The following is a 55,600-nucleotide window of genomic DNA, read 5'->3' on the forward strand; positions in this document are numbered from 1 at the left end:
ATGCGCCTTCCGGTACGGGAACCGGCATCGGATTGTCGGATTCCATCTGTGCGCTGGCCTGACGTTTACCGCCCATCAGACGCAGGATTGCATCGGCAGTGCGCGCGCGCAGCGGCAGCGCCGACTGGTGGCGAATAAAGTTACGACGGGCAATCTGGTTAAACAGCTCAATGATGATTGAGAAGCCAATCGCCGCATACAGATAGCCTTTCGGAATATGGAAGCCAAACCCTTCGGCAACCAGACTCAGACCGATCATTAACAGGAAGCTCAGACACAGCACCACCACCGTCGGGTGTTGGTTCACAAATCGTGTCAGCGGCTTGGAAGCGAGCAGCATCACGGCCATAGCAATCACTACCGCCGCCATCATCACTGGCAGATGGTTGACCATACCGACCGCCGTAATTACGGCATCCAGCGAGAACACCGCATCGAGGATGACAATCTGCGTTACAACAACCCAAAAACTCGCATATCCTTTTGTCTGGCCAGTATCATGTTCACGGTTTTCCAGCCGCTCATGCAGCTCTGTCGTAGCCTTGAACAAGAGGAATATACCCCCCAGCAGCATAATCAGATCGCGCCCCGAGAACGCATAGTCCATTACCGTGAACAGCGGCTTAGTTAGCGTCACCATCCACGAAATGACGGACAACAAGCCCAAACGCATAATCAGCGCCAGTGACAGACCGATTAATCGCGCTTTATCTCGCTGTTTTGGCGGCAGCTTATCAGCCAGGATCGCAATGAAGACCAGGTTATCAATACCCAGAACAATTTCGAGAACGACAAGCGTGAGCAAACCCACCCAAATCTGCGGGTCCATTAATAATTCCATGACAAGCTCCTGCTTAAGGAATGACCAAACTGCGCGCTGAGAATCTCAGGCGTTAAAGCGATATGCAGAGAAAATTTGTGGCAAAAAGTGCCAATTTGACAGGCGCAACGCGGCCTGATGGTGAAATGACGTCGGTGACGATCCATATGGTGGGCTACTGCCCTATACTCCTGAGTAATTAAACAGATGCTAAACATAACAGAGACAATCGGTTTTTAGCAAAGATTTACCTTCCTTTGCAATAAGTTGTTTCGGAGATATTTTGCCCTTCGAAATTTCTTTTCATCGGAAGTTAAATTACGGATCTTCATCACATAAGATATTTTTTTCGATATCTAAAATAATTCACGAAAATCATAAGCTTTTCTTTGTAACCCTTATCTGAATCGATTCGATTGCGGACGACGATTCAAATACATCTTCACGTTGATGTGTTAACGATAATAAAGGAGGTAGCAAGTGACCATTGCTATTGTTATAGGCACACATGGTTGGGCTGCAGAGCAGTTACTTAAAACAGCAGAAATGCTGTTAGGCGAGCAGGAAAACGTCGGCTGGATCGATTTCGTTCCAGGCGAAAATGCTGAAACGCTGATCGAAAAGTACAACGCTCAGTTGGCAAAACTCGATACCAGTAAAGGCGTGCTGTTTCTCGTTGACACATGGGGAGGCAGCCCGTTCAACGCTGCGAGCCGCATTGTCGTCGATAAAGAGCATTACGAAGTCATCGCCGGTGTGAACATTCCCATGCTGGTTGAGACCTTCATGGCGCGTGATGACAACCCCAGCTTCGATGAATTAGTGGCACTGGCCGTTGAAACCGGTAGCGAAGGCGTGAAAGCGTTGAAAGCAAAACCGGTGGAAAAAGCCGCTCCTGCTCCGGTCGCTGCGCCAAAAGCAGCAGCGCCCGCCAAACCGATGGGCCCGAACGATTATATGCAGATCGGCCTGGCGCGTATTGATGACCGTTTAATCCATGGTCAGGTGGCAACGCGCTGGACCAAAGAAACCAACGTTACACGCATTATCGTCGTCAGTGATGAAGTTGCTGCCGATACCGTGCGTAAAACGCTGCTGACTCAGGTAGCACCTCCGGGTGTAACAGCACATGTGGTTGATGTCGCAAAAATGATCCGCGTCTACAACAACCCCAAATATGCAGGCGAGCGTGTGATGTTGTTGTTCACCAACCCGACCGACGTAGAACGTATCGTTGAAGGTGGCGTGAAAATTACCTCCGTTAACATTGGTGGTATGGCTTTCCATCAGGGTAAAACCCAGGTAAACAACGCTATTTCTGTTGATGAAAAAGATATCGAAGCGTTTAAAAAATTAAACGCGCGTGGTATTGAGCTGGAAGCCCGTAAGGTCTCCACCGATCAGAAACTGAAAATGATGGATCTGATTGCCAAAGCGGAAAAATAAACGCTCTGGTTGAATCTTTAGCTCTCACACTTAAGTCTGTATAAGCAATAGGAGAAGTACAATGGAGATTACCACTCTTCAGATTGTGCTGGTGTTCATCGTCGCATGTATCGCGGGTATGGAGTCGGTACTCGATGAATTTCAGTTCCACCGTCCGTTGGTGGCCTGTACGCTGATTGGTGCCGTTCTCGGGGATATGAAAACCGGTATTATCATCGGTGGTACCCTGGAAATGATCGCCCTGGGCTGGATGAACATCGGTGCTGCGGTTGCACCTGATGCCGCACTGGCCTCAATTATCTCTACCGTTCTGGTCATCGCGGGTCATCAAAGCATTGGTGCGGGTATCGCACTGGCTATTCCTCTGGCAGCAGCAGGCCAGGTTCTGACCATTATCGTTCGTACCATCACCGTAGCGTTCCAGCACGCGGCGGATAAGGCGGCCGAAAGCGGCAACCTGACGGCGCTATCCTGGATACACGTCTCCTCCCTGTTCCTTCAGGCAATGCGCGTTGCAATCCCTGCGGTAATCGTGGCTATCTCCGTCGGTACCAGTGAAGTTCAGGGCATGTTGAACGCCATTCCGGAAGTTGTTACCGGTGGTCTGAACATTGCAGGCGGTATGATCGTAGTGGTTGGTTATGCAATGGTCATCAACATGATGCGCGCAGGCTACCTGATGCCGTTCTTCTACCTCGGCTTCGTCACCGCGGCATTTACTAACTTCAACCTGGTTGCTCTGGGTGTGATTGGCGCAGTAATGGCCATCCTCTACATTCAGTTGAGCCCGAAATATAACCGCGTAGCCGGTGCACCTGCGCAAGCAGCTGGCAATAACGATCTCGATAACGAACTGGACTAACAGGTGAGCGAAATGGTTGATATGACTAAAACTACCACCGAGAAAAAACTCACCCAGAGTGATATTCGTGGCGTGTTCCTTCGTTCTAACCTGTTTCAGGGTTCATGGAACTTCGAACGTATGCAGGCGCTGGGTTTTTGTTTCTCCATGATACCGGCGATCCGCCGTTTGTACCCGGAAAACAACGACGCGCGAAAGCAAGCTATTAAGCGTCATCTGGAATTCTTTAACACCCATCCGTACGTAGCGGCCCCGGTACTGGGCGTAACGTTGGCGATGGAGGAGCAACGTGCAAACGGTGCAGAGATTGACGATGGTGCTATCAACGGTATCAAAGTTGGTCTGATGGGGCCGCTGGCAGGCGTGGGTGACCCGATCTTCTGGGGTACCGTACGTCCGGTCTTCGCCGCGCTCGGCGCAGGTATCGCGATGAGCGGCAGCCTGCTTGGACCATTGCTCTTCTTTGTTCTGTTTAACCTGGTACGTCTCGCGACCCTTTATTACGGAGTGGCGTACGGCTACCGTAAAGGTGTCGATATCGTTAAAGATATGGGCGGCGGCTTCCTGCAGAAACTGACTGAGGGGGCGTCAATTCTCGGCCTGTTTGTCATGGGGGCATTGGTTAACAAATGGACGCACGTCAACATCCCGCTGGTGGTTTCCACTATCACCGGTCAGGATGGCCAGACTCGCGTCACCACCGTGCAGACAATCCTTGACCAGCTGATGCCGGGCCTGGTTCCGTTGCTGCTGACGTTCGCCTGTATGTGGCTGCTGCGTAAGAAAGTGAACCCACTGTGGATCATCATTGGCTTCTTCGTCATCGGTATCGCGGGCTACGCTGTCGGCCTGCTCGGCCTGTAAGACTGTTGTACATCACCGGGGGCTTGCCCCCGGTTTTTCTATTTAGAGGGTTGAGGATTCATGACTATCACGGACCTGGTGCTGGTTCTTTTTATCTTGTCGCTGCTGGCGTATGCCATTTACGATCAGTTCATCATGCCCCGACGCAATGGCCCCACTCTGCTTACTGTCGTCCTGCTTCCTCGCAGCAGAGTCGACGGCGTTATCTTCCTTGGCTTGGTAGCTATTCTTATCTATAACAACATCACCAGCCACGGCGCGCAATTTACCACATGGTTATTATGCGCACTGATATTGATGGGGTTGTATCTGTTCTGGATCCGTACGCCAAAAATCATCTTTAAGCAAAAAGGCTTTTTCTTCGCCAATGTCTGGATTAAATATAATCGCATTAAAGAAATGAATTTATCTGAAGACGGTGTACTGGTGATGCAATTAGAACATCGAAGATTACTTATTCGCGTACGAAATATAGACGATCTCGAAAACATATATAAACTTTTAATTTCAAATCAATGAGTTATGAATATAGCCTGAACTATGTTTTTATATATCAATGCAAAAACAAACATAGCTAAGGCTATATTTCATCATCAGTAATGTTATTAATTTTAACGTTTTATCTATAAATAAATCTAAATGAAAATCGTTTTCAATTAGAGTCGAAATATTATTTCTGCATTTCTTGTTTTATATTCTAAAAATATGTTAAGGTTGCGCCCGTCGTTGGGGAGTAGCCGATTTCCAGATTCCGGAAATGTACGTGTCAACATACTCGTTGAAAAACGTGGCACGTACGGACTGAACTTACAGGTTCAGTCAGGCGAGACCATAGGCACATCAACTGCAATGCATATTTGAATGGCGCTGTATTTACAGTGATTCCAGCTTGTATGCATGGTTACTGGGGGCAGTGATGTGTTTTATGGATACCCCGGTCAGGACGCTGTTATGAATCTTACCGCTACCGTTCTTCTCGCTTTCGGCATGTCGATGGATGCTTTTGCTGCATCAATTGGCAAAGGTGCCTCCCTGCATAAACCCAAATTTTCTGAAGCACTGCGTACTGGCCTTATTTTCGGCGCAGTTGAAACGCTCACGCCATTGATTGGCTGGGGCATGGGGATGCTCGCCAGCAAATTTGTGCTGGAGTGGAACCACTGGATCGCCTTCATTCTGCTGATGTTTTTAGGTGGGCGAATGATAATCGAAGGTTTTCGCGATAACAGTGATGAAGATGAAGAGCCGCAACGCCGTCACGGTTTCTGGCTGCTGGTCACCACCGCCATCGCCACCAGTCTCGACGCAATGGCCGTCGGGGTGGGTCTGGCTTTCCTGCAGGTCAACATTATTGCCACAGCGCTGGCCATCGGCTGTGCCACGTTGATTATGTCCACACTCGGCATGATGATCGGTCGTTTCATTGGCCCGATGCTGGGCAAACGAGCTGAAATTTTGGGCGGGGTGGTACTGATTGGTATCGGTGCCCAGATCCTCTGGGCACACTTTCACGGTTAACTCAGTCGCTGCCAGACATGAATACTAAAGTCTGTCTGGCAATCAAACTGTGTTTTCCCCGTTAAGGCTTCCCACACCTCCGGCTTTGCCCGCCAGGCGAACGGCGTCATCTGCAGCAATGCCACAGCCTCACTGCCTTTGAGCTGCATTTGATATCCCAGTGCAATACTCTGTTGCAGGGCAAAACCATCAAGCTGCTCAGTGTGTGGCGCATGCAGCCGCACCTCATCATAAATCAGTCCTTTCAGCTCCATTAAATGACGCGGGCCCGGCGTGGCGGTAATTACCCAGCCACCCGGTTTAACCACGCGAGCCAGCTCCTGTGCTTTGCAGGGGGCGTAGATCCTGATGATGGCATCCATTGATTCGTCGGCAAATGGCAGACGGTGGCTGGAGGCAACACAAAAGGTCACCTGAGGATAACGTCGCGCCGCAGCTTTAATTGCTGCTTTGGAGACATCAAGACCAAAGGTTGTACAGCCCGCCAGCGCATCGGCAAACGCATGGGTGTAATACCCTTCCCCACAGCCAATATCCAGGATCGCTGCATCTTCGGAATTCGACTTCTCTTTAAGCACATTCACAATCGCATCGCGCAGCGGCTGATAGTGGCCAGCATCAAGAAATGCCCGGCGCGCCTGCATCATTTCAGCGCTATCGCCTGGATCCCGCGACCGCTTATGCTGAACCGGCAGTAAGTTAACATACCCTTCTTTCGCCACGTCAAACTGGTGCCGCCCGGGACAGACAAAACTGTTATTCGCTTGAGTAAGAGGCTGGTGGCAAAGAGGACAGGAAAACGACATGACAACTCCGGCAGGTGACTTAAGGGCGCAAGTGTAACGCGAATTGCGCCCAGGGAAAATAACTTACAGCGACGGTGAGTTTACGTTGCTGGCGTGCATCACCACCAGATGATCGGAGTTGGCCGGCATGCCATCTGGCTTTACATTTTCCAGACGCAGGACATCGCCCATTATCTGACTGAACACTGGCGCGGAAACGGCTCCCCCGTAGTAAGCGCCGTTTTGCGGGTTATTAATCACCACTACCAGCGCAAATTTTGGGTCGCTCGCTGGCGCAACGCCTGCCGTATAAGCCACGTATTTGTCGACATATTTACCGTCATCACCAATTTTCTTTGCCGTTCCGGTCTTAACCGCTACGCGATAATCTCTAACCGCAGCTTTGGTTCCCCCGCCGCCGGGTAGCGCGACGCTCTCCATCATATGTTCAACCTGGTGAACCAACGCCTCCGGCATCACCCGCGTACCTATTACTGGCGGATCGATACGCGTAATAGAAAGGGGGCGGTAAATACCAAAACTGCCGATGGTGGCATAAACATGCGCCAACTGGAGCGGCGTCACCATTAGCCCGTAGCCAAATGCAAAGGTGGCCCGATCCAAATCGCTCCAGTAGCGACGTTGCGGCATTAAACCGCTACTTTCCCCGGTTAACCCCAGTCCGGTAGGATCGCCAAAGCCAAAGCGTTTATAGGTATCCAGTAGTTTCTGGATCGGCATAGCCAGCGAGAGGTGTGATACACCGGTATCGCTCGATTTCTGCAAAATCCCGGTCAGCGATAACTCAGGGTAAAACCCGACATCGCGGATGCGATGTCCATCCAGATTAAAAGGATGTGTATCAATGACGCTATCAGGCTGCACAATCCCTTGCTGCAGTGCAGTCATGATCACCAGCGGTTTAACAGTTGAACCGGGTTCAAAAGTGTCGCTAATTGCACGGTTGCGAAAATCATCCAGCACCGCACCATCACGGTTATTGGGATTGAAGTCGGGAAAGCTTGCCATGGAGAGTATTTCGCCGGTGGCAATATTGACCAACACCGCAGCTCCAGATTCCGCTTTATTCCATGTTACGGCATTGTCCAGCGCATCTTCAGTAACTGTCTGCAAACGTTCATCAATACTGAGCTGTAATTCGTGCGCCGGCACCGGCATCACTTCGGTGATATTTTCGATGACATGGCCAAATTTATCTTTCCGTACCAGGCGGGAGCCAGGTTTGCCCATCAACTGGCTGTTAAAGCTTTTCTCCAGGCCTTCAATTCCCTGACCATCAATATTGGTAAAGCCAATCAAATTGGCCGCAACATGCCCGGCGGGATAGAATCGACGCGACTCTTCGCGCAAATTGATACCCGGGAGATTAAGATCATCGATCCACTGCGCCTGCTGAGGAGAGATCTGGCGCGCAAGATAGATAAAGCGGCCAGTTGGATTGCTGTTAACACGTTCAGCCAGCGTGGCGAGCGAAATATGCAGGGTCTTAGCTAATGCCTGCCAGCGTTCGTTATAGCCAACACCACCTTTGCTGACAATCGTCTTCGGATCGGCCCAGACAGCGTTAACCGGAACGCTTACCGCCAGCGGCCGCCCTTCTCTGTCGGTGATCATTCCGCGTGGAGAGGCAATCGACACTTCACGTAACGAACGCATGTCTTCCTGTTTTACCAGATTCGTCGGCGTGACTATTTGCAGCCACGCAACCCGACCGAGCAGCAATCCAAGACTCAATAATATTGCCACGCAAAGCAGGGCAAAACGTACGGGAGTAAAATTGCGCGCATCGCCGTCGTTTTTCTTTTTCACCCAATCTCCAGCAAGATAGTTTTTCAGGTGTCTGATTTAACGAGAAATGACGTAAGAATGCGGGGAAAACTATGCTACGAACATCACGCCTTTGCAACAAAGCGCTAATGGAAGGGCATTCAGTAATATTTTGACGTAATCTGAATTAAAAAGCCCCGCAGAAGCGAGGCTTTATATCTGAGATGGAGGCGCAAAAGCGCTTCAAATCAGTGGTGTCGATCAGATAGCTGTTACGTTAACAGCAGCCGGACCTTTCTGGCCGTCCTGAATTTCGAACTCAACGTTCTGGCCTTCAGCCAGAGTTTTGAAGCCGTTACCCTGGATAGCGGAGAAGTGTACAAACACGTCTTTGCTGCCATCAGCCGGAGTAATGAAACCAAAACCTTTAGACTCGTTGAACCACTTAACTTGACCTTTAATCTTTGCCATTTGCAAAATTCCTTAGAGTATTTTCTTCGCCCGCGGGCGTAACATAGATAAAACTGAGACATTACTGCTTGAGGCACTAATATAAGGTTCGGCAGAGAAGCGGTATTCAACGTCAACGTGTTTACTCAGGACTTCTTTACTGAAAATGCCACACATAAACAGAACTGTACCTCGTTTAACCCAAAACGTGTTATCACATACAACGTTAATAATGGCAAGCCATTTTTAAACGTGTCTCGATCGGTCGCACAAATCCTGTCTTTCATCAAACAGCAACTGCACAGTTATGCGCCAGGCCGAGTAGAGATATATTCTCGTGCCTCTCCCCTTACCCCGCATGGTTGGCACCATTGCAGAGACATTTCTACCATAGCTCAATAGCTTCGGTTGTTCCAGGTTATCTGTAACGGGTTCTGCCCTATATCATTTTTTATGCTTAGTAATGCATAAAATATCACAAGCGTAGAAATGGGATCCGTCTTCTTGTTTTGCACCAAAATAATGAAAGAATGATGACAAGGCACAAAAAAAGTAAGAGAAACGTTTCGCTGCTAATAAAACGATCATTATCACAAAAATGACATAATCATATTTTTAACGTATGGGATATTATATTTAGATCAGGCCAGGGATAAGATATTAATTAGGCGGAGTCTCTGAAAATACTGGGAGTCCATGTCAGTCCACCGCTAATTACACGTCGGGGACAGAAGAAAAAAATCTGACACGCTTAAGACAGGATGAAGTAACTGGAAGCAACATCCGCAGTACCTCACCCTGTCATACTTATTTACCGCTCGGCTACCAGGCGGATGATGTCATCGTCTTCTTGCCTGGCAGTCAGTGCAGCAGGCTCTGCTACTTTCTCGGGTTCGTTAGCTTCACAAAGTCGACGGAGTAAAGCGTTCTGTCTTTTTTGCTGATCTAACAATGCTTCAAGCAGCTCAATCTGCTCGTTGGTACGCGAACTTGCCCGATTGATGAAAAACCATAGAACAAGCCCGACAATCAAAACCACCACTGATACCGCTAAAGACGCAAAACTCAACGCGCCTGAATTCAAAACTTCGTTCATTTCACCACCTCAATGTAGACGGCATAGTTTACCACTGCCGCACAAGAAGGTAATCAACTGTTGCGAAAATGCGCTTACCAGGGAATAAACTTATTAATGGCACAAATACCGCTGAAAAATTGTACGTCCTGATCGCACATGATGTTGAGCACCTGCGCCCACATCAGTATGCATACCAGTACAACAACAATCAGCACTACCCAGCGAATCTTTTTCACTCCAGCTCCACTCTTCAATCCTACATCTTATGTCTATAAATTATCATGCGTTACCTAAACCCAGCGTTAACTGTATCGGCATTCAATCTTTTTAGGAATGATTGACTTGTTTCATACCGTGTACAGGCTAATCTAATAACAACGAAAAAAGATAAGAGGTTGTAATGCGTCTGATTATCCGCGCTATTGTGTTGTTAGCTCTGGTTTGGATCGGTTTATTACTGAGCGGCTACGGTATCTTGATTGGAAGTAAGGAGAATGCTGCGGGTCTGGGCCTGCAATGCCAATATCTGACCGCTCGCGGCACCAGCACCGCACAGTACGTCCACACTGATAGCGGTATCATTGGCCTGTCGGATTGTCCTCTGTTAAGGAAAAGCACGGTTATTATCGACAACGGCTAATATAGCAACAATTCGTTCACAACGTTATTTTTGCCAACTCACGTTATAATTTTTCATAAAAAACCCCTGGTACAAAATACCAGGGGTTTTGTCATTAGCGATGACGTCAGTTCAGAACGGATAGTCGTTATAGCCCATTTGTTCTGAAATCTTGCGCGCCGCCGTATGCAGCATTGCCACATACTCGTGTAAACGTTCTTCAGAGAAACGCAGCGTTGGGAATGAAATACTCAGGCCCGCAATAACCACGCCGAAACGGTCAAACACTGGTACGCCGATGCAACGCAGGCCTTCTTCCTGTTCTTCGTTATCTTCGCCATAACCTTGCTCACGTACTTTATCCAGCAGTACCAGTAATTCATCGGTATTCGTAATGGTACGATCGGTGCTGCGTTTGTACTCAATACCATCCAGAATCTGCTTCACTTCATCGCGGTCACGCCATGCCAGCAGAACTTTACCAATAGCTGTACTGTATAGCGGATTACGACGACCAACGCGAGAATACATGCGCAGATTGTACATGGAATCGATTTTATGAATGTAGACGATGCTGTCTTCATCCAGCGCACCGAGGTGAACTGTCTCTTTGGTCAGGCGTGAAAGTTCGCGCATCTGAATGTCAGCGCTACGGATAAGATCAACGTTTTGCAACGCGCGCGCGCCTAGCTCGAATAATTTCAGGGTCAGAGAGTATTTCTCAGACTCTCCTTCTTGTGCCACATAACCCAGCGTTTTCATGGTCTGCAAAAAGCGATAAACGGTGCTTTTCGACATCATGACGCGTTGCGACAACTCGGTAATACCAATCTCGCGCTCTTCACCCAGCGCCTGCAGAATGCCAAAAACTTTCAGCACGGAAGATACAGAATCGGGTTGCTTATCCAGATCTGCGATAGCCATTTACCACCTCATTGCGAGTGTTTTATAAAAATCAGAACCGGTTTTTATTATAATTTCACGTCCCCCCACTCGCAATCGCTCTTTGCTTACTTAGTTACAAATCTGCGACCTAACGCCTGAATATCAATGCTAAAATCATTATCCTCTTCATAAATACCGACAATATTGATTTTCTATGGAAAAAATTCAGGCCGATGGTCTGCCATTGCCCCAGCGATATGGCGCAATTTTAACCATTGTAATTGGGATTTCTATGGCAGTACTCGACGGCGCAATAGCAAACGTAGCCCTGCCAACTATCGCCGCCGATCTTCAGGCCTCACCAGCAAGCTCAATATGGATCGTGAACGCCTATCAAATTGCTATCGTCGTTTCGCTTCTGTCACTCTCTTTTTTAGGCGATATGTTTGGTTACCGACGCATTTATAAGTGTGGTCTGGTCGTGTTCTTGCTGGCATCGCTATTCTGTGCCTTGTCTGATTCGTTACATATGCTGACGCTGGCGCGCATCGCCCAGGGTTTTGGCGGCGCGGCGCTAATGAGCGTGAATACGGCATTGATCCGACTCATTTACCCACAGCATCAGCTTGGGCGTGGGATGGGTATTAACTCCTTTATTGTTGCGGTCTCCTCGGCAGCGGGTCCAACTATTGCCGCGGCAATTCTCTCTATCGCCTCGTGGAAATGGCTGTTTCTGATTAACGTCCCGTTGGGAATAATCGCACTGCTGCTGGCTATGCGCTTTTTACCCCCCAATGCGTCCCGCAGCAATAAACCACGCTTTGACCTGCCGAGTGCAGTGATGAATGCCTTAACGTTTGGTTTGCTGATCACCGCCCTCAGCGGTTTTGCACAAGGACAGTCGCTAAAACTTATTGGTGCTGAGATTGTGGCACTGATCGTTGTAGGTTTTTTCTTTATCCGCCGTCAGCTCGCCTTGCCAGTACCCTTATTGCCGGTTGATCTGCTACGCATTCCGCTGTTTTCACTCTCGATTTGTACCTCAATCTGTTCTTTCAGCGCGCAAATGCTGGCATTAGTTTCCTTGCCCTTTTTTATGCAAACGGTACTCGGGCGCAGCGAAGTCGAAACGGGTCTGCTGTTGACGCCATGGCCACTGGCAACCATGGTGATGGCTCCTCTCGCGGGATATCTGATTGAACGCGTTCACGCCGGACTATTGGGTGCGCTGGGCATGGCAGTGATGGCGAGCGGTTTGTTTTCGCTGGTACTGCTACCCACTTCGCCCTCTGATTTTAATATCATCTGGCCAATGATTTTGTGCGGCGCGGGCTTTGGCTTGTTTCAGTCACCGAACAACCACACTATCATCACCTCCGCGCCGCGTGAGCGCAGCGGTGGGGCAAGCGGTATGCTGGGGACGGCGCGCTTACTAGGTCAAAGTACAGGGGCCGCGCTGGTCGCACTAATGCTCAACCAATTCGGTGACAGCGGAACGCACGTCTCGCTGATAACAGCTGGCATTCTGGCCTCGCTGGCAGCCATCGTGAGCGGCCTGCGTATTACGCAACCGCGAATTCAGGCATAAAAAAAGCGCGTCTGTCGACGCGCTCTTCAGTTAGTCTGCTGCAGATTATTTCAGATATTCTCCGCTGCGCAGCGCTTCAATACGTTTATCCAACGGCGGGTGAGTCATAAACAGCTCACTCAACGACTTGGATTTGCCGTTGATGCAAAACGCCATCATGCTGGTCGCTTCCTGCGGCTCATAGCTGGTTTTCAGACGCTGCAGCGCGGCGATCATTTTCTCACGCCCTACCAATTTTGCAGAACCGGCATCCGCATGGAATTCACGATGACGTGAGAACCACATGGTAATGATGCTCGCCAGAATACCAAACACCAGTTCCAGCACCGTCGCCACCGCAAAGTAGATCAACGGGTTACCGTTGCTACCCTCACCCTCATCACGGTTTCCACCCATAAAGCCAGCGGCAATTTGCGCCAGAATACGTGAGATAAAGATAACGAAGGTGTTTACAACCCCCTGAATGAGCGTCATGGTCACCATATCACCATTGGCAATGTGGCTGATCTCATGCGCGATAACGGCTTCGGCTTCATCAGGGCTCATGTTTTGCAACAGGCCAGTACTCACAGCCACCAGCGAAGCATCCCGGCGCGCACCGGTAGCAAATGCGTTAATATCTGGCGCATGGTAGATTGCAACCTGCGGCATTGCGATCCCGGCCTGACGGGCCTGATTCGCTACCGTATTCATCAACCAGCGTTCTCTTTCATTGCGGGGCTGTTCGATCACTTCCCCACCGACGGATTTTAACGCCATCCATTTGGACATCAGCAGAGAAATGAAGGAACCACCAAAACCAAACAGCAGTGCCATGATCAACAAGCCTTGAACGCTGCTTGACTGAATCCCTGTCAGGCTCAATACCAGCCCGAAAACGACCATCACAGCCAGGTTCGTCAGCAGGAAGAGCGCGATTCGCATCATAATTTTCTTTTAACCTCAATTTAACAAAACGCACTATGCGATTACCCATATCGTATGGGTCTTACGGCTATTTTCAAGCATCCATCGGTGCTAAGTCACCAGAAAAACACAACTTTACATTTTATCGTATCAGACTGACGTCTTCATGCGCTTGTTAAAAAAAACAGGCACAATTTCTTGTGCCTGTTTGAGGTTATTGACTGGTTGCGGGCTGTTCCGCTGGCTTCTCTTTCTCAAGATGCGCCAGATCAAGCGCGATTTTTACCGTTTCATCCAGGTACGGATCCGGCTCCTGGTAATCCTTCGGCAGATCGTCCAGTTTCTTCAAAGGCGGTTTGCCTTCACGCTTAAACCGATCGTTGATACGCGCCAGACGCATTGCGTCATCTTCGTTATTCTCTTTTTCACGCTGAGCGTAATTCAGAGAAGCGATGTTGCGCTTATCCTTCATCGCATTGAAACGCGCAATATCCTTCATGATGTACTGGAACTCAGGATCGTTGGCGATACGCGCATTGTGCTCTTTCAACAATTCAGGTCCAAACGGCGTCAGATTCTCTGATTTGGTGTAGGTCGCAGCATCAATGCTATCCCACGGCAACGCGTTATCTTCAAACTTCTCACCGGTTTCTGTTTCTTCATTACCTGTCGGCATGATGATATCCGGCGTAACGCCCTTACGCTGCGTACTGCCACCGTTGACACGGTAGAATTTCTGGATCGTATACTGAACAGAGCCCAACGCCGGCCATTCCGGACGCAGCATCTGATCGTAAATACGGTTCAGGGAGCGATATTGCTGGACGGTACCTTTCCCGAAGGTCGGTTCACCGACAATGAGCGCACGACCATAATCCTGCATTGCCGCAGCAAAAATTTCTGATGCCGAAGCACTGAAACGATCGACTAACACCACCAGCGGGCCTTTGTAATACACGACGCCGTCGGTATCGCTGTCCTCACGCACTTTACCGTTATTGTCACGAACCTGAACAACCGGACCGGATGGAATGAACAGACCGGAAAGCGAAACTGCTTCAGTCAGCGCGCCGCCACCATTGGTACGCAGATCGATAATGACGCTGCTGACGTTCTGTTTTTCCAGCTTCTGCAGCTGAACTTTGACGTCATCCGTCAGGCCAACATAAAAGCCGGGAATATCCAGTACGCCGACCTTTTCTTTGCCAACGGTTTTCACGGACATTTTCACAGCGCGGTCTTCGAGACGAATACGTTCACGCGTTAACGTTACGATGCGCGTTTTGGTACCCTTACCAGCAGGCAGGATTTCAAGGCGCACTTTGCTGCCTTTCGGTCCTTTGATCAGTGCCACCACGTCATCCAGACGCCAGCCAATCACGTCGACCATGCCTTTACCGGTCTGACCCACGCCGACAATACGGTCACCAACGCTTATCGCTTTGCTCTTGGCTGCAGGGCCACCCGCCACCATGGAATTGATGACGGTGTAGTCATCATCCATTTGCAGAACCGCGCCAATACCTTCCAGAGACAGGCTCATTTCAGTATTGAACTGTTCAGTATTGCGTGGAGAGAGATAGTTAGTATGCGGGTCGATTTCACGGGCAAAAGCCGTCATCGCCAGAGAAAAAACATCTTCGCTATTGGTCTGCGCCAGACGGCGAATCGCAGACTTGTAGCGGCGAGTCAGCGTTTCACGAATTTCCGCATCGGTTTTACCGGTCAGCTTCAGGCTGAGTTCGTCAAATTTAACCTTGCTGTCCCACAGCGCGTTAAGCTCTGCTTCGCTCTTTGGCCACGGAGCTTTGCTCCGGTCGAGGTTAAACGTGTCGGTACCGGTAAAATCCATTGGCCGTGCCAGCACGCTTAATGCGTACTGATAACGTTCAAATCGGCGTTTTTGCGCCAGATTATAGAGGTCGTAAAAGACATCCAGCTTGCCGCTACGCAATTCATCGCCAAGAACCGTTTTCTTCTTTGCAAACTGTTCGATATCGCTCGCCAACAGCACGTTGTGGCTGTAGTCGAGCAGATTCAAATAGCGGTCAAAAATTTTCGCCGAAAACGCCTGATCCAGATCGAACTGACGATAGTGTGAACGCGTAAAACGCGATGTAACACGCTCACTTACCGTCGCATGCTGGGTTTCTTCCTTTAAGACGGGGATTTGATCGGCACGCGTGATGTCTTCCACAGCAAGTGCCTGGCCTGCTAATGCAAGCAGACCAGCTAACGCAGTAAGCCTAAAAAAAGTGTTCATGCCAGGCCTGGCCTCCGTTTCAGAACACCAGGTGTTCTGCGCGTACAATCAAAGACATACCCGAATTCAGCTGTACACGGACGCCATCTTTGGTGATTTCTAATACGGTGGCATCCATCGCATTATTTCCTGCTTTCACCTTCAGAGACTGCCCTACCGTCAGCACTGAAATATCAGATACCGGGGTATGCTGTTCTTCACGAGGAGCACGCGGTGCTTTTGCTGCTGGTTTTTCAGCGCGAGGTTTACGCTCAGCACCTTCTTTACGACGCGGAGCAGGACGCGGCTTGCGCTCGCGACGCGGTGCGTCTTCTTTTTCCCCGGCAGCAGCGGCCGCTTCGCGTTTTTTCGCCTGTTGTTCAGCGCGTTGCGCCTGAACGCGGGCTTTAGCTTCTTCCAGCTGTTTGCGAGCATGTTCCACGTGCTGTTCATCCAGCTCACCACAAGGGTTGCCGTCGAGATCCACACGCGTTGCGCCCAATTTAACGCCATACAGATAGCGCCAGCTTGAAGTATAGAGACGTAAGGCTGAACGGAGCTGTGTCTTGCTGAGGTTCATTTCGCCCTCAACACGCTCTACCAGATCCTGAAAAATGCCAATTTTCAGTGGGCGCGCTTCGCCTTCCGCACTAAAGCACTGCGGGAAGCGTTCGGCCAGAAACGCGATGACTTCTTTACTGCTATTCAACTTAGGTTGATTTTCCATGAAATTTCCTGATTACAACGGACGTAGCCAACAAGCGCAGGCATGAACAGGCGACATTATAATGACGTCATCAGTAATTGCTACGTTATCCGTTGATTATCCTGCGACGCGCGCAAAGAATTTTTTGTAATCCGTCGTTGCAAGCACGGTTTCAAGCTGTGCCACCAGCGTCCGCAGCCCCCGTTCATCTTCCTCAGTAAAACGGCCAAACGCCGTGCTATCAATATCCAGCACGCCGATGATCTGATTGTCGACGGTGATTGGCAGGACGATTTCAGCGTTGCTGGCGGCATCGCAGGCGATGTGCCCGTCAAAAGCATGTACGTCCTCAATACGCTGAACCTGGTTCTGCGCCACGGCGGTACCACATACTCCGCGCCCCACCGGAATCCGCACACAGGCGATTTTCCCCTGGAAAGGCCCCAGCACCAGCGTATCGTTTTCGAGCAGATAAAAACCGGCCCAATTTACTTCTGCAAGACGCTCGAACAACAACGCGCTGGTATTTGCCAGCGTTGCCAGAAAACTAGTCTCACCTGCCATTAATGCCTGAAAATCACGGTTCAGATCCGTGTATAGCTCTATTTTGTTCATTATGTAATCACTTAGTTGTCTTACCTAAAACTGCAGCCTACTAAAATAAACATTAAATGCGTTAATGCTCAAGATCATTCCCGTCATGAGTTAAGATAACATTACTTCAACAATTTGATTCGCGATACATGGCCTTAACGACACCACGCATCACGCCGACTAAAAAAATAGCCATCAGGTCCATTGGTGATGCACTTCCTCGTGCGAATTACCATCGCTGCCCTGAATGTGACCTGATCTTTAGTTTGCCTAAAATGCGTTCACACCAAAGTGCATTTTGCCCACGCTGTCAGGCAAGAATTCGTGACGGACGCGACTGGTCACTAACGCGGCTGGCGGCAATGGCTTTCGCCATGCTGCTGCTGATGCCCTTTGCCTGGGGAGAGCCGCTCCTGCACATCTATCTGTTAGGTGTACGCATTGACGCCAATGTGCTGCAGGGCATCTGGCAAATGACCCGTCAGGGCGATCCACTCACCGCATCCTTCGTGCTATTTTGCGTGGCTGGTGCGCCGCTAATTCTCGTGACCTCAATTGCTTATCTGTGGTTTGGCAATATTCTCGGGATGAACCTGCGCCCGGTACTGTTGATGCTGGAAAGGCTTAAAGAGTGGGTGATGCTCGATATCTATCTTGTGGGTATTGGCGTCGCATCAATCAAAGTTCAGGACTATGCTTTTTTGCAACCCGGTGTGGGGCTGTTTGCTTTTATCGCGCTGGTGATCCTCAGTATTTTGACGTTGTCGCACCTCAACGTAGAGCAGCTTTGGGACCGATTTTATCCGCAAAGACCGGCCCGTCGCCCTGATGAAAAGCTCCGCGTCTGCCTCGGTTGTCACTTTACAGGTTATCCGGACGCGCGAGGTCGCTGCCCTCGTTGCCATATCCCGTTGCGTTGGCGCAGGAACCAAAGTATTCAAAAGTGTTGGGCGGCTCTTCTGGCCTCGATTGTCCTGCTTTTGCCTGCTAATCTGCTGCCCATCTCGGTAATATATGTCAACGGTGGTCGACAGGAGGACACCATCCTGTCAGGCATAATGTCTTTGGCAAACAGTAACGTCGGCGTGGCGGCGATCGTTTTTATCGCCAGTATTCTGGTGCCATTCACCAAAGTGATTGTGATGTTTACGTTGCTCATCAGCATTCATTTTAACTGCGAGCAAGGATTGCGTACCCGCATCAAACTGCTGCGCATGGTGACCTGGATTGGTCGCTGGTCGATGTTGGACCTCTTTGTTATCGCGTTAACCATGTCACTGATTAATCGCGATCAGATTCTTGCTTTTACTATGGGACCGGCTGCGTTTTATTTCGGCGCGGCGGTAATATTGACTATTCTTGCTGTGGAATGGCTGGACAGCCGATTACTTTGGGATGCACATGAGTCAGGAAACGCCCGCTTCGCAGACTGAAGCGCAGATTAAAACAAAACGTCGTATCTCTCCGTTCTGGCTGCTGCCGTTGATCGCATTGATGATTGCAGGTTGGCTGATCTGGGGGAGCTATGAAGATCGCGGCAATACCGTGACCATTGACTTCATGTCTGCGGACGGCATTGTGCCCGGACGCACGCCCGTTCGTTATCAGGGCGTTGAAGTGGGCACAGTACAAGATATCAACCTCAGCAAAGATCTGCGTAAAATTGAAGTCCGCGTCAGCATCAAATCGAGCATGAAAGATGCACTGCGCAAAGATACTCAGTTCTGGCTTGTTACACCGAAAGCGTCGCTGGCTGGGGTTTCGGGTCTGGATGCGTTGGTTGGTGGTAACTATATCGGCATGATGCCCGGAACCGGCGAGGAAGAAGATCATTTCGTCGCCCTCGATACGCAGCCCAAATATCGTCTTGATAATGGCGATTTGATGCTGCATCTGCGGGCGCCTGACCTCGGTTCGCTTAATAGCGGTTCACTGGTTTATTTCCGTAAGATTCCGGTCGGTCGGGTGTATGACTACGCCATTAACCCCAATCATCAGGGGGTAACCATCGACGTGTTGATTGAACGTCGCTTTACCAACCTGGTGAAAAAAGGCAGCCGCTTCTGGAACGTATCCGGCGTGAATGCGGATGTCAGCCTCAGTGGCGCAAAGGTAAAACTGGAAAGTCTGGCCGCGCTGGTCAATGGTGCGATTGCTTTTGATTCGCCGGAAGACTCAAAACCCGCGGCTGCCGACGACACGTTTGGTTTATATCAGGATCTCGCGCACAGCCAGCGCGGGGTAATTGTCAAACTTGATTTACCCAGCGGAGACGGACTCAAGGCAGGCTCAACGTCACTGATGTATCAAGGATTAGAGGTCGGTCAGCTTACCAAACTGGATTTAAATCCGGGCGGGAAAGTCACCGGCGAAATGACGGTCGACCCCAGCGTCGTAACGCTGCTGCGCGACAACACGCGGATCGAATTACACAGCCCTAAATTATCGTTAAACGATGCCAATCTCAGCTCACTGCTGACGGGTAAAACGTTTGAACTGGTCCCCGGCGAAGGCGAGCCGCGTAGCCAGTTTACTGTTATTCCCGCAGAGAAGTCGTTGTTACACGATCCAGGCGTCATGACATTTACGCTGACCGCACCGGAGAGTTACGGTATTGAAGCCGGCCAGCCGCTGATCCTCCACGGCGTACAGGTCGGTCAGGTTATTGAGCGTACGCTTTCCAGCAAAGGCGTCTCATTTATCGTTGCCATCGAACCGCAGCATCGCTCGCTGGTGCAAGGCGACAGTAAATTCGTGGTCAACAGCCGGGTGGATGTCAAAGTCGGACTGGATGGTGTGGAATTCCTTGGTGCCAGCGCCAGTGAGTGGCTCAGCGGCGGCATTCGCATTTTGCCAGGCACCAAAGGCGAAATGCAAAAAAGCTACCCGCTGTATGCCAACCTGGAAAAAGCAATTGAAAACAGCCTGAGCGATCTGCCAACCACCACGGTCAGCCTGAGCGCCGAAACGCTGCCGGATGTGCAGGCCGGTTCGGTGGTGCTCTACCGCAAATTTGAGGTCGGTGAAGTGATTAGCGTTCGTCCGCGCGCCGATGCGTTTGATATCGATCTGCATATCAAACCGGAATATCGCAATTTGTTGACCAGCAACAGCGTGTTCTGGGCCGAAGGCGGTGCAAAGGTTCAGCTCAACGGCAGCGGTTTAACCGTACAAGCATCTCCCCTGTCGCGCGCACTCAAAGGGGCTATCAGCTTTGATAACTTAAGTGGCGCCAGCGCCAGTCAACGCAAAGGCGACAAGCGTATTTTGTATGCTTCCGAAACCGCCGCGCGTGCGGTGGGCGGTCAGATAACCCTGCACGCGTTCGATGCCGGTAAACTCGCGGCCGGCATGCCGATTCGCTATCTTGGGATCGATATTGGTCAGATCCAGACGCTTGAGCTCATCACCGCCCGTAACGAAGTTCAGGCAAAAGCGGTTCTGTATCCGGAATATGTGCAGACCTTTGCCCGAAGCGGTACGCGCTTCTCCGTGATCACGCCGCAAATTTCGGCGGCGGGCGTGGAGCATCTGGATACCATCCTGCAGCCGTATATCAACGTTGAACCAGGACGCGGCAACCCGCGCCGTGATTTTGAGCTACAGGAAGCCACGATTACCGACTCTCGTTACCTCGATGGTCTGAGTATTGTGGTGGAAGCGCCGGAAGCCGGTTCGCTGAATATCGGTACGCCAGTGCTGTTCAGAGGCATTGAAGTGGGGACCGTCACCGGGCTGACGCTGGGTTCTCTTTCTGACCGTGTGATGGTTGCCATGCGCATTAGCCAGCGCTATCAGCACCTGGTGCGCAACAATTCCGTGTTCTGGCTGGCATCCGGATACAATCTCGACTTCGGTTTGACCGGCGGCGTCGTGAAAACCGGTACGTTCAACCAGTTCATTCGCGGTGGTATCGCCTTCGCCACGCCACCGGGTACGCCACTCGCCCCGAAAGCGCAGTCGGGTAAACACTTCCTGCTGCTCGAAAGCGAACCGAAAGAGTGGCGTGACTGGGGAACCGCCCTGCCACGTTAATCTCTCCTCTGCTCCGGCGTAAATACTCGCGCCGGAGCACTCCTACCCGTCATACTTCAAGTTGCATATGCGTTAGGTACTCTCGTTTACCCCAGTCACTTACCAGATTCCTGCAACTCGAATTATTTAGGGTATATGCTACACTGCGCACCTGTTTTTTTGCCGGTGGTACCAAGTGGCTTATTTTCCCGACGCCTTTCTGACCCAAATGCGTGAAGCAATGCCTTCCACGCTGTCATTCGATGATTTTCTCGCTGCCTGCCAGCGCCCGCTGCGCCGTAGTATCCGCGTCAACACGCTGAAAATTTCCGTTGCCGATTTCCTCACGCTGACCGCGCCTTACAACTGGTCGCTCACTCCGGTTCCTTGGTGTGCTGAAGGTTTCTGGATTGAACGCGATGATGAAGAGTCACTGCCGCTCGGTAGCACCGCAGAGCATTTAAGCGGTCTGTTTTATATTCAGGAAGCCAGCTCAATGCTGCCGGTCGCCGCGCTGTTTGCCGAAGGCAACACCCCGGAACGAGTTATGGATGTTGCGGCAGCGCCAGGTTCTAAAACCACGCAAATTGCCGCAAAAATGAATAATCAGGGCGCGATTCTTGCGAATGAGTTTTCCGCCAGTCGCGTCAAAGTCCTGCATGCCAATATCAGCCGTTGTGGGATAGCCAATGTCGCGCTCACCCATTTTGACGGCCGCGTATTTGGCGCAGCGTTGCCTGAATCCTTTGATGCCATTTTGCTGGACGCCCCATGTTCCGGCGAAGGCGTGATGCGTAAAGACCCCGATGCGCTGAAAAACTGGTCGCCAGAAAGTAATCTGGAAATTGCCGCGACTCAGCGCGAACTGCTCGACAGCGCCTTTCACGCTCTGCGGCCCGGCGGCACGCTGGTTTATTCCACCTGTACGCTTAACCGTGACGAAAATGAAAACGTCATGCAGTGGTTGATTGAGACTTACCCGGATGCAGTCGAATTTTTGCCACTGGGCGATTTATTCCCGGAAGCCGAACGCGCCCTGACGCCGGAAGGCTTTCTGCACGTGTTCCCGCAAATCTACGATTGCGAAGGTTTCTTCGTTGCACGTTTGCGCAAAACAGCCGCCATCCCTCCATTACCGACGCCAAAGTACAAAGTGGGTAACTTCCCTTTCAGCCCACTTAAAGGACGTGAATCCGCGCTTGTTACTCAGGCCGCTAACGCCTGTGGATTGCAGTGGGGAGGCACTTTGCGTCTGTGGCAGCGTGATAAAGAGATTTGGCTGTTTCCAACAGACATTGAACCACTGATCGGCAAAGTTCGTTTTTCCCGACTCGGCGTCAAACTGGCTGAAACACACAATAAAGGTTACCGCTGGCAGCATGAAGCCGTCATCGCGCTCGCCAACCCAAATCATAGCCATGCGTTTGAACTGACCCTTACCGAAGCTGAAGAGTGGTACCGCGGCCGGGATGTCTACCCACAAACCGCACCAACGAGTGACGACGTACTGGTTACATTCCAGCACCAACCAATCGGTCTGGCAAAACGTATTGGTTCGCGATTAAAGAATAGCTATCCACGCGATCTTGTCCGGGATGGCAAACTCTTTACAAGGTAACGCACGTTTTTACTGGCGCTTTTGCTAACGTTGACTACGCTGAAAAATGGACGGCTTAACTGGTCGTACCACAACCAACAAATCAACGGAGAGCACGATGATGAAAACCAGTGTGCGCATTGGCGCTTTTGAAATCGACGACGCCGAGTTACATGGCGAGTCGCCAGGAGACCGAACGTTAACCATTCCGTGTAAATCTGATCCGGATTTATGTATGCAACTGGACGCCTGGGATGCCGACACCAGCGTCCCGGCTCTTCTGAACGGAGAACATTCGGTACTATTTCGCGAGCACTACGATCGTAAGTCAGATGCCTGGATCATGCGCCTTGCCTGATTCAAAAAGAACCCGTCGCCAGACGGGTTATTTCTTGCTTAATTTCCCTCATCTATCAACATCCTCTACACTACAGGTATGGCTTTACCATATGAGGATGGAATGTTCACGCTGGTTCTTTTTGTGTGCTACCTGGAGGGCGGTTGTGAAGATATCGTGGTGGATGTCTACAAAACTGAGCAGCAGTGCCTGATATCGATGGACGATCAGCGTATTCGTAACGGCGGATGTTTACCTGCAGATGACTATATTGACAGCTTCTGGCATCCGGCCCAGGAATACAGCGATTTTTGATTATTGCAGTTGCACCAGCGTTAATTCGCCGCCAAACACCGCACCGGTATCAATATAGTGCAGATTATCGCGATCCAGCCGTTGGCGCAGCGGCGTATGACCAAACCAAAAGTGATCCGCCCCGCGAATGCCGTTGCCTTTACTCATCAGCCTTGAGCGATCCCACAGCACCCGCCGTAAGTCGACCTCTTTTTGCCACTGATAATCTTCATCAGGGTAATCAGCGTGGGCAATAACATGTATGCCGTTCTGGCAACGCAGCTCCAGAATCCAGGGTAAATCCCGACACTCTTCAAGCGAGGATCTCGCCGCTGGCTGCTCCGCCTGTGCAAACCATGAACCACCATTCATAAACCAGTGGAAGGGCTCCCCCGTCGCCAGCGCGTCCAGCGCCATCTGTTCATGATTACCCCTGACCGCCACAATCCAGCTCTCACGTAGGAGTTTCAGGCAACGCAAACTATCAGGCCCACGGTCGATAACATCCCCCACCGAAACCAGCAGATCCTGCCACGGATCAAAACGGTGCTGGTGCAAGTGTGCCATCAACAATGAGAAACAGCCGTGGATATCTCCGACTACCCAGACGTGACGCCAGTGCGAACCTTCAATTCGTTGATAGATATTATCTGGTCGTCCCATGCCGCCTCCTGAGTTCAATGGTACCTGGTTATAATTTTAGCAATGGCGGCAAAAAAGCCTGGACGATCATGGGCCGGAGTATGGTATGGTTTACGAAGAATGTAACATGCGACACGCAGTGTTAAGCCCAGGATGGCAACGCATTCGCCACATAAAAAGAGACCGAATACGATTCCTGTATTCGGTCCAGGGAAATGGCTCTTGGGAGAGAGCCGTGCGCTAAAAGTTGGCATTAATGCAGGCTAAGTTACCCTGCTATTTAAGAATAGATGACAGCGCCAGGTTTTCCAGTCCGCGACTAAAGTGGCCGGAAAAAAAGGGCGATCGTCACGCATCCAAACGCTAAAACCGCAAGTTCTCCTGCGAGATCCTTGCGGTTTTTTATTGGAAATCAGAGCGCTACATCTGGCAATTAACAGAGCTTTTCTGCACGCTCCACAAACGGCGCCAGGCTCATTTTTTCACCCGGTTTCGCCGGGTCATCAATCTGGATAATCTCGATCGGCTTCGCCGTGGTTTTCCCGCTTTCTACTTGCTGTCTGGCGACATCATTCAACGGGTATTGCACCAGCGTACTGGGGTTGATGACATACAGTGCGTTTCCTGGACGGCAGGTCAGCATCACCTCTTCCCGATTAAACGCCCACTTATCTTTGCCAACCTCAAAACGGCTGACGGTAATGACCTGTGGCGCAGCCAGCGCGGCCCCAGAGCTTGCCAGTAGTAATAACGAGATAATGATTTTTTTCATGCGTTTCGCCAGTCCATCAATCAGAAAGGTTCGAGAGTGGCAAACAGGCTGACTATCGCCAGCACAACCGCCCCAATTCCCCATTCCAGCTTAGTCATCCAAATAAAATAGAGAGTCATACTGCGGTTATCCTGCCGCATGCGTGGTACCAAAACATACCGATTCGCCAGCGCAATCGCCACCATTAGCATCACCAGAGCACCTTTTAGCAAAAGCAGTTGCCCGTAAGCCATGTGCCAGGGAATGGAAAAACCGACAATAAACAGCGCATTCATGATACCAGTAAGTAAAACACCGATAACGAAAAGATGCCCAAAGCGGGAAAAGCGCATCATGGTACTGATGGCCTGTTCCTGCCAGCGGCTATGCGCCATTCGCATACAGTAAAGTACGGGCAGCAAACCGCCGAACCAGGCGGCAGCGCATACCAGATGCAGGGCGTGGTTAACCTGCTGGAATGCCCCAACGATACCGCTGTGCAGCGTCGCATGTCCGACGCCAGCTAGCAAAATAAACTGCGCAATCGTCAACATTAACAGCAGTCGCGGCATGTTGCGCGGGACCATAATTGTCACCACCAACGTAACCAGCGCGAGGATAATTTGCCATAGCCATACGCCACCAAACTGCGTTTGCAGCACGGCACCCCAAACGTCAGTAGAGGCAACATCCCGCCAGCCTGAGCCCATTAACCCCCCCTGGATCGCCAGCATCAGCGTCGCGCTGATGAAGCTCCACGCTGCGGCATGCTGTTGCAGACGCAAAAAACGACGCATCATTAAACGACGAACCGAAACGGGAGCCAGCCATGCGCCGTAAAGCGCACAGCCAAACACCAGCATCAGCGTGGTAAAATGGATAAAACGCAGTGCAACCCAGGTAAATGCCAGCATCGGTTATTTCACGCTAAAGGTATATTGCCCCTTTGTCTTATGACCATCCACGGAGACGACGTGCCAGTCGACCGTGTATTTCCCGGCCTCAAGCGTTTGAGCAAGCGGAACAATCAATTGCGTTTTATCCTGTTCACTGCGAGACGCCTTGCCCGTTTTGATCTGTTCTTTATTTGGGCCTGTCAGCGTTGCTCCGCTAAATCCGGGTTCCACGCCTTCAGAAAAATTCAGCGTCAACGCCTGAGGAGATGTCGTAACCTCAGCATTCGCAGCCGGGTTTTGTTTTGTCAGATGAGCATGCGCCAGGGCGGCGGGCGTTGCCAGCACGCTGGCGAGTACGATGAGAGCGTTGCGAAGCAGAGATGCAGATGAAGCCATTTCAACTATTCCTTTTTGTTATGTCTAATCTATAGAGAATAACCTTCTACAATGATCGAGTCGAGAATCATCATTTCGGTCTTGCCATTAATGCACACTCTTAGTAACTTTGCGCGCCGAAAGACAGAGAAAAGGAGAAGCCCATGAACATCAATCTGGCCAAACTTGAGCAGGCGGAGATGGATAAGGTCAATGTTGACCTGGCCGCTGCGGGTGTTGCGTTTAAGGAGCGATACAACATGCCCGTTGTTGCTGAAGTTGTTGAACGTGAACAGCCCGAACATTTACGCGGCTGGTTTCGCGAAAGGCTCATCGCGCACCGACTGGCATCCGTTTCCCTTTCCCGTTTACCTTACGAGCCTAAAGTTAAATAAAACTTATATTACGTTACGATTCCTTACATGATGGCTGCTACAGTATAAGTATATTCTTAATCTATACTTTAAGGATGATTGTAGACACTATGAAAAGGAAATCATTATGTCACACTGGAAAATCGCAGCAGCACAGTACGAACCTCTTCATACCTCAGTTACCGAGCATGTCGCACATCACCTGCAATTCATTCAGGCAGCCGCTCAATGCCAATGTGAATTGCTGGTATTCCCTTCCCTCTCCTTGTTAGGTTGTGTCGATGAACATGACGCGCTGCCTGCCCCACCCGATAAAGCGCTGTTAGAACCTCTCGCCCATGCCGCTGTGACTTATCGTATGACGATCATTGCAGGACTACCGGTGGAACATAACAACCGGTTCGTAAAAGGCATCGCGCTTTTCTCTCCCAGGATGACCTCGCCCTTAATGTTTCATCATAGTCACGGAGCCTGTATCGCCCGACAGCAAAATGCCATCAGCGTTGTGGATAGCCAGCCAGAAGGAAGCGATATCGACCCTGCTTACTCACTGTTCACCAGTTCTCAGTCCGTCAGTGAACCTGAGCTGCTCTCTTCTACATCTCGTCTACAGAGTTTCTCGCACAAGTTTGCCATTGCGGTATTAATGGCCAATGCGCGTGGCAGCAGCGCGTTATGGGATGAGCGCGGTCGATTGATTGTTCGCGCAGATAGCGGTTCTTTGCTCTTAACCGGTCAACGCACGCCACGGGGTTGGCAAGGTGATATCATTCCATTACGCTAGTCGTTTTGGGTCAGGAGCATGGTATGTTGCGCATAATAGATACAGAAACCTGTGGTCTGCAGGGAGGCATTGTTGAGATTGCTTCTGTCGACGTGGTTGACGGAAAAATAGTTAATCCAATGAGCCATCTGGTGCGTCCTGACCGCCCAATCAGCCCCCAGGCGATGGCAATCCATCGCATTACAGAAGCGATGGTGGCCGATAAACCGTGGATTGAAGATGTCATCCCGCAATATTACGGCAGCGAGTGGTACGTGGCGCACAATGCCAGCTTTGACCGCCGCGTATTACCCGACATGCCCGGAGAGTGGATTTGCACCATGAAACTCTCCCGGCGTTTGTGGCCAGGGATAAAATACAGCAACATGGCGCTGTATAAATCGCGCAAGCTGAGCGTCCAGACGCCAGCAGGCCTGCATCATCACCGCGCCCTGTACGATTGTTATATCACCGCCGCACTCCTGATCGACATTATGCAGACGTCAGGCTGGACAACAGAACAGATGGTGGATATTACCGGCCGCCCCGCATTACTGACCACTTTCACTTTTGGTAAGTACCGTGGAAAAGCGGTGTCAGAAGTGGCTGAACGCGATCCAGGCTATCTGCGTTGGTTATTTAATAACCTCGACAGCATGAGCCCGGAGCTGCGCTTAACGCTGAAACACTATCTGGATAACGCCTGAGTTTAGGCTTATCCAGGCAGTGTTCCCTGCGCCAGCCCAATCAAAAAAGCGTATTCCAGGGCCACGCCTTCGTAAGATTTATAACGTCCGGATTTACCGCCGTGCCCGGAATCCATATCTGTGCAGAGTAACAGCAGATGGTCGTCCGTTTTCAGCTCACGCAGTTTTGCCACCCATTTTGCCGGTTCCCAGTATTGCACCTGAGAGTCGTGCAAGCCCGTCGTTACCAGCAGATGCGGATAAGCCTGCGCGGTAACATTGTCATACGGACTGTAGCTTTTCATGTAGGTGTAATACTCTTCCTCCTGCGGATTACCCCACTCTTCAAACTCACCGGTCGTCAATGGAATTGACTCATCCAGCATTGTGGTGAGCACATCGACAAATGGCACCTGTGCAATGACGCCATGAAACAGTTCGGGGCGCTCATTGATGGCGACACCCATTAACATTCCTCCGGCGCTTCCCCCCATGCCATAACATAGCGAAGGTGCGCCATAGCCCATTTTTAGCAGTGCATCGCAGACGTCGAGGTAATCATTGAAGGTATTCTTCTTCTGCAGAAACTTACCGTCTTCGTACCATTGTTGCCCTAACTCACCGCCGCCACGCACATGGGCAATGGCATACACAAAGCCGCGATCCAGTAGGCTCAAGCGACTGCTGCTGAAATCGGCGTCCATGCTGGCGCCATACGAGCCATAGCCATAAACCAGTAACGGATTTTTCCCTTTCAGGAAGTACTTTTGATGGTAAACCAGCGAAACCGGAACCTCTGTACCATCACGCACAGTGATCCATAGGTGTTCGCTGCGATAGTTCGCCGCATCAAATCCGGGGACCTCCGTCTGCTTGAGCACGCGACGTTCCCCGGTGTCCATATCCAGTTCAAACAGCGTGTCCGGGGTGGTCATGGAGGAATAGCCATAACGCAGGCGCGATGTCTCCGGCTCAGGGTTATAGGCAAGCCAGGTCACATAAGCCGGATCGTCAAAGGCGATACCGACCACTTCACGCGTTTTACGATTGATCTGGCGTAGGCTGGTTAAGCCCCGCTGGCGCTCTTCCACCACCAACCAGTCTGTGAACAGCGTAAAGCCCTCCAGCATAATATTGTCGCGCGGCGGGATCAGCGCCTCCCAGGCTTGTTCATCACGTACCCGGGTGCGATACAGGCCGAAATTTTTACCCTTGCGGTTGGAACGCAAATAAAACGTATGCTGATAGTGATCGAGGCTGTACTCGTGATCTTTACGCCGAGCTAAAAATACCAACGGTTCGGCATCCGCCAGCTCCGCGTCAAGCAGCAAAACCTCACTTGTGGTCGCGCTGGCGACATGAATAACGACATAGTGTAACGATGTGGTTTTATGCAGGCTGACATAAAACATGTCATCAGCCTCTTCATATACCAGCTCATCCAGGGATGATGGCGAGCCGACAGTATGCCGCCAGACCTGATACGGGAGCAGAGTGGTTGCATGTTTGCGCACATAATAGAAGGTCTGCGAGTCATTCGCCCAGATCAGGTCCGGTTCAACGTTTTCCAGAACTTCCGGATACCAGTTCCCGCTTTGCAGATTGCGAAACCGCACACCATATTGCCGACGAGAAAGATAATCTTCGGCCAGCGCCATGATGGTGTTATCCGGAGATATCGCCAGCCCGCCCAGCGTATAAAACTCACTGTGGGCCGCACGCTGATTACCATCCAACAGCGTGTCCCATTCATCCCACTCTTCACTCAAGGCAGACTGACGCTGATAAATGGCATATTCGCACCCCGGTTCATAAATATGGCGGTAGCGATAACCATTCTTCACATAGGGGGCGGAAGCGTCCTGAGGCGGGATTCGGTCGATAATCTCTTTCAGGACGCGATCCTGCAAGGCCTGCTGCGAGGCCATAATCTGGCGGCCATACGCATTTTCTTGTTGCAGATAATTCAGCACTTCTGGCTGCGAGCGGGTGTCATCTCGCAGCCAGTAATAATTATCAACGCGGGTGTCGCCATGCTGAGTCATGGCGTGGGGAATACGAGAAGCTGTTGGTAGCATGTCATTGTTCTTTTGCTTAATCATCCTATAAGGGTGGCAAAAGACAGCAATGATGCAAGCGAAACATGCACCTTAGCGGTAAGTATTTAACCCGGTAAAGCCTGTTTTTGTTCCTTGAGATCCTGTTCAATGCCCTCACGAACATCCTGCGGGATCTTCAACGCATCGCCCAGCGCATTCAGATAACTACGCTCCATAAAGTGGTCGATATCGATCGCCGCACAGCTCAGGAAGTAAATTTCCAGCGCTTCTTCTTCATTGCGGATACCTTGCGCCAGGCGCTGAGGATCTAACGGTTGTTCGATGGCGCGCTCAATCAAAACGCGGCCCTGCTCTTCCACGCCCGCTTCACGGAGCTGCTGCTCAATAGCGCTACGTTCTTTGGCATCAATATGGCCATCGCTTTTTGCCGCAAAAACCAGCGCCAGAATCAGACGTTCGGTTCGCTCATCCAGCGGAGAGCTTTGTGCACCAAACTGCGGCTCATCCTGATGCGCTGCGCGGACTTTATCCTTGTATTTGTTCCATAACACAGTCCCGGCAACCGCACCGCCCCCCACCAGAAGTGCGCTGGTGCCGTATTTACTCAGTAATTTACGTGAAGATTTGTTGGCAACCAGTAATCCAGCCAGACCGCCTAACGCGCCCGGAACCAGAAGTTTACTCAGCCCTTGCTCGCCAGAAGATGACGCGGAGGATCCTTTTTGCCCAAGAAGAGATTGTAGTTGATTCAGCCAGTTAGCCATTTTGCCCCTCAAGTACAGACGAATAATCATCAAAGCGTACCCGAGGGGATGTCAGGAAGTGTCCTGGTCATCAAAAGATGTGCAAATACCTCCGTTACTGCGGCTGATATTCCGCCGTTCCGGCTTTGCAATCGACTTTTACCTGATAGTGAATATCCGCGCTTTTACCGCGAACCGTCAGAGGAACAGACCATTTACCGTCTTTGCCCGTAATATCGGGTGTGTTGACCCAGGCGACAGGATCGGCTTGCCCGACGCGTTTTTGATCGTCAGCCCAGCGCGCGATGCGATTTTGTTGATAATCACGTTTCACGCTCGCCGCAATACCCTTAGCGTCCAGTCCCTCACACTTAGGGAACTGGACATTTTTACTTTCCATATTTGCCGCAAATACAGATGCGCTGGCAGACAGCAGCAGCAGGCTCAACAACGCTCTTTTTTTATACATTCTTTTCTCCTTAAACTCCCCTTCGTCCTTCAGATTGCTTGTAGCAATGAGAAATGACGTCAGGGATTGCACAATGATTCAGGGAAAAGCATGGTACAAAACGTCAGGAGCGCAAGTCGTTTCAGGCAGCCTGAGTATCATCTTCACCGTGCGCGTCGTTTTCGACCGCCTGTGGCGATGGCAATTTGCCATTTTTCAGAATGGTGCTTAGTACATCTTTTTGCTCAGCCAGCCACAGGGAAAGCGCTTCGCGCTGCTCGTCTTCAAGCGCTACCGGCGATTGCTCCAGCCATGTGTCGAGCAAATCCGCTGTATCAAGCATTTTGTCATACGCATCGGCTTCCTTTTTGCTGGTAAACGACATTTTTTCCTCACCTTCCCGAATGACTACGTATTTAACTTCAACCGCCATTTTTGCAGCCTCTTAAATTACCTGTATTTATGTACAGTATATTCTTTTTGTGCCTCGAAATCAACCTGGTAATAAAGACAGACGCAAACGTTTTCGTTTATACTGCGCCCAGATAAAACAGGGGATTAATTTATGACGTTATTAGGCACAGCGCTGCGTCCCGCAGCAACGCGAGTGATGTTATTAGGTTCGGGTGAACTAGGTAAAGAGGTGGCAATTGAATGTCAACGCCTGGGTGTGGAAGTCATTGCCGTGGATCGTTACCCCGACGCACCAGCCATGCACGTTGCCCACCGCTCGTACGTAATCAACATGCTGGACGGCGAAGCATTACGCCAACTCGTAGAGCGTGAAAAACCACATTATATCGTGCCGGAAATCGAGGCGATTGCTACGGATATGCTGGTAAAACTGGAACAGGAAGGCCAGCGTGTCGTGCCGTGCGCCAGGGCTACGCAACTGACCATGAACCGCGAAGGGATCCGTCGACTCGCCGCCGAAGAATTGTCTCTACCAACCTCTTCTTACCGCTTTGCTGACAGCGAGGCCCGCTTTCGCGAAGCCGTCACTGAAATCGGCTATCCCTGCATCGTGAAACCAGTAATGAGTTCATCTGGTAAAGGACAGAGTTTTATCCGTTCAGCCGATCAGCTCACTACAGCCTGGGATTATGCTCAACAGGGTGGCCGGGCTGGTGCCGGGCGCGTTATCGTCGAAGGCGTAGTGAATTTTGATTTTGAAATCACCCTGCTTACCGTCAGTGCCGTTGATGGCGTGCATTTCTGCGCGCCGGTTGGACATCGTCAGGAGGATGGCGATTATCGTGAATCCTGGCAGCCACAGCAAATGAGTGAACTGGCACTGGCACGCGCGCAGGAGATTGCCCGTAAGGTGGTGCTGGCGCTGGGCGGCTACGGACTGTTTGGGGTCGAACTGTTCGTCTGCGGTGATGAGGTAATTTTCAGCGAAGTTTCCCCTCGCCCTCACGATACGGGTATGGTGACCTTAATTTCGCAGGATCTGTCCGAGTTTGCCCTGCACGTTCGCGCATTCCTCGGTCTGCCCGTTGGCGCAATCCGCCAGTATGGACCTTCAGCTTCCGCCGTTATTCTGCCGCAGCTTATCAGTCAGAATGTGACATTTGATAACGTTCAGGCCGCCGTGGGCGCAGGTATGCAAGTTAGATTCTTCGGCAAACCGGAAATCGACGGTAGCCGTCGTCTGGGCGTGGTGCTGACTACCGCGCAGAATATTGAGGACGCGGTGATTCGGGCAAAAAATGCGGCCGCACAGGTGAAGGTAAAAGGATAAAAAAACGGGCCGAATGGCCCGTTACAGACTCGCAGGCCCGGTAATGATTACCGGGCATTTTGCGCAATTACTGCTTCGCGCCTTCAACAGCCTCACGAGCTAGTTTGGTTATGCGATCGTAATCACCCGCTTCCAGCGCATCTGCCGGAACCAGCCAGGAACCGCCGATGCACAGTACGCTTTTCAGTGCCAGATAATCACGGTAATTCGCCGGAGAGATACCACCGGTTGGGCAGAAACGGACCTGTGAGAACGGACCCGCAATCGCCTGCAGCGCTTTAGTACCGCCGTTCGCTTCCGCCGGGAAGAATTTGAACTCTTTCAAACCGTAATCCATACCCAGCATCAGTTCAGAAACGGTGCTGATACCCGGGATTAACGGAATAGTGCCTTCGGTTGCGGCTTTCAGCAGCGGTTCGGTCAGGCCAGGGCTAATAGCAAATTGCGCCCCCGCTTCGGTAACTTCAGCCAGCTGTTGTGGATTCAGTACGGTACCCGCACCAACGATAGCGTCCGGAACTTCTTTGGCGATCGCGCGAATGGCATCCATCGCACATGCGGTACGTAAGGTCACTTCCAGAACGCGCACGCCCCCTGCAACCAGCGCTTTTGCCATTGGCACCGCGTGCTCCAGTTTATTAACCACGATAACCGGTACAACCGGGCCAGTGGTCAGGATTGCTTCTGCACTTGTCTTCCAGTTTTTCATCAGAGTTTTCTCTCGCCTGATTACAAAATAAGTCTTAAAAAGTGATACAGGTTGCGCCCTGCTCCGCACCGGACAGCTTTTCACGCAACGCGCTGAACATTTCACGGCCAGTACCCACGCGCGATGCGCTGAGGTCAGGAATGTGAGGCTGACGAGAAGCAAGTTCCTCTTCATCAACCAGCAGCGTTAATTCACCTGTCTGTCCATTCACACGAATGATGTCGCCATCGCGTACTTTTGCCAGCAGCCCGCCATCATAGGCTTCCGGAGTTACATGGATTGCTGAAGGCACTTTACCTGAAGCACCTGAAAGTCGTCCATCAGTAACTAACGCTATTTTGAAACAACGGTCCAATAATACACCAAGTGGCGGCATGAGTTTATGTAATTCTGGCATTCCGTTCGCTTTTGGTCCCTGATGACGCACAACCACCACGCAATCCCGGTCAAGCAGACCCGCATCAAACGCCGGTAACACATCGTGCTGACTTTCAAAGACAACCGCCGGTGCTTCGATGATCTGGTTTTCTACCGGAACCGCCGATGTTTTCATCACCGCTCGGCCAAGGTTTCCGCTCAGCACTTTGGTGCCGCCATGATGAGAGAAAGGTTGGTCAAAGGTGGCAATCACGTTGCTGTCCAGCGACTTCGCCGCCCCTTCACGCCAGTCCAGTTCACCATTGTTAAGCCACGGCTCCATGGTGTAGCGTGATAAACCGAATCCAGCGACGGTGTTCACATCTTCATGCAGCAGACCCGCGTTAAGCAGCTCACGCATTAATACCGGTACCCCACCCGCCGCCTGGAAGTGGTTAATGTCCGCCGGTCCATTCGGGTACAGACGCGCCATCAGCGGCACGATATCGGACAGATCGGAGAAGTCGTCCCAGTTAATGAGAATACCGGCTGCGCGCGCCATGGCCACCAGGTGCATCGTATGGTTGGTTGAGCCCCCGGTCGCCAGCAGCGCGACAATCCCGTTCACTACCACTTTTTCATCGATCATTTTACCGATCGGCATCCATTCATTGCCGTTGCCGGTCAGGCGCGTCACCTGACGGGCTGCTGCTGCGGTCAGCGCTTCACGCAGCGGCGCATCTGGGTGCACAAATGAGGAGCCTGGCAATTGCATCCCCATAAACTCCACCACCATCTGGTTGGTATTTGCTGTGCCGTAGAACGTACAGGTTCCCGGTGCGTGATAAGACGCCGCCTCGGATTCAAGAAGCGCCATACGATCGACTTTACCTTCAGCATACAGCTGACGGATACGCACTTTTTCTTTGTTCGCCAGACCGCTAGCCATCGGACCGGAAGGGATAAATATTGAAGGCAGATGCCCAAATGACAGTGCCGCCATCACCAGACCTGGAACAATTTTGTCGCACACGCCGAGGAACAACGCGCCGTCGAACATATTGTGGGAAAGGCCCACCGCAGCCGACATCGCAATCACTTCACGACTCAGCAGGGACAGTTCCATCCCATCCTGTCCCTGGGTCACACCATCACACATAGCCGGCACACCGCCTGCGACCTGGCCTACCGCATTGGCTTCATGCAGCGCTTTACGAATGATGGCCGGATAGTGTTCATACGGTTGATGCGCGGAAAGCATGTCGTTATAGGAGGTAATAATCGCGATATTGTTACGCAGCATGCTTTTCAGCGAAGCTTTGTCGTCCGGCTGACACGCGGCAAAACCATGGGCAAGGTTACCGCATGCCAGCTGTGAGCGATGAACGGTAGTTGATTTCGCTTGTTCAATACGGGCGAGGTAGGCGGAACGTGTGTCACGAGAACGTTCGACGATACGTTGTGTTACGCGTAACAAATTCGGATTCATAGAGGCTCCTGAAATTTATCTGTCAGAGCGTTGGATTAACAATGTGATTCAGATGGGTTAAAAACAGCTGAATCGCTTGTTAGCCGTAGCTCAAGGGCAAAATCGTTTCAGGCAGTGTAATAAAAAAAGCCCCGCGGGTGAATCCACGCGGAGCTTAAAAGTGCAAAAATTATTCTACAATCTGTGTTAGATCATGTTACCGGTAAAATAATACCAATGGGCTAGATGACATTTTACTCGAATTCGTTCCAGGAACGACCATCACGGGTGATCATGGCCACAGAAGCAACCGGTCCCCAGGTACCTGCCTGATACGGCTTCGGCGCGTCATTGTCCATCGCCCAGGCTTCAGTAATCGAGTCGACCCACTTCCATGCTTCTTCAACTTCATCACGACGCACAAACAGCGCCTGGATACCACGCATCGTCTCGAGCAGCAGGCGCTCATAGGCATCAGCAAGGTGCGTCTGATTGAAGGTTTCGGAATAGCTCAGATCAAGCTTGGTAATTTGCAGATTATGTTTATGATCCAGACCAGGCACTTTGTTAAGTACCTGGATATCAACACCTTCATCAGGCTGCAAACGAATGGTCAGCTTGTTCTGCGGCAGATCCTGCCAGGACTCTCTGAACAGATTCAGCCCAGGCGTTTTGAAGTAAACCACGACTTCTGAGCACTTCGTCGGTAAACGTTTACCGGTACGCAGATAGAACGGAACGCCCGCCCAGCGCCAGTTATCGATATCCACACGGATCGCCACAAACGTTTCCGTATTGCTGCTCTTGTTCGCGCCTTCTTCTTCCAGGTATCCCGGCACTTTTTTGCCCTGGGCAAAGCCTGCGGTGTACTGACCGCGAACCGTTTTTTCACGTACGTTCGAACGATCGATGCGACGCAGCGATTTCAGCACCTTCACTTTTTCGTCACGGATGCTGTCGGCGCTCAGATCGGACGGCGGAGACATCGCGATCATGCACAGAATTTGTAGCAGGTGGTTCTGAATCATGTCGCGCATTTGACCTGCCTGGTCAAAATAGCCCCAGCGACCTTCAATACCGACTTCTTCAGCCACGGTAATTTCTACGTGATCAATAGTGCGGTTATCCCAGTTGTTCACAAACAGGGAGTTAGCAAAACGCAGTGCCAGCAGGTTCAGAACCGTCTCTTTGCCGAGATAGTGGTCAATACGATAAACCTGACACTCTTCGAAGTACTCGCCAACCTGATCGTTGATCTCCCTGGATGTCGCCAGCGACGTGCCCAGCGGTTTTTCCATCACCACGCGGGCGGGTTTAGCATTCAGCTTTGCTTCACCCAGGCCTTTGCAGATCGCGCCAAAGGTGCTCGGCGGCATCGCAAAATAGTTAATGGTGGTACGCGATTTTTGATCCAGCATTTTGCCCAGACGTTTGAACGCGGCAGTGTCATTGACGTCCAGATTACAAAACTCCAGACGACCACTGAGGGTTTCCCATAAACCTTCATCGATCTTTTCTTTCATGAAGGTTTCGAGCGCTTCGCGCACAACCTTGGTATAGGCTGCTTTGTCCCAGTCGGCACGCCCTACCCCGATGATACGGGTTTCCGGGTTAATCTGACCGGCCTTTTCCAGTTGATACAGGGAAGGCAGCAATTTCCGCCGCGCCAGGTCGCCCTTCGCGCCGAAAATGACCAGGTCACATGCCTGGGCTGTTTGCGTTACCGCCATGTCATTCTCCTCAATTAAGTACCTGGTGCTTCTGCCAGACACTGGTTGTAATTTTATTACAGTGCACTGTACTGCTTTTACGTGAATCCGGAAACCGTAAACGCTTATCCAGCCGTGCTGTTACCGCGAACAGACGCTTAATTGTCGTTTACCGCAGCAAAATGGACAAAAAAGTCGCCTTTTTTCGTACCCATGACGAAGTAAGAAAACCAGACTCCGATCATGTAATGAAAAAAAACAACAACTATCCTGTCCATTTTGCCCCGTTGCCGCATCAGCAGGGGTAATATCTATACACTGAATTATGCCCCGATTTCCCCTTATTGCTGAAATCGTTTTGTCCATGACCCATGAGTCTACCTACATCATGAATATGCTGGAAAAAATCCAGTTAAAACTGGAACATTTGAGCAAGTCAGAGCGTAAAGTCGCCGATATCATTATTGCCTTTCCCGAGCGGGCAATCCATTCGAGCATCGCCGCGCTTGCCGCTGAGGCCGATGTCAGCGAGCCGACGGTTAACCGTTTCTGTCGCAGTATGGACACACGCGGCTTCCCTGATTTTAAACTGCATCTGGCGCAAAGTCTGGCCAATGGCACTCCTTATGTTAATCGCAATGTGGATGAGGATGACAGCGTAGAATCTTACACGGGGAAAATCTTCGAGTCAGCGATGGCAAGTCTCGACCACGTCCGCCAGTCGCTGGATAACGCGGCGGTAAACCGGGCGGTAGATTTGTTAACCCAGGCGAAAAAAATTGCCTTCTTTGGCCTGGGTTCTTCCGCTGCAGTCGCGCATGACGCGATGAATAAATTTTTCCGATTTAACGTACCGGTAATCTATTCCGACGATATTGTTCTGCAACGCATGAGCTGTATGAATTGTAGCGACGACGACGTCATTGTGCTTATTTCTCACACCGGAAGAACCAAAAGTCTGGTTGAGCTGGCGCAGTTGGCCAGGGAAAACGACGCGATGGTTATCGCCCTCACATCTCCCGGCACGCCGCTGGCGCGTGAAGCAACGCTGGCAATTACCCTCGATGTACCGGAAGATACTGACATTTATATGCCCATGGTCTCTCGACTTGCTCAACTGACCGTGATAGATGTGCTGGCTACAGGATTTACTTTGCGCCGTGGGGCAAAATTTAGAGATAACTTGAAGCGTGTCAAGGAAGCGCTCAAGGAATCGCGTTTTGATAAAGAATTACTCATCAAGAGTGATGACCGCTAAAAGCAATAACAATGTTCTACCCTTTTATCATCCGGGTTGTTCATTTTACCGTTAATGTTTGAGAACGGCCGGATTAATGTTCACGCAACACCAAGTTGTTTCAGTCAACGGAGTATTACATGTCCAGAAGGCTTCGCAGAACCAAAATCGTTACCACGTTAGGCCCGGCAACTGACCGCGATAACAACCTTGAAAAGATTATCGCCGCGGGTGCGAACGTTGTACGTATGAACTTTTCTCACGGCTCTCCAGAAGATCACAAATTGCGGGCGGATAAGGTCCGTGAAATTGCCGCAAAACTGGGACGTCATGTAGCTATATTGGGTGACCTGCAGGGACCTAAAATCCGCGTTTCTACCTTTAAAGAAGGTAAAGTATTCCTTAATGTTGGCGACAAGTTTCTGTTAGACGCCAACCTTGGCAAAGGCGAAGGCGACAAAGAAAAAGTCGGCATTGATTATAAAGGGCTGCCTGCTGACGTCGTGCCTGGTGATATCCTGCTGCTTGATGACGGTCGCGTTCAGCTCAAGGTGCTCGAAGTTCAGGGCATGAAAGTCTTCACCGAAGTGACCGTTGGTGGCCCGCTGTCTAATAACAAGGGCATCAACAAACTGGGCGGCGGCCTCTCTGCTGAAGCTCTGACCGAAAAAGACAAAGCCGACATTATCACCGCCGCGCAAATCAGCGTTGACTATCTGGCCGTCTCCTTCCCACGCTGCGGCGAGGATCTGAACTATGCCCGCCGTCTGGCGCGCGACGCTGGCTGCGATGCGAAAATCGTCGCCAAAGTAGAACGTGCAGAAGCCGTCTGCGACCAGAATGCGATGGATGACATCATTCTGGCTTCCGACGTAGTAATGGTGGCGCGTGGCGACCTGGGCGTTGAAATTGGCGATCCTGAGCTGGTAGGCATTCAGAAAGCATTAATTCGTCGCGCGCGTCAGCTGAATCGGGCAGTTATCACCGCTACCCAGATGATGGAGTCGATGATCACCAACCCAATGCCGACCCGTGCAGAAGTAATGGACGTGGCGAACGCCGTCCTTGATGGTACCGATGCCGTTATGCTCTCTGCAGAAACAGCAGCAGGTCAGTATCCGGCGGAAACCGTCGCGGCAATGGCCCGCGTTTGTCTGGGCGCGGAGAAAATCCCAAGCATCAATGTCTCTAAACACCGCCTTGACGTGCAGTTTGATAACGTTGAAGAAGCCATTGCTATGTCAGCGATGTACGCCGCTAACCACCTTAAAGGGGTTACCGCTATCATCGCGATGACGGAATCTGGTCGTACCGCGCTGATGACTTCTCGTATCAGCTCTGGTCTGCCGATTTTCGCGATGTCTCGTCATGAGCGTACGCTGAATCTGACCTCCCTGTACCGCGGCGTCACCCCGGTTCACTTCGACAGCGAAACAGACGGTGTCGTTGCTGCTAATGAAGCGGTGAACTTGCTGCGCGATAAAGGCTATCTGGTTTCGGGTGATCTGGTGATCGTGACCCAGGGCGATGTGATGAGCACTATAGGCTCAACTAATACCACACGTATTCTGACCGTAGAATAAGTGGCTCAAATATAAAAAAGCCTCTCGTTTGAGAGGCTTTTTTTTTATTTCTTCGGATAGAGATCTTTGCGCTTATAGGGCTCAATTTCGCCAGGTTTACGTGTCTTAAGCAGTTTCAAAATCCAGGTGTATTGTTCGACATGTGGCGTGACAAAAATCTCCACCTCTTCGTTCATTCGTCTGGCAATGGTGTGGTCATCCGCGGTCAGGATGTCATCCATCGGTGGACGAACATGAATCGTCAGCCGATGCGTTTTACCATCGTACACCGGAAACAGTGGCACGACGCGGGCGTGACAGACCTTCATCAGGCGACCAATCGCCGGCAACGTGGCTTTATAGGTAGCAAAAAAATCGACAAACTCGCTATGCTCAGGACCATGATCCTGATCCGGCAGATAGTAACCCCAATATCCCTGACGCACGGACTGGATAAATGGTTTGATGCCATCATTTCGCGCATGCAAACGACCACCAAAGCGTCGGCGCACCGTGTTCCAGACATAATCGAATACCGGATTTCCCTGGTTGTGAAACATCGCAGCCATTTTCTGACCCTGGGACGCCATCAACATCGCCGGGATATCTACGCCCCAACCATGAGGAACCAGAAAGATCACCTTTTCATCGTTGCGACGCATCTCTTCAATGATTTCCAGCCCCTGCCAGTCAACCCGATTCTGAATTTTCTCCGGGCCACGTATCGCCAGTTCTGCCATCATGACCATCGCCTGAGGCGCAGTTGCATACATCTCATCAACAATGGCTTGACGCTCAGCTTCGCTACGTTCAGGAAAGCAGAGAGATAAATTGATCAATGCTCTGCGACGCGAGCTTTTTCCCAGTCTTCCGGCAAGCCGTCCGAGCTTTGCCAGAATAGGATCACGAAATGATGCTGGCGTTAACGCAATGCCAGCTATCGCCGCCACACCCAGCCAGGCGCCCCAGTAGCGCGGATGGCGAAATGATTTGTGAAACTCAGGGATATACTCAATATTCTTTTTTTTCGTTTCCATGCTCTTCCAGTGTCTGGTGCCGCGAAAAGTAAATCTGCTGATAGTGTAGCGGCGCACCGTGCGCCGTACAAAATAAAAAAGCCGGCACGCTATGCGTACCGGCTTTTTCAGTGTAGTAATTAATCGAAACGCAACTGAGGCACAACCTCTTTCACCTGAGCCAGGTAATCGGTACGATCTGAACCGGTCAGCCCTTCTGTACGCGGCAGTTTCGCCGTCAGCGGGTTAACAGCCTGTTGGTTAACCCAAACTTCGTAGTGCAGATGCGGACCCGTTGAACGCCCCGTATTGCCTGACAGTGCGATACGATCGCCACGTTTCACTTTTTGTCCTGGTTTGACCAACAGCTTACGTAAGTGCATATAGCGCGTGGTATAGGTGCGACCATGACGCACGGCAACATAATATCCGGCTGCACCACTGCGTTTGGCCACCACCACTTCGCCATCACCTACCGACAGCACCGGCGTCCCTTGCGGCATCGCAAAGTCGACGCCTTTGTGCGGCGCAACGCGCCCTGTCACCGGGTTCAGGCGACGCGGGTTAAAGTTTGAGGAGATGCGGAACTGCTTCGCCGTAGGGAAACGCATGAAACCTTTCGCCAGACCGGTACCGTTGCGATCATAAAATTTACCGTCTTCCGCACGGATGGCGTAATAATCTTTGCCTTCAGAACGTAAACGCACGCCCAGCAGCTGGCTTTGCTCACGTTTACCGTCAAGCATTTCGCGCGACATCAGTACCGAGAACTCATCGCCTTTTTTCAGCTTGCGGAAATCCATCTGCCACTGCATGGCCTTAATGACTGCGCTGATTTCAGAGCTGGTCAGCCCGGCTTCTTTGGCGCTGGCGACGAAACTTCCGCCCACCGTGCCTTTGATTCGGCTGTTAACCCAATCGCCCTGCTGCATTTCACTGCTCATTTTGAAACCCGTCGCGGTGCGATCGTAAGTACGGGTTTCGCGGCGGGAAACTTCCCAGGTCAGACGCTGCAACTCACCTTCTGCGCTTAACGTCCAGGAAAGCTGCTGACCAATTTTCAGGTTTCGCAGTTCTTTGTCGGACGCTGCGAGCTGGCTGATGTCTCCCATATCGATGCCGTACTGATTCAGAATGCTGCTCAGCGTATCACCCGTGGAGACGACATACTCATGCACGCCAGCTTCACCAGACGTTTTGTCATCCAGTTCATCCTGCGGGATTGCTTCGTCTTCCTGAGCGGCCTGGTCGATAGGTTCACTGGCCTCAGGCAACAACGAGCGAATCTCGCTTTTTTCCAGCTCGATTGTTTTGACGATGGGGGCAGAATCGGGATGGTAAACATAGGGTCGCCAGACGGCGACAGCCAATGTCAGTACGGTAAGCGACCCCAGCATAACGCGATGGGGTCGCGGCAGATTATTAAATGCCAGAGCGACAGAGCGGGCTATCTGTTGCACGTATTCACTTCCTCATTAATCTCCTTTCAGGCAGCTCGCATACTGGTTGGCTAATTGGTTCAAAAACGCTGAATAGCTTGTTTTACCCAGTTTGATATTCGTTCCGAGCGGATCCAACGTTCCCATTCGAACGGATGTCCCTCTCGCAACAGCTTCAACGACCGCTGGCCTGAACTGTGGCTCAGCAAAAACGCAGGTTGCTTTTTGCTCAACCAACTGTGTTCTTATTTCATGTAAACGCTGCGCACCTGGTTGAATCTCAGGGTTCACGGTAAAGTGACCAAGCGGTGTTAATCCGTAGTGTTTTTCGTAATAGCCATAGGCGTCATGAAAAACGAAGTAACCTTTCCCCTTGAGCGGCGCGAGCTCGTTACCTACCTGCTTATCGGTTGCGGCTAATTGTGCCTCAAAATCCTTCAGGTTGGCGTCAAGTTTGGCTCGACTTTGCGGCATAAGTTCCACTAATTTTTCATGGATTGCAACCGCTGAGGCCCGCGCTATCTCTGGGGAAAGCCAAAGATGCATGTTGTAATCGCCATGATGGTGATGCTCGTCACTTTTTTCGCCGCCAGCATCATTGTGTCCATGATCGTCATCGTCGTCATCGGCACCTTTCATGAGTAACGGTTTCACGTCATTGAGCTGCGCAATCGTTACCTGTTTTGCGTTAGGAATATTCTTGACTGATTTTTCCATAAACGCTTCCATCTCAGGCCCAATCCAAACGACTAAGTCCGCGCCCTGTAAGCGTTTTACGTCTGAAGGACGCAATGAATAATCGTGTTCGGACGCCCCGTCAGGTAGCAAAACCTGGGTGTCAGTAACCCCGTCTGCAATGGCTGAAGCGATAAACCCCAGCGGCTTAAGAGAAGCCACGACAGTGGCATTTGCTGCCTGTGTTGCACTACCCCAAAGAGCAGCAGATAATGCTGCGAAAAGAAGCGTATTTTTATGTAACATAATGCGACCAATCATCGTAATGAATGCAAGAAATGTGATATTATAACATTCTATAACTTCTGCAAGACTAAAATTGATATGACGACTTTGGTTTCACTGGAAAATGTCTCGGTCTCTTATGGTCAACGCCGCGTCCTTTCTGACGTTTCGCTTGAACTTCGACCCGGTAAAATTTTGACGCTTCTCGGCCCTAATGGAGCAGGGAAGTCTACGCTGGTGCGCGTTGTATTAGGGCTGGTAGCGGCTGATGAGGGAGTTATCAAGCGTAATGGACAACTGCGGATTGGCTATGTGCCGCAAAAACTGTACCTCGATACTACGCTTCCGCTGACGGTAAGTCGCTTTTTGCGCTTACGTCCCGGCACCAAAAAAGAGGATATTCTTCCGGCGCTGAAACGCGTTCAGGCCGGGCATCTGATGAATGCGCCGATGCAAAAACTCTCTGGTGGAGAAACGCAACGCGTCCTGCTGGCTCGTGCTTTATTGAATAAGCCTCAGTTATTGGTGCTTGACGAGCCAACCCAGGGTGTGGATGTCAATGGGCAAGTCGCACTTTACGATCTTATCGACCAATTGCGACGTGAACTGGATTGCGCCGTACTGATGGTTTCCCATGATCTGCATTTGGTGATGGCAAAAACCGATGAGGTACTGTGCCTGAACCATCATATTTGTTGTTCCGGCGCGCCGGAAGTGGTTTCCATGCATCCGGAATTCATCTCAATGTTCGGACAACGCGGCGCCGAACAACTCGGAATATACCGTCATAATCATAATCACCGCCACGATTTACAGGGTCGTATTGTCTTACGCCGGGGAAATGGTCACTCATGATTGAATTGTTATTACCCGGTTGGTTAGCCGGGATCATGCTGGCCTGTGCCGCTGGCCCGCTTGGCTCGTTTGTGGTCTGGCGTCGAATGTCTTATTTCGGTGATACACTGGCCCACGCGTCGCTGCTGGGGGTCGCCTTTGGCCTGCTTTTGGATGTAAACCCTTTCTATGCGGTAATCGCCGTCACTTTGTTGTTGGCTGGCGGTCTGGTATGGCTGGAGAAACGCCCTCACCTCGCGATTGATACCTTACTGGGCATTATGGCCCACAGTGCGCTGTCATTAGGGCTGGTTGTCGTTAGCCTGATGTCCAACATCCGAGTGGATCTGATGGCCTACCTGTTTGGTGATTTGCTCGCCGTGACGCCAGAAGATCTCATCTCCATCGCCATTGGCGTGGTTATCGTTCTGGCGATTTTGTTCTGGCAGTGGCGTAACCTGTTGTCGATGACCATCAGCCCGGATCTGGCATTTGTCGATGGCGTGAAGCTGCAACGCGTAAAGCTACTGCTGATGCTGGTTACGGCGTTAACGATTGGCGTGGCGATGAAATTTGTTGGGGCGTTGATTATCACATCATTGCTGATTATCCCTGCGGCCACCGCACGCCGTTTTGCGCGTACGCCAGAGCAGATGGCCGGCGTTGCCGTGGGCGTTGGAATGATAGCGGTTACAGGCGGTCTGACGTTCTCAGCGTTCTATGATACGCCAGCAGGGCCATCTGTGGTGCTGTGTGCTGCACTGCTGTTTATTTTCAGCATGATGAAAAAGCAGGCGAGCTGAATGTGTGCTGCCCGGTGGCGTTTCGCTTACCGGGCGTTGCATTGTTAAGGCATTGCCGGCGGCGTGATCCCGAAATGGTTCCAGGCACGCACAGTTGCCATACGTCCACGCGGCGTACGTTGCAGAAAACCTTGCTGAATCAGATACGGTTCCAGCACGTCCTCAATGGTTTCCCGCTCTTCCCCAATCGCCGCCGCCAGGTTATCCAGTCCTACCGGTCCACCGAAGAATTTATCGATAACCGCCAGCAGCAGCTTACGGTCCATATAATCGAATCCTTCCGCATCCACATTAAGCATATCCAGTGCCTGAGCGGCGATATCTGCCGAAATTGTGCCGTCATGCTTCACTTCGGCGAAATCGCGTACCCGGCGCAATAACCGGTTGGCGATACGCGGCGTACCGCGGGCGCGGCGAGCCACTTCCAGCGCGCCTTCTTCGCTCATTTCCAGCCCCATAAAGCGGGCGCTGCGCCCAACAATGTGCTGCAGGTCAGCCACCTGATAGAACTCCAGGCGCTGGACAATACCAAAGCGGTCACGTAACGGTGACGTTAACGACCCGGCGCGCGTTGTCGCCCCGATTAGCGTAAACGGCGGCAGATCAATCTTAATCGAACGTGCAGCCGGCCCTTCACCAATCATGATATCCAGCTGATAATCTTCCATCGCCGGATACAATACCTCTTCCACCACCGGTGACAGACGATGGATTTCATCGATAAACAACACATCGTGTGGTTCAAGGTTGGTGAGCATTGCCGCCAGGTCACCCGCTTTTTCCAGTACCGGACCGGAAGTGGTACGCAGATTAACACCCATTTCATTGGCAACAATATTGGCAAGCGTGGTTTTACCGAGGCCAGGAGGACCGAAAATCAGCAGATGGTCAAGCGCGTCACCGCGCAGCTTCGCCGCCTGGATAAAAATCTCCATTTGCGAACGCACCTGCGGCTGACCAATGTACTCTTCCAGCAATTTAGGGCGGATCGCCCGATCCACCAGATCTTCTGGGGTCGTGCTGACAGCCGAAATCAGACGGTCTGCTTCAATCATCCTCTACCTCACAGCGCAGCGCGAAGCGCTTCACGAATCAGGGTTTCACTGCTGGCATCAGGGCGGGCAATCTTGCTCACCATTCGGCTGGCTTCCTGTGGTTTATAGCCCAACGCCACCAGCGCAGCAACCGCTTCCTGCTCGGCGTCGTCCGTTACCGGACTTGCCGGCGAGGTCAGTACCAAATCCGCCGCCGGGGTGAAGAGGTCGCCATGCAGACCTTTAAAGCGGTCTTTCATTTCAACAATCAAACGCTCTGCGGTTTTCTTACCAATGCCTGGTAATTTCACCAGTGCGCCAAGCTCTTCGCGTTCAACGGCATTAACAAACTGTTGCGCAGACATACCGGAGAGGATAGCCAGCGCCAGCTTCGGTCCCACACCGTTAGTTTTGATTAACTCTTTAAACAGCGTGCGCTCCTGCTTGTTGTTAAAGCCATATAGCAACTGAGCATCTTCACGCACGACAAAATGGGTGAAGATGATGGCCTCTTGCCCGGCTTCCGGCAACTCGTAGAAACAGGTCATCGGCATATGAACTTCATAGCCTACCCCACCTGTCTCCAGAAGGACCAGCGGGGGTTGTTTTTCAAGAATGATGCCTCTGAGTCTGCCTATCACGTGACGCTCCTGCGTTAAGGGCTAAAAGGTAATGCGCTATCATAAAAAAAGGCTGGATAGATATCCAGCCTCATTTATCACTAACGTAACCGACCTCGCGCCAGATTCAGCCTCGATTCGCTCATTTGCATGGCGTTCTGACTGACGTGGCAGTGGGTTATGGCAATCGCCAGCGCATCCGCAGCATCCGCCTGCGGGTTCGCCGGGAGTTTTAGCAGCGTGCGTACCATATGCTGAACCTGACTTTTTTCCGCGCTACCGATCCCCACCACTGTCTGTTTTACCTGACGGGCCGCATATTCAAACACCGGAAGATCCTGGTTAACGGCAGCAACGATTGCCACGCCGCGCGCCTGCCCCAGCTTGAGCGCCGAATCGGCGTTTTTCGCCATAAAGACCTGTTCAATGGCAAAGTAGTCCGGCTGAAACTGGGTGATGATTTCTGATACGCCCGCATAAATCAGCTTCAGGCGCGATGGTAAATCATCCACTTTCGTTCGAATGCATCCACTTCCCAGATAGGTCAACTGTCGACCGACCTGACGGATTACGCCATAACCGGTGATGCGCGACCCCGGGTCAATGCCGAGAATGATAGACATCACGCATCTCCTGTTAATTTATGGCTTAACCACATCATTCCAGCGTTGCAGCAACCTCATCTGAGATTTCGCCGTTGTGGTAAACTTCCTGCACGTCGTCACAGTCTTCCAGCATATCGATCAGACGGATCAGCTTCGGTGCTGTTTCTGCATCCATATCCGCTTTGGTGGAGGGGATCATCGACACTTCAGCCGCGTCCGCTTTCAGACCAGCCGCTTCCAGCGCATCACGCACTTTGCCCATCTCTTCCCACGCGGTATAAACGTCAATCGCGCCGTCGTCGAAGGTCACAACGTCTTCAGCACCCGCTTCCAACGCTGCTTCCATAATGGCGTCTTCATCACCTTGTTCAAAAGAGATCACGCCTTTTTTGCTGAACAGGTAAGATACGGAACCGTCGGTACCGAGATTGCCGCCCGTTTTCGTGAATGCGTGACGCACTTCCGCAACGGTGCGGTTACGGTTGTCAGACAGACATTCGATCATCACGGCTGTGCCGCCAGGACCGTAACCTTCATAGATGATGGTTTCCATGTTCGCATCATCGTCGCCACCCACACCACGCGCGATTGCACGGTTCAGGGTGTCGCGGGTCATGTTGTTAGCCAGTGCTTTATCAATCGCGGCGCGCAGACGTGGGTTAGCGTCCGGATCGCCGCCACCCAGTTTGGCTGCCGTCACCAGCTCACGAATGATTTTGGTGAAAATTTTACCACGCTTAGCATCTTGCGCTGCTTTACGATGTCTGGTGTTGGCCCATTTACTATGACCTGCCATAAATAATCTCTCCAAAAAGCGCGCCTTCTCAGGCGACGTTAATTACAAACTCTTCAATCGCCTGCCGGTTACTCCACGACTTGGTTAACTGCGCGGCTTCGAACGCATTAACCCAACGGTAGGTCAGATGTTCGGTGAACACGATCTCTCGTTCAGAGGGAAGTGCCAGGCAAAACCAGGATTCAGTATTACGCTCAATTCCCGGCGCGTAGCGATGACGTAAATGGCTAAAAATCTCAAACTCCACCGTATGCTGGCAGTCAATTAAGGTCAGTTGCTCAGTCGCAACATCAATGGCGACCTCTTCCTTTACTTCGCGCATGGCGGCTTGCGACGCGGTTTCCCCCTCTTCGAGGCTGCCGGTGACCGACTGCCAGAAATCAGGATCGTCGCGTCGCTGTAACATCAGCACTCTCCCGGTGTCCTTTGCATAAATCACGACTAACACCGAGACAGGCTGTTTATATGTCATATCAGTTATTCTCGGTCTTCTTAACAACCTGAATGCTCAGTTCCGCCAGTGCAGCTTCGTTGGCAAAGCTTGGCGCTTCAGTCATCAGACACGCTGCAGCCGTGGTTTTCGGGAACGCAATAACATCACGAATATTGTCGGTACCGGTCAGCAGCATCGTCAGGCGATCCAGACCAAACGCCAGGCCTGCATGCGGCGGTGTACCGTATTTTAGCGCATCCAGCAGGAAGCCGAACTTCTCGCGCTGCTCTTGCTCGTTAATGCCCAGAATACCGAATACGGTCTGCTGCATATCACCATTGTGGATACGCACGGAACCACCACCCACTTCATAGCCGTTGATGACCATATCATAGGCGTTGGCGACTGCATCTTCCGGCGCAGCTTTCAGCTCGGCGGCAGTCATATCTTTTGGTGCGGTGAACGGGTGGTGCATTGCGGTCAGACCACCTTCACCATCGTCTTCAAACATTGGGAAGTCGATAACCCACAGCGGCGCCCATTTGGATTCGTCGGTCAGGTTCAGGTCTTTACCCAGTTTCAGACGAAGTGCGCCCATCGCGTCGGCAACCACTTTCTTGTTGTCAGCACCGAAGAAGATCATGTCGCCGTCTTGCGCAGCGGTACGTTCCAGAATCGCTTCCACGATTTCTGCGTTCAGGAACTTGGCAACCGGGCTGGTGATACCTTCCAGGCCTTTCGCACGCTCGGTGACTTTGATGTAAGCCAGACCTTTCGCGCCGTAAATCTTAATAAAGTTACCGTAATCGTCGATCTGCTTACGGCTTAAGCTCGCGCCGCCCGGTACGCGCAGGGCAGCCACACGGCCTTTCGGATCGTTCGCCGGACCAGAGAATACGGCGAACTCAACGCCTTTCACCAGATCAGCAACGTCAACCAGCTCCATCGGGTTACGCAAGTCTGGTTTATCAGAGCCGTAACGACGCTCAGCTTCGGTGAAGGTCATGATCGGGAAATCACCCAGATCCACACCTTTCACTTCCAGCCACAGATTACGTACCAGCGCTTCCATCACTTCACGCACCTGCGGTGCGGTCATGAAGGACGTCTCAACGTCGATCTGGGTAAATTCAGGCTGACGGTCAGCACGTAAGTCTTCATCACGGAAGCATTTTACGATCTGATAATAGCGGTCAAAACCAGACATCATCAGCAGCTGTTTAAACAGTTGAGGAGACTGCGGCAGCGCGTAGAACTTACCTTTGTGTACGCGAGAAGGAACCAGGTAATCGCGCGCACCTTCCGGCGTCGCTTTGGTCAGCATTGGCGTTTCGATGTCGAGGAAGCCGTGGTCGTCCATAAAACGACGTACCAGACTGGTGATTTTGGCGCGCGTTTTCAGGCGCTGCGCCATTTCAGGACGACGCAGATCCAGGTAGCGATACTTCAGTCGCGCTTCTTCGGTATTTACGTGGTTAGAGTCCAGCGGCAGCGAATCTGAACGGTTAATGATGGTCAGATCGGAAGCCAGCACTTCAATTTCGCCCGTCGCCATATCAGCGTTGACGTTTTTCGCATCACGCGCACGCACGGTGCCCGTAACCTGGATGCAGAACTCATTACGCAGTTCGGAGGCCAGCTTTAACGCGTCCGCACGGTCCGGATCGAAAAATACCTGCACGATACCTTCGCGGTCGCGCATATCGATAAAGATCAGGCTACCAAGATCACGACGACGGTTGACCCAACCACACAGAGTCACCTGCTGCCCCTCGTGGGACAGACGTAGCTGTCCGCAATATTCTGTACGCATGAGATATCCCTTAACTTTGCCGCAGGCAGATTGTCACCTGTCTCGCAGATGACGAAGTCGCAGCTTTAGCTGAATGTCACAACTGAATGAAAAAAGGCGGCTATTATACTGGAAATTCTGCCGCACGATAAGTCCGGTACTGACTGTACGCCTGTTTCCTGGACGGGCATTGCGTAATCTCACAAAAAATAACAAAAATTGTCGCCCCTTTCACACTGATTCGCGATTAAGGTGTAACGGAATTCTTTTTTACTGGAGTAAGCATGCTGGAACTGAACGCAAAAACAACCGCCCTTGTCGTTATCGATCTACAGGAAGGGATCCTACCTTTCGCTGGCGGCCCACACTCGGCAAATGATGTGGTTGCCCGCGCTGCGCAGTTGGCGGAAAAATTCCGTGCCCACGGTTCCCCGGTTGTGATGGTGCGCGTCGGCTGGTCTGACAATTATGCCGACGCGCTGAAACAACCGGTTGATGCTCAGACTCCGGCCAAAGCATTACCTGAAAACTGGTGGGATTACCCGACTGCTCTGGGGAAATGTGCCAGCGACCTTGAAGTAACCAAACGCCAGTGGGGTGCGTTCTATGGCACCGATCTGGAATTACAACTGCGTCGCCGGGGTATCGATACCATCGTCCTGTGCGGTATATCCACTAATATTGGCGTGGAGTCCACGGCGCGAAATGCATGGGAGCTGGGTTTTAATCTGATCGTTGCAGAAAACGCCTGTAGCGCCGCCAGCGCTGAGCAACATCAGGGCAGCATGACGCACATATTCCCGCGCATTGCCCGCGTACGCAGCGTGGACGAGATCCTGCACGCGCTATGATTTATATCGGTTTACCCCAATGGTCGCACCCAAAGTGGGTGCGTTTGGGGATCACCAGTCTGGAAGAATATGCCCGCTATTTAAACTGTGTGGAGGGCAACACCACGCTGTACGCACTGCCAAAAGCCGAGATTGTTGCGCGCTGGCATGCACAGACCACCGATGCGTTTCGATTTTGTTTTAAGTTTCCGGCCACCATTTCGCATCAGGCTGCGCTGCGTAATTGCGATGACCTGGTGCAGGAATTTTTCGCGCGCATGTCGCCGCTGGAATCACGCATTGGACAATACTGGCTGCAATTACCCGCGACTTTTGGCCCGCGCGACTTGCCTGCCTTATGGCAGTTTCTCGATGCGCTCCCTAAATCATTTACCTACGGTGTTGAAGTTCGCCATCCTGAATTCTTTGCCAAAGGCGAAGCAGAGCAGCTATTCAATCGTGGTTTACACGAGCGCGGGGTAAACCGGGTGATTCTGGACAGCCGTCCGGTGCATGCCGCAATCCCGCATACTGAAGCGATACGTGACGCTCAGCGTAAGAAACCAAAGGTTCCGGTGCATGCGGTGGTGACGGCAAATCATCCGATGGTACGTTTTATCGGCAGCGATGATATGGCACAAAACAGCGCACTTTTCGCCGTCTGGCTGACCAAGCTGTCGCTATGGCAGCAAACCTCAACGCCGTATCTGTTTCTACATACGCCGGATATCGCGCAGGCCCCGCAGCTTGTCGATACGCTATGGGCAGATTTACACAGCGCCCTGCCAGAGATCGGATCAGCACCTTCTATTCCACAGCAATCTTCTCTTTTCTGACAATGCCACCTATCATAGTCAAGGCCATCAGCCATTTTAAAAGGGAGTTTGTATGGTAAGCGCGCTTTATGCCGTATTGGGTGCGTTATTGTTAATAAAGTTCTCTTTTGACGTCGTTCGCCTGCGTATGCAATACCGCGTTGCTTACGGCGACGGAGGTTTTAGCGAACTACAAAGCGCTATCCGCATTCACGGTAATGCGGTGGAATATATTCCCATTGCACTGGTGCTGCTGTTATTTATGGAAATGAACGGCGCAGAGACGTGGATGGTGCATATTTGCGGGCTGATGTTGATTGCCGGACGACTGATGCATTATTACGGATTCCACCACCGGCTTTTCCGCTGGCGACGTTCAGGCATGAGCGCAACCTGGTGTTCGCTGTTGCTAATGGTGCTGGCGAATCTTTGGTATATGCCCTGGGAGTTGGTTTTCTCCCTGCATTAGCGCACAATACGCCACTTTATTTTTCCCGGATTTTTACGTTATGTCTCACCGCGACACGCTTTTTTCTGCGCCTATCGCCAGTCTGGGTGACTGGACCTTTGATGAACGGGTAGCTGAAGTCTTCCCGGATATGATCCAGCGTTCCGTTCCCGGCTACTCCAACATCATTTCTATGATTGGCATGCTGGCCGAACGTTTCGTACAACCCAACACGCAGGTCTACGATCTTGGCTGCTCTCTGGGCGCGGCGACGCTCTCGGTGCGTCGCAATATTCATCACGAGAATTGCAAAATTATTGCTGTCGACAACTCTCCGGCTATGGTTGAACGCTGTCGTCGTCACATTGATGCTTATAAAGCACCGACTCCGGTTGAGGTTGTCGAAGGCGATATTCGCAACATTACTATCGAAAACGCCTCGATGGTGGTGCTAAATTTTACCCTGCAATTCCTTGAGCCACCCGAGCGCCAGGCATTGTTGGATAAGATTTATCAGGGGCTGAATCCCGGCGGCGCGCTGGTGCTATCTGAAAAATTCAGCTTCGAAGACGCGAACGTAGGCGAGTTGCTGTTCAACATGCACCACGACTTCAAACGAGCAAATGGCTATAGCGAACTGGAAATCAGCCAGAAGCGCAGTATGCTGGAGAACGTGATGCTGACCGACTCTGTCGAAACGCACAAAGCGCGTCTGCATCAGGCTGGTTTTGAACACAGTGAATTGTGGTTCCAGTGCTTTAACTTTGGTTCTCTGGTGGCATTGAAAGATGAGGCTAGCGCATGATCGACTTTGGTAACTTTTATCAGCTGATTGCCAAAAATCATCTTTCTCATTGGCTGGAAACGCTGCCAGCGCAAATCGCGACCTGGCAGCGTGATCAACACGGCTTGTTTAAGCAGTGGTCGAACGCGGTAGAGTTTCTGCCCGAACTGAAGCCGTATCGTCTGGATTTACTGCATAGCGTCACCGCAGAAAGCGAAGAGCCGCTCAGCGACGGTCAGCTCAAACGTATCGACACCCTGATGCGTAACCTGATGCCATGGCGTAAAGGGCCGTACTCATTGTACGGCGTCAATATTGATACCGAGTGGCGCTCAGACTGGAAGTGGGATCGCGTTCTGCCGCACTTGTCTGACCTCACCGGACGCACCATTCTTGATGTCGGTTGCGGCAGTGGCTATCACATGTGGCGCATGATTGGCGCGGGCGCACATCTGGCGGTCGGTATCGATCCGACCCAGCTGTTCCTGTGCCAGTTTGAGGCAGTGCGTAAACTGCTGGGCAATGATCAGCGCGCGCATCTGCTGCCGCTGGGTATTGAACAGCTTCCGGCACTCAACGCCTTTGATACCGTATTCTCCATGGGAGTGCTTTACCACCGCCGCTCACCGTTGGAACATCTCTGGCAGTTGAAGGATCAATTGGTTAAAGATGGCGAACTGGTACTGGAAACGCTGGTGGTTGAAGGCGACGAAAATACCGTACTGGTGCCAGGCGATCGCTACGCCCAGATGCGTAACGTTTACTTTATTCCGTCTGCGCTGGCGCTAAAAAACTGGCTGGAGAAATGCGGGTTTGTTGATGTGCGTATTGCCGACGTATGTGTGACCACTACCGAAGAACAGCGCCGCACCGAATGGATGATAACCGAATCGCTGGCCGATTTCCTCGACCCGAACGACCACAGCAAAACGGTGGAAGGCTACCCTGCTCCACTACGTGCGGTATTGATTGCACGTAAGCCGTAGTCACTTTTTGCCAGATGACCGTTACGTATAGCACCATTTATCCAAAATAGTTCAAGTTGCAGCAAGGCGGCCAACGCCGCTGCGGCTTGAAATATGAAGGAGAAAAAAAGGCCCCTGTTGAAATTGCAGGGGCCTGGTACGAGCAAGCATCATATTGGGCGACATGATGCAACGGTAAAAATCAGCTGGCCTGATGGTGTGCAATGATCGCTTTCATTTCCGCAACCGCCACCCCGTCTACCGCATAGCGAGAATACTCATCCGCCTGCGAATCCGAAGACATCGACAACCCCGTATTGCGATAACGCATGGGTGAAGCCTGCCATACTCCGGCAGAACTGTGGACTTCCTGCACTCCGGCATTAAGGAACAGGGACAAATTCGAGGCGCGAACCCCCGCTCCGGCCATAATGATTGGAGCACCTGCCTGCGCAATAAGTTCCATTATTTTTGTTAAACCTTGCGCCGCATCTGATTTTTGCCCAGAAGTCAGCACTCTGGCGACGCCCAAATCAGCTAATTTTTTTAGCGCATTGAGTGGGTTAGCACACATATCAAAGGCCCGATGAAAAGTGACGTGCAACGGACCGGCAGCGATCATTATTTTCTCCATGCGCGGCATATCAACATCGCCATCCGCATCTAAAATGCCAGTTACCACCCCTGAGAACCCGAGTTCCCTCACCATCGCAATATCATCCAGCATTGCAGCAAATTCACCGTTGGTGTAACAAAAGTCGCCTCCACGCGGGCGAATAATGGGATTGACGGGAATCGAAATATGCTGGCGAACAGAACGCAAGACGCCCAGCGACGGCGTTAAGCCCCCCTCTTTCGGCGCTGAACAAAGCTCAATACGATCCGCGCCATATTGTTGCGCCGTACGCGCGCACTCCATGCTGTAACAGCAGATTTCCAGTAAAGCCATACTCACTCCTGACGTTCGCTGGCCACAATCGCTTCAATCGACCACGGATGAAATTTTATCGTCACGCTGCCGTCGCTAACCGCCAGCGTAGGGTTTGGTAAACGCTCGCGCTCGCCTTTTGGTGAACTTGTTTTTACAAATATGCCCGGCTGGCTTAGTCCAGAATCTGAAAGCAGCGCCAGCGCTCGCGCATTCAACGTCTCCACGTCGCCCGGCAGAACTATTTCAACATGCTCCCAGCCTTCATGCTGATAGCGTTTTTCGCCCGGCCATGGCAGTTCTACGATGCTAAATTGCCAGTGTTGCACACAGACGGGCTCATTGAGTTTGAACAAACAAATCGGTCGGCCATTAATGATATTTTCTGACAATAGTTCGCCGCACTGCTCAAAACCACGACGCCAGCGCTCTGCGGTGGTATTTTGATGACAGCGCAGAGAAATGTGATCGGCTTCAAACGATGAGACATCCAGCCCAAGGCGAGTGGAAAGATCCGTTAACGCCTGAATGAAATGCGGTAAATCTGCGGAAATATCATGCAGTTCTGCAACTGTTTGCCA

60 protein-coding genes and 1 riboswitch (2 of these 61 only partly in view) are annotated in these 55,600 nt (G+C 51.5%); of the genes, 25 read left to right on the top strand and 35 right to left on the bottom strand.

All coding sequences use genetic code 11. The annotated features are described in order from the left end of the window. Together yoaE and OGY15_RS24845 are read right to left on the bottom strand one after the other, a co-directional pair. On the bottom strand, positions 1 to 841 hold the 5' portion of the coding sequence (yoaE, locus tag OGY15_RS14975; protein WP_151219459.1) for a CNNM family cation transport protein YoaE. The gene continues 719 nt to the left of window position 1, outside the view; the window shows 841 of its 1,560 coding nt (coding positions 1–841); it begins with the start codon at positions 839 to 841; the stop codon falls past the left edge of the window. After that, positions 829 to 1,038 carry a protein YoaL gene (locus OGY15_RS24845; protein ID WP_373276875.1) on the bottom strand — a complete coding sequence of 70 codons (210 nt, stop codon included), beginning with the start codon at positions 1,036 to 1,038 and terminating at the stop codon, positions 829 to 831. Before OGY15_RS24845 ends, yoaE begins: the two co-directional genes overlap by 13 nt. A 262-nt stretch (positions 1,039 to 1,300) precedes the next feature. Here OGY15_RS24845 and manX point away from each other — a divergent pair, with 262 nt between their 5' ends. The 5 genes from manX to mntP all read left to right on the top strand — a co-directional run bounded on the left by manX (position 1,301) and on the right by mntP (position 5,510). Next, complete coding sequence (gene manX / locus OGY15_RS14980) at positions 1,301 to 2,266, top strand: PTS mannose transporter subunit IIAB (protein WP_187252293.1); 966 nt, start codon at positions 1,301 to 1,303, stop codon at positions 2,264 to 2,266. 61 nt (positions 2,267 to 2,327) lie between these two features. Further along, positions 2,328 to 3,128 carry a PTS mannose transporter subunit IIC gene (manY, locus tag OGY15_RS14985; RefSeq protein ID WP_151219460.1) on the top strand — a complete coding sequence of 267 codons (801 nt, stop codon included), beginning with the start codon at positions 2,328 to 2,330 and terminating at the stop codon, positions 3,126 to 3,128. 12 nt (positions 3,129 to 3,140) lie between these two features. Then, positions 3,141 to 3,992 (top strand): PTS mannose transporter subunit IID, encoded by an 852-nt coding sequence (locus tag OGY15_RS14990; RefSeq protein ID WP_151219461.1) that lies wholly within the window; start codon positions 3,141 to 3,143, stop codon positions 3,990 to 3,992. A gap of 60 nt (positions 3,993 to 4,052) precedes the next feature. Beyond that, positions 4,053 to 4,511, top strand: a complete 459-nt coding sequence (locus OGY15_RS14995) for a DUF986 family protein (RefSeq protein ID WP_286539844.1) — start codon at positions 4,053 to 4,055, stop codon at positions 4,509 to 4,511. Between the two features lie 197 nt (positions 4,512 to 4,708). Beyond that, a riboswitch (yybP-ykoY riboswitch) is annotated at positions 4,709 to 4,813 on the top strand. 130 nt (positions 4,814 to 4,943) lie between these two features. Then, complete coding sequence (mntP, locus tag OGY15_RS15000) at positions 4,944 to 5,510, top strand: manganese efflux pump MntP (protein WP_151219462.1); 567 nt, start codon at positions 4,944 to 4,946, stop codon at positions 5,508 to 5,510. Here mntP and rlmA read toward each other — a convergent pair. The 6 genes from rlmA to mgrB all read right to left on the bottom strand — a co-directional run bounded on the left by rlmA (position 5,507) and on the right by mgrB (position 9,847). Next, complete coding sequence (rlmA, locus tag OGY15_RS15005) at positions 5,507 to 6,316, bottom strand: 23S rRNA (guanine(745)-N(1))-methyltransferase (protein WP_286539847.1); 810 nt, start codon at positions 6,314 to 6,316, stop codon at positions 5,507 to 5,509. The two genes, mntP and rlmA, sit on opposite strands and share 4 nt — an antisense overlap. A gap of 63 nt (positions 6,317 to 6,379) precedes the next feature. Continuing rightward, the gene (ftsI2, locus tag OGY15_RS15010; protein WP_187252289.1) at positions 6,380 to 8,125 is read right to left on the bottom strand and encodes a peptidoglycan DD-transpeptidase FtsI2/PBP3(PARA); all 1,746 of its coding nucleotides are present in this window, start codon (positions 8,123 to 8,125) and stop codon (positions 6,380 to 6,382) included. Between the two features lie 219 nt (positions 8,126 to 8,344). Then, positions 8,345 to 8,554, bottom strand: coding sequence for a transcription antiterminator/RNA stability regulator CspE (cspE, locus tag OGY15_RS15015; RefSeq protein ID WP_001062678.1), 210 nt, complete (start codon positions 8,552 to 8,554; stop codon positions 8,345 to 8,347). Positions 8,555 to 8,566: 12 nt separating this feature from the next. Beyond that, entirely contained in the window at positions 8,567 to 8,710 is a 144-nt protein-coding gene (locus tag OGY15_RS15020) for a DUF2627 domain-containing protein (protein ID WP_151219465.1), read from the bottom strand. 634 nt (positions 8,711 to 9,344) lie between these two features. Then, positions 9,345 to 9,629 carry a YebO family protein gene (locus OGY15_RS15025; RefSeq protein ID WP_151219466.1) on the bottom strand — a complete coding sequence of 95 codons (285 nt, stop codon included), beginning with the start codon at positions 9,627 to 9,629 and terminating at the stop codon, positions 9,345 to 9,347. Positions 9,630 to 9,703: 74 nt separating this feature from the next. After that, complete coding sequence (gene mgrB / locus OGY15_RS15030) at positions 9,704 to 9,847, bottom strand: PhoP/PhoQ regulatory lipoprotein MgrB (RefSeq protein WP_151219467.1); 144 nt, start codon at positions 9,845 to 9,847, stop codon at positions 9,704 to 9,706. A 164-nt stretch (positions 9,848 to 10,011) separates the two neighbouring features. Here mgrB and OGY15_RS15035 point away from each other — a divergent pair, with 164 nt between their 5' ends. After that, a complete protein-coding gene (locus OGY15_RS15035; RefSeq protein ID WP_003841988.1) occupies positions 10,012 to 10,251 on the top strand; it encodes a YobH family protein in 240 nt (79 codons plus the stop codon). 111 nt (positions 10,252 to 10,362) lie between these two features. Here OGY15_RS15035 and kdgR read toward each other — a convergent pair whose 3' ends face one another. Further along, positions 10,363 to 11,154, bottom strand: coding sequence for a DNA-binding transcriptional regulator KdgR (gene kdgR / locus OGY15_RS15040; RefSeq protein WP_003833778.1), 792 nt, complete (start codon positions 11,152 to 11,154; stop codon positions 10,363 to 10,365). 175 nt (positions 11,155 to 11,329) lie between these two features. Between kdgR and OGY15_RS15045 the strand changes: the two genes are divergently transcribed. Next, a complete protein-coding gene (locus tag OGY15_RS15045) occupies positions 11,330 to 12,703 on the top strand; it encodes an MFS transporter (protein ID WP_187252288.1) in 1,374 nt (457 codons plus the stop codon). A 45-nt stretch (positions 12,704 to 12,748) separates the two neighbouring features. Here the strand turns inward: OGY15_RS15045 and htpX are convergent, their stop codons facing one another. The 4 genes from htpX to msrC all read right to left on the bottom strand — a co-directional run bounded on the left by htpX (position 12,749) and on the right by msrC (position 17,172). Further along, positions 12,749 to 13,630 (bottom strand): protease HtpX, encoded by an 882-nt coding sequence (gene htpX, locus OGY15_RS15050; protein WP_003034964.1) that lies wholly within the window; start codon positions 13,628 to 13,630, stop codon positions 12,749 to 12,751. 193 nt (positions 13,631 to 13,823) lie between these two features. Beyond that, positions 13,824 to 15,872 carry a carboxy terminal-processing peptidase gene (gene prc, locus OGY15_RS15055; protein ID WP_286539855.1) on the bottom strand — a complete coding sequence of 683 codons (2,049 nt, stop codon included), beginning with the start codon at positions 15,870 to 15,872 and terminating at the stop codon, positions 13,824 to 13,826. A 19-nt stretch (positions 15,873 to 15,891) separates the two neighbouring features. Continuing rightward, the gene (proQ, locus tag OGY15_RS15060) at positions 15,892 to 16,578 is read right to left on the bottom strand and encodes an RNA chaperone ProQ (protein WP_003833781.1); all 687 of its coding nucleotides are present in this window, start codon (positions 16,576 to 16,578) and stop codon (positions 15,892 to 15,894) included. 96 nt (positions 16,579 to 16,674) lie between these two features. After that, a complete protein-coding gene (msrC, locus tag OGY15_RS15065; protein ID WP_252837672.1) occupies positions 16,675 to 17,172 on the bottom strand; it encodes a free L-methionine (R)-S-oxide reductase MsrC in 498 nt (165 codons plus the stop codon). 128 nt (positions 17,173 to 17,300) lie between these two features. Between msrC and yebS the strand changes: the two genes are divergently transcribed. From yebS to OGY15_RS15090, 5 genes are all read left to right on the top strand, one after another. After that, positions 17,301 to 18,584 carry a membrane integrity lipid transport subunit YebS gene (yebS, locus tag OGY15_RS15070; protein ID WP_151219471.1) on the top strand — a complete coding sequence of 428 codons (1,284 nt, stop codon included), beginning with the start codon at positions 17,301 to 17,303 and terminating at the stop codon, positions 18,582 to 18,584. After that, entirely contained in the window at positions 18,553 to 21,186 is a 2,634-nt protein-coding gene (locus OGY15_RS15075; RefSeq protein ID WP_187258835.1) for a PqiB family protein, read from the top strand. The genes yebS and OGY15_RS15075 overlap by 32 nt, the downstream gene beginning before the upstream one ends. Positions 21,187 to 21,361: 175 nt before the next feature. Next, on the top strand, positions 21,362 to 22,783 hold the full coding sequence (gene rsmF / locus OGY15_RS15080) for a 16S rRNA (cytosine(1407)-C(5))-methyltransferase RsmF (protein WP_151219472.1): 1,422 nt from the start codon (positions 21,362 to 21,364) through the stop codon (positions 22,781 to 22,783). 100 nt (positions 22,784 to 22,883) lie between these two features. Further along, positions 22,884 to 23,120 (top strand): YebV family protein, encoded by a 237-nt coding sequence (locus OGY15_RS15085; RefSeq protein WP_029139506.1) that lies wholly within the window; start codon positions 22,884 to 22,886, stop codon positions 23,118 to 23,120. A 102-nt stretch (positions 23,121 to 23,222) separates the two neighbouring features. Further along, entirely contained in the window at positions 23,223 to 23,414 is a 192-nt protein-coding gene (locus tag OGY15_RS15090; RefSeq protein ID WP_151219473.1) for a YdfD/YebW family protein, read from the top strand. Here OGY15_RS15090 and pphA read toward each other — a convergent pair whose 3' ends face one another. From pphA to yobA, 4 genes are all read right to left on the bottom strand, one after another. Next, on the bottom strand, positions 23,415 to 24,056 hold the full coding sequence (gene pphA, locus OGY15_RS15095) for a protein-serine/threonine phosphatase (protein ID WP_151219474.1): 642 nt from the start codon (positions 24,054 to 24,056) through the stop codon (positions 23,415 to 23,417). A gap of 412 nt (positions 24,057 to 24,468) precedes the next feature. Next, positions 24,469 to 24,807, bottom strand: coding sequence for a YebY family protein (locus tag OGY15_RS15100; protein ID WP_003833793.1), 339 nt, complete (start codon positions 24,805 to 24,807; stop codon positions 24,469 to 24,471). A gap of 20 nt (positions 24,808 to 24,827) precedes the next feature. Next, complete coding sequence (gene copD / locus OGY15_RS15105) at positions 24,828 to 25,700, bottom strand: copper homeostasis membrane protein CopD (protein WP_286539863.1); 873 nt, start codon at positions 25,698 to 25,700, stop codon at positions 24,828 to 24,830. A gap of 3 nt (positions 25,701 to 25,703) precedes the next feature. Continuing rightward, complete coding sequence (gene yobA / locus OGY15_RS15110) at positions 25,704 to 26,078, bottom strand: CopC domain-containing protein YobA (protein ID WP_151219475.1); 375 nt, start codon at positions 26,076 to 26,078, stop codon at positions 25,704 to 25,706. A gap of 143 nt (positions 26,079 to 26,221) precedes the next feature. On the opposite strand from yobA, the gene OGY15_RS15115 reads away from it, so the two are divergent. From OGY15_RS15115 to exoX, 3 genes are all read left to right on the top strand, one after another. Continuing rightward, positions 26,222 to 26,452, top strand: coding sequence for a DNA polymerase III subunit theta (locus OGY15_RS15115; RefSeq protein ID WP_114682575.1), 231 nt, complete (start codon positions 26,222 to 26,224; stop codon positions 26,450 to 26,452). A gap of 106 nt (positions 26,453 to 26,558) precedes the next feature. Then, positions 26,559 to 27,215 carry a nitrilase-related carbon-nitrogen hydrolase gene (locus tag OGY15_RS15120; RefSeq protein WP_151219476.1) on the top strand — a complete coding sequence of 219 codons (657 nt, stop codon included), beginning with the start codon at positions 26,559 to 26,561 and terminating at the stop codon, positions 27,213 to 27,215. 23 nt (positions 27,216 to 27,238) lie between these two features. Next, positions 27,239 to 27,901 carry an exodeoxyribonuclease X gene (exoX, locus tag OGY15_RS15125; RefSeq protein WP_286539867.1) on the top strand — a complete coding sequence of 221 codons (663 nt, stop codon included), beginning with the start codon at positions 27,239 to 27,241 and terminating at the stop codon, positions 27,899 to 27,901. 8 nt (positions 27,902 to 27,909) lie between these two features. Here the strand turns inward: exoX and ptrB are convergent, their stop codons facing one another. From ptrB to yebG, 4 genes are all read right to left on the bottom strand, one after another. Beyond that, positions 27,910 to 29,958 carry an oligopeptidase B gene (gene ptrB, locus OGY15_RS15130; protein ID WP_187258831.1) on the bottom strand — a complete coding sequence of 683 codons (2,049 nt, stop codon included), beginning with the start codon at positions 29,956 to 29,958 and terminating at the stop codon, positions 27,910 to 27,912. 86 nt (positions 29,959 to 30,044) lie between these two features. After that, positions 30,045 to 30,704, bottom strand: coding sequence for a tellurite resistance TerB family protein (locus tag OGY15_RS15135; protein ID WP_061068073.1), 660 nt, complete (start codon positions 30,702 to 30,704; stop codon positions 30,045 to 30,047). Between the two features lie 94 nt (positions 30,705 to 30,798). Beyond that, the gene (gene yebF / locus OGY15_RS15140; RefSeq protein ID WP_151219480.1) at positions 30,799 to 31,152 is read right to left on the bottom strand and encodes a protein YebF; all 354 of its coding nucleotides are present in this window, start codon (positions 31,150 to 31,152) and stop codon (positions 30,799 to 30,801) included. Positions 31,153 to 31,273: 121 nt separating this feature from the next. After that, positions 31,274 to 31,564, bottom strand: coding sequence for a DNA damage-inducible protein YebG (yebG, locus tag OGY15_RS15145; protein ID WP_151219481.1), 291 nt, complete (start codon positions 31,562 to 31,564; stop codon positions 31,274 to 31,276). Between the two features lie 132 nt (positions 31,565 to 31,696). On the opposite strand from yebG, the gene purT reads away from it, so the two are divergent. Then, a complete protein-coding gene (purT, locus tag OGY15_RS15150; RefSeq protein WP_286539872.1) occupies positions 31,697 to 32,875 on the top strand; it encodes a formate-dependent phosphoribosylglycinamide formyltransferase in 1,179 nt (392 codons plus the stop codon). A gap of 67 nt (positions 32,876 to 32,942) precedes the next feature. Here the strand turns inward: purT and kdgA are convergent, their stop codons facing one another. From kdgA to zwf, 3 genes are all read right to left on the bottom strand, one after another. Further along, entirely contained in the window at positions 32,943 to 33,584 is a 642-nt protein-coding gene (gene kdgA / locus OGY15_RS15155; protein WP_003034901.1) for a bifunctional 4-hydroxy-2-oxoglutarate aldolase/2-dehydro-3-deoxy-phosphogluconate aldolase, read from the bottom strand. 34 nt (positions 33,585 to 33,618) lie between these two features. Then, a complete protein-coding gene (gene edd / locus OGY15_RS15160; RefSeq protein WP_151219483.1) occupies positions 33,619 to 35,430 on the bottom strand; it encodes a phosphogluconate dehydratase in 1,812 nt (603 codons plus the stop codon). Positions 35,431 to 35,663: 233 nt separating this feature from the next. Continuing rightward, the gene (gene zwf, locus OGY15_RS15165) at positions 35,664 to 37,139 is read right to left on the bottom strand and encodes a glucose-6-phosphate dehydrogenase (RefSeq protein WP_187252270.1); all 1,476 of its coding nucleotides are present in this window, start codon (positions 37,137 to 37,139) and stop codon (positions 35,664 to 35,666) included. A gap of 367 nt (positions 37,140 to 37,506) precedes the next feature. Between zwf and OGY15_RS15170 the strand changes: the two genes are divergently transcribed. After that, positions 37,507 to 38,376 (top strand): MurR/RpiR family transcriptional regulator, encoded by an 870-nt coding sequence (locus tag OGY15_RS15170; protein WP_286540069.1) that lies wholly within the window; start codon positions 37,507 to 37,509, stop codon positions 38,374 to 38,376. Between the two features lie 119 nt (positions 38,377 to 38,495). Beyond that, complete coding sequence (pyk, locus tag OGY15_RS15175; protein ID WP_003034890.1) at positions 38,496 to 39,938, top strand: pyruvate kinase; 1,443 nt, start codon at positions 38,496 to 38,498, stop codon at positions 39,936 to 39,938. A 44-nt stretch (positions 39,939 to 39,982) separates the two neighbouring features. Here pyk and lpxM read toward each other — a convergent pair whose 3' ends face one another. From lpxM to znuA, 3 genes are all read right to left on the bottom strand, one after another. After that, the gene (gene lpxM / locus OGY15_RS15180; protein WP_187252269.1) at positions 39,983 to 40,954 is read right to left on the bottom strand and encodes a lauroyl-Kdo(2)-lipid IV(A) myristoyltransferase; all 972 of its coding nucleotides are present in this window, start codon (positions 40,952 to 40,954) and stop codon (positions 39,983 to 39,985) included. A 119-nt stretch (positions 40,955 to 41,073) separates the two neighbouring features. After that, positions 41,074 to 42,393: a murein DD-endopeptidase MepM gene (gene mepM / locus OGY15_RS15185; RefSeq protein ID WP_151219485.1), complete on the bottom strand. Its 1,320-nt coding sequence runs from the start codon at positions 42,391 to 42,393 to the stop codon at positions 41,074 to 41,076. Positions 42,394 to 42,408: 15 nt separating this feature from the next. Beyond that, positions 42,409 to 43,353, bottom strand: coding sequence for a zinc ABC transporter substrate-binding protein ZnuA (gene znuA / locus OGY15_RS15190; protein ID WP_151219486.1), 945 nt, complete (start codon positions 43,351 to 43,353; stop codon positions 42,409 to 42,411). A 78-nt stretch (positions 43,354 to 43,431) separates the two neighbouring features. Between znuA and znuC the strand changes: the two genes are divergently transcribed. Together znuC and znuB are read left to right on the top strand one after the other, a co-directional pair. Next, the gene (znuC, locus tag OGY15_RS15195; protein WP_006684140.1) at positions 43,432 to 44,187 is read left to right on the top strand and encodes a zinc ABC transporter ATP-binding protein ZnuC; all 756 of its coding nucleotides are present in this window, start codon (positions 43,432 to 43,434) and stop codon (positions 44,185 to 44,187) included. Then, positions 44,184 to 44,969, top strand: a complete 786-nt coding sequence (gene znuB, locus OGY15_RS15200; RefSeq protein ID WP_003034874.1) for a zinc ABC transporter permease subunit ZnuB — start codon at positions 44,184 to 44,186, stop codon at positions 44,967 to 44,969. The genes znuC and znuB overlap by 4 nt, the downstream gene beginning before the upstream one ends. A 44-nt stretch (positions 44,970 to 45,013) precedes the next feature. On the opposite strand, the gene ruvB is transcribed toward znuB, so the two are convergent. The 6 genes from ruvB to aspS form a co-directional block, all read right to left on the bottom strand. Beyond that, positions 45,014 to 46,024, bottom strand: coding sequence for a Holliday junction branch migration DNA helicase RuvB (ruvB, locus tag OGY15_RS15205; protein WP_151219487.1), 1,011 nt, complete (start codon positions 46,022 to 46,024; stop codon positions 45,014 to 45,016). Between the two features lie 8 nt (positions 46,025 to 46,032). Next, positions 46,033 to 46,644: a Holliday junction branch migration protein RuvA gene (gene ruvA / locus OGY15_RS15210; RefSeq protein WP_005120694.1), complete on the bottom strand. Its 612-nt coding sequence runs from the start codon at positions 46,642 to 46,644 to the stop codon at positions 46,033 to 46,035. Positions 46,645 to 46,724: 80 nt separating this feature from the next. Then, positions 46,725 to 47,246: a crossover junction endodeoxyribonuclease RuvC gene (gene ruvC / locus OGY15_RS15215; protein ID WP_006176048.1), complete on the bottom strand. Its 522-nt coding sequence runs from the start codon at positions 47,244 to 47,246 to the stop codon at positions 46,725 to 46,727. Between the two features lie 34 nt (positions 47,247 to 47,280). After that, complete coding sequence (locus tag OGY15_RS15220) at positions 47,281 to 48,024, bottom strand: YebC/PmpR family DNA-binding transcriptional regulator (RefSeq protein ID WP_286539883.1); 744 nt, start codon at positions 48,022 to 48,024, stop codon at positions 47,281 to 47,283. 28 nt (positions 48,025 to 48,052) lie between these two features. After that, on the bottom strand, positions 48,053 to 48,496 hold the full coding sequence (gene nudB / locus OGY15_RS15225; RefSeq protein ID WP_286539885.1) for a dihydroneopterin triphosphate diphosphatase: 444 nt from the start codon (positions 48,494 to 48,496) through the stop codon (positions 48,053 to 48,055). A gap of 1 nt (position 48,497) precedes the next feature. Next, positions 48,498 to 50,270: an aspartate--tRNA ligase gene (gene aspS / locus OGY15_RS15230; RefSeq protein ID WP_286539887.1), complete on the bottom strand. Its 1,773-nt coding sequence runs from the start codon at positions 50,268 to 50,270 to the stop codon at positions 48,498 to 48,500. A 263-nt stretch (positions 50,271 to 50,533) separates the two neighbouring features. Here aspS and OGY15_RS15235 point away from each other — a divergent pair, with 263 nt between their 5' ends. From OGY15_RS15235 to cmoB, 5 genes are read left to right on the top strand one after another with little or no spacing between them, the layout of a single operon-like run. Further along, a complete protein-coding gene (locus OGY15_RS15235; RefSeq protein ID WP_286539889.1) occupies positions 50,534 to 51,100 on the top strand; it encodes a hydrolase in 567 nt (188 codons plus the stop codon). Beyond that, entirely contained in the window at positions 51,097 to 51,915 is an 819-nt protein-coding gene (locus tag OGY15_RS15240) for a DUF72 domain-containing protein (RefSeq protein WP_286539890.1), read from the top strand. Before OGY15_RS15235 ends, OGY15_RS15240 begins: the two co-directional genes overlap by 4 nt. 52 nt (positions 51,916 to 51,967) lie before the next feature. Continuing rightward, positions 51,968 to 52,363, top strand: a complete 396-nt coding sequence (locus OGY15_RS15245; protein ID WP_151218853.1) for an MAPEG family protein — start codon at positions 51,968 to 51,970, stop codon at positions 52,361 to 52,363. Positions 52,364 to 52,403: 40 nt separating this feature from the next. Beyond that, positions 52,404 to 53,147 carry a carboxy-S-adenosyl-L-methionine synthase CmoA gene (gene cmoA, locus OGY15_RS15250; RefSeq protein ID WP_151218854.1) on the top strand — a complete coding sequence of 248 codons (744 nt, stop codon included), beginning with the start codon at positions 52,404 to 52,406 and terminating at the stop codon, positions 53,145 to 53,147. After that, positions 53,144 to 54,112 (top strand): tRNA 5-methoxyuridine(34)/uridine 5-oxyacetic acid(34) synthase CmoB, encoded by a 969-nt coding sequence (gene cmoB, locus OGY15_RS15255; protein WP_151225614.1) that lies wholly within the window; start codon positions 53,144 to 53,146, stop codon positions 54,110 to 54,112. Before cmoA ends, cmoB begins: the two co-directional genes overlap by 4 nt. Before the next feature lie 181 nt (positions 54,113 to 54,293). On the opposite strand, the gene cutC is transcribed toward cmoB, so the two are convergent. Both cutC and OGY15_RS15265 read right to left on the bottom strand, forming a co-directional pair. Beyond that, complete coding sequence (cutC, locus tag OGY15_RS15260; RefSeq protein ID WP_286539893.1) at positions 54,294 to 55,040, bottom strand: copper homeostasis protein CutC; 747 nt, start codon at positions 55,038 to 55,040, stop codon at positions 54,294 to 54,296. A 2-nt stretch (positions 55,041 to 55,042) separates the two neighbouring features. After that, positions 55,043 to 55,600: the 3' portion of a VOC family protein gene (locus OGY15_RS15265; RefSeq protein ID WP_286539895.1), read on the bottom strand. It continues 9 nt past the right edge of the window; 558 of the gene's 567 nt are visible here — the last part of the coding sequence; its start codon lies off the right edge, out of view; it ends in the stop codon at positions 55,043 to 55,045.

It is taken from the genome of Citrobacter sp. Cu231 (assembly GCF_030332265.1).
Taxonomy (GTDB): domain Bacteria; phylum Pseudomonadota; class Gammaproteobacteria; order Enterobacterales; family Enterobacteriaceae; genus Citrobacter; species Citrobacter meridianamericanus.

What these genes read in the sequence shown, in the direction of transcription:
- OGY15_RS24845 (WP_373276875.1), bottom strand. Translation starts at nt 1,038, where the DNA reads ATGTTTAGCATCTGTTTAATTACTCAGGAGTATAGGGCAGTAGCCCAC.
- manY (WP_151219460.1), top strand. Translation starts at nt 2,328, where the DNA reads ATGGAGATTACCACTCTTCAGATTGTGCTGGTGTTCATCGTCGCATGT.
- OGY15_RS14990 (WP_151219461.1), top strand. Translation starts at nt 3,141, where the DNA reads ATGGTTGATATGACTAAAACTACCACCGAGAAAAAACTCACCCAGAGT.
- OGY15_RS14995 (WP_286539844.1), top strand. Translation starts at nt 4,053, where the DNA reads ATGACTATCACGGACCTGGTGCTGGTTCTTTTTATCTTGTCGCTGCTG.
- mntP (WP_151219462.1), top strand. Translation starts at nt 4,944, where the DNA reads ATGAATCTTACCGCTACCGTTCTTCTCGCTTTCGGCATGTCGATGGAT.
- rlmA (WP_286539847.1), bottom strand. Translation starts at nt 6,316, where the DNA reads ATGTCGTTTTCCTGTCCTCTTTGCCACCAGCCTCTTACTCAAGCGAAT.
- cspE (WP_001062678.1), bottom strand. Translation starts at nt 8,554, where the DNA reads ATGGCAAAGATTAAAGGTCAAGTTAAGTGGTTCAACGAGTCTAAAGGT.
- OGY15_RS15020 (WP_151219465.1), bottom strand. Translation starts at nt 8,710, where the DNA reads ATGTGTGGCATTTTCAGTAAAGAAGTCCTGAGTAAACACGTTGACGTT.
- OGY15_RS15025 (WP_151219466.1), bottom strand. Translation starts at nt 9,629, where the DNA reads ATGAACGAAGTTTTGAATTCAGGCGCGTTGAGTTTTGCGTCTTTAGCG.
- OGY15_RS15035 (WP_003841988.1), top strand. Translation starts at nt 10,012, where the DNA reads ATGCGTCTGATTATCCGCGCTATTGTGTTGTTAGCTCTGGTTTGGATC.
- kdgR (WP_003833778.1), bottom strand. Translation starts at nt 11,154, where the DNA reads ATGGCTATCGCAGATCTGGATAAGCAACCCGATTCTGTATCTTCCGTG.
- OGY15_RS15045 (WP_187252288.1), top strand. Translation starts at nt 11,330, where the DNA reads ATGGAAAAAATTCAGGCCGATGGTCTGCCATTGCCCCAGCGATATGGC.
- htpX (WP_003034964.1), bottom strand. Translation starts at nt 13,630, where the DNA reads ATGATGCGAATCGCGCTCTTCCTGCTGACGAACCTGGCTGTGATGGTC.
- prc (WP_286539855.1), bottom strand. Translation starts at nt 15,872, where the DNA reads ATGAACACTTTTTTTAGGCTTACTGCGTTAGCTGGTCTGCTTGCATTA.
- proQ (WP_003833781.1), bottom strand. Translation starts at nt 16,578, where the DNA reads ATGGAAAATCAACCTAAGTTGAATAGCAGTAAAGAAGTCATCGCGTTT.
- msrC (WP_252837672.1), bottom strand. Translation starts at nt 17,172, where the DNA reads ATGAACAAAATAGAGCTATACACGGATCTGAACCGTGATTTTCAGGCA.
- yebS (WP_151219471.1), top strand. Translation starts at nt 17,301, where the DNA reads ATGGCCTTAACGACACCACGCATCACGCCGACTAAAAAAATAGCCATC.
- OGY15_RS15075 (WP_187258835.1), top strand. Translation starts at nt 18,553, where the DNA reads ATGAGTCAGGAAACGCCCGCTTCGCAGACTGAAGCGCAGATTAAAACA.
- OGY15_RS15085 (WP_029139506.1), top strand. Translation starts at nt 22,884, where the DNA reads ATGAAAACCAGTGTGCGCATTGGCGCTTTTGAAATCGACGACGCCGAG.
- OGY15_RS15090 (WP_151219473.1), top strand. Translation starts at nt 23,223, where the DNA reads ATGTTCACGCTGGTTCTTTTTGTGTGCTACCTGGAGGGCGGTTGTGAA.
- pphA (WP_151219474.1), bottom strand. Translation starts at nt 24,056, where the DNA reads ATGGGACGACCAGATAATATCTATCAACGAATTGAAGGTTCGCACTGG.
- OGY15_RS15100 (WP_003833793.1), bottom strand. Translation starts at nt 24,807, where the DNA reads ATGAAAAAAATCATTATCTCGTTATTACTACTGGCAAGCTCTGGGGCC.
- copD (WP_286539863.1), bottom strand. Translation starts at nt 25,700, where the DNA reads ATGCTGGCATTTACCTGGGTTGCACTGCGTTTTATCCATTTTACCACG.
- yobA (WP_151219475.1), bottom strand. Translation starts at nt 26,078, where the DNA reads ATGGCTTCATCTGCATCTCTGCTTCGCAACGCTCTCATCGTACTCGCC.
- OGY15_RS15115 (WP_114682575.1), top strand. Translation starts at nt 26,222, where the DNA reads ATGAACATCAATCTGGCCAAACTTGAGCAGGCGGAGATGGATAAGGTC.
- OGY15_RS15120 (WP_151219476.1), top strand. Translation starts at nt 26,559, where the DNA reads ATGTCACACTGGAAAATCGCAGCAGCACAGTACGAACCTCTTCATACC.
- exoX (WP_286539867.1), top strand. Translation starts at nt 27,239, where the DNA reads ATGTTGCGCATAATAGATACAGAAACCTGTGGTCTGCAGGGAGGCATT.
- ptrB (WP_187258831.1), bottom strand. Translation starts at nt 29,958, where the DNA reads ATGCTACCAACAGCTTCTCGTATTCCCCACGCCATGACTCAGCATGGC.
- OGY15_RS15135 (WP_061068073.1), bottom strand. Translation starts at nt 30,704, where the DNA reads ATGGCTAACTGGCTGAATCAACTACAATCTCTTCTTGGGCAAAAAGGA.
- yebF (WP_151219480.1), bottom strand. Translation starts at nt 31,152, where the DNA reads ATGTATAAAAAAAGAGCGTTGTTGAGCCTGCTGCTGCTGTCTGCCAGC.
- yebG (WP_151219481.1), bottom strand. Translation starts at nt 31,564, where the DNA reads ATGGCGGTTGAAGTTAAATACGTAGTCATTCGGGAAGGTGAGGAAAAA.
- purT (WP_286539872.1), top strand. Translation starts at nt 31,697, where the DNA reads ATGACGTTATTAGGCACAGCGCTGCGTCCCGCAGCAACGCGAGTGATG.
- kdgA (WP_003034901.1), bottom strand. Translation starts at nt 33,584, where the DNA reads ATGAAAAACTGGAAGACAAGTGCAGAAGCAATCCTGACCACTGGCCCG.
- edd (WP_151219483.1), bottom strand. Translation starts at nt 35,430, where the DNA reads ATGAATCCGAATTTGTTACGCGTAACACAACGTATCGTCGAACGTTCT.
- zwf (WP_187252270.1), bottom strand. Translation starts at nt 37,139, where the DNA reads ATGGCGGTAACGCAAACAGCCCAGGCATGTGACCTGGTCATTTTCGGC.
- OGY15_RS15170 (WP_286540069.1), top strand. Translation starts at nt 37,507, where the DNA reads ATGAATATGCTGGAAAAAATCCAGTTAAAACTGGAACATTTGAGCAAG.
- pyk (WP_003034890.1), top strand. Translation starts at nt 38,496, where the DNA reads ATGTCCAGAAGGCTTCGCAGAACCAAAATCGTTACCACGTTAGGCCCG.
- lpxM (WP_187252269.1), bottom strand. Translation starts at nt 40,954, where the DNA reads ATGGAAACGAAAAAAAAGAATATTGAGTATATCCCTGAGTTTCACAAA.
- znuA (WP_151219486.1), bottom strand. Translation starts at nt 43,353, where the DNA reads ATGTTACATAAAAATACGCTTCTTTTCGCAGCATTATCTGCTGCTCTT.
- znuC (WP_006684140.1), top strand. Translation starts at nt 43,432, where the DNA reads ATGACGACTTTGGTTTCACTGGAAAATGTCTCGGTCTCTTATGGTCAA.
- znuB (WP_003034874.1), top strand. Translation starts at nt 44,184, where the DNA reads ATGATTGAATTGTTATTACCCGGTTGGTTAGCCGGGATCATGCTGGCC.
- ruvB (WP_151219487.1), bottom strand. Translation starts at nt 46,024, where the DNA reads ATGATTGAAGCAGACCGTCTGATTTCGGCTGTCAGCACGACCCCAGAA.
- ruvC (WP_006176048.1), bottom strand. Translation starts at nt 47,246, where the DNA reads ATGTCTATCATTCTCGGCATTGACCCGGGGTCGCGCATCACCGGTTAT.
- OGY15_RS15220 (WP_286539883.1), bottom strand. Translation starts at nt 48,024, where the DNA reads ATGGCAGGTCATAGTAAATGGGCCAACACCAGACATCGTAAAGCAGCG.
- nudB (WP_286539885.1), bottom strand. Translation starts at nt 48,496, where the DNA reads ATGACATATAAACAGCCTGTCTCGGTGTTAGTCGTGATTTATGCAAAG.
- aspS (WP_286539887.1), bottom strand. Translation starts at nt 50,270, where the DNA reads ATGCGTACAGAATATTGCGGACAGCTACGTCTGTCCCACGAGGGGCAG.
- OGY15_RS15235 (WP_286539889.1), top strand. Translation starts at nt 50,534, where the DNA reads ATGCTGGAACTGAACGCAAAAACAACCGCCCTTGTCGTTATCGATCTA.
- OGY15_RS15240 (WP_286539890.1), top strand. Translation starts at nt 51,097, where the DNA reads ATGATTTATATCGGTTTACCCCAATGGTCGCACCCAAAGTGGGTGCGT.
- OGY15_RS15245 (WP_151218853.1), top strand. Translation starts at nt 51,968, where the DNA reads ATGGTAAGCGCGCTTTATGCCGTATTGGGTGCGTTATTGTTAATAAAG.
- cmoA (WP_151218854.1), top strand. Translation starts at nt 52,404, where the DNA reads ATGTCTCACCGCGACACGCTTTTTTCTGCGCCTATCGCCAGTCTGGGT.
- cmoB (WP_151225614.1), top strand. Translation starts at nt 53,144, where the DNA reads ATGATCGACTTTGGTAACTTTTATCAGCTGATTGCCAAAAATCATCTT.
- cutC (WP_286539893.1), bottom strand. Translation starts at nt 55,040, where the DNA reads ATGGCTTTACTGGAAATCTGCTGTTACAGCATGGAGTGCGCGCGTACG.